Origin of the sequence: Streptomyces coacervatus, assembly GCF_029223485.1 — a bacterium.
GTDB lineage: Bacteria > Actinomycetota > Actinomycetes > Streptomycetales > Streptomycetaceae > Streptomyces > Streptomyces coacervatus.
Genome location: NZ_JARHTP010000004.1, coordinates 113,501 through 169,967, shown reverse-complemented (window position 1 = coordinate 169,967; position 56,467 = coordinate 113,501). Strand labels below are relative to the sequence as shown.

Annotated in this window: 51 protein-coding genes and 3 pseudogenes (2 of these 54 cut by a window edge); 32 read left to right on the top strand and 22 right to left on the bottom strand. The window is 70.2% G+C overall.

Features of this window, described 5'->3' with window-relative positions:
* On the top strand, positions 1–477 hold the 3' end of the coding sequence (locus P2Q00_RS11630; RefSeq protein ID WP_275772111.1) for an MFS transporter. The gene continues 1,002 nt to the left of window position 1, outside the view; only the last 477 of its 1,479 coding nucleotides appear in the window; its start codon lies beyond the left edge, outside the window; its stop codon occupies positions 475–477.
* A gap of 247 nt (positions 478–724) precedes the next feature.
* Positions 725–1,954, top strand: coding sequence for a CaiB/BaiF CoA transferase family protein (locus tag P2Q00_RS11625; protein ID WP_275772110.1), 1,230 nt, complete (start codon positions 725–727; stop codon positions 1,952–1,954).
* 99 nt (positions 1,955–2,053) lie between these two features.
* On the opposite strand, the gene eno is transcribed toward P2Q00_RS11625, so the two are convergent.
* Positions 2,054–3,337: a phosphopyruvate hydratase gene (eno, locus tag P2Q00_RS11620; RefSeq protein WP_275772109.1), complete on the bottom strand. Its 1,284-nt coding sequence runs from the start codon at positions 3,335–3,337 to the stop codon at positions 2,054–2,056.
* Between the two features lie 100 nt (positions 3,338–3,437).
* On the opposite strand from eno, the gene P2Q00_RS11615 reads away from it, so the two are divergent.
* Positions 3,438–4,301 carry a winged helix-turn-helix transcriptional regulator gene (locus P2Q00_RS11615; RefSeq protein WP_275772108.1) on the top strand — a complete coding sequence of 288 codons (864 nt, stop codon included), beginning with the start codon at positions 3,438–3,440 and terminating at the stop codon, positions 4,299–4,301.
* 153 nt (positions 4,302–4,454) lie between these two features.
* Here P2Q00_RS11615 and P2Q00_RS11610 read toward each other — a convergent pair whose 3' ends face one another.
* Positions 4,455–5,390, bottom strand: coding sequence for a helix-turn-helix domain-containing protein (locus tag P2Q00_RS11610; protein WP_275772107.1), 936 nt, complete (start codon positions 5,388–5,390; stop codon positions 4,455–4,457).
* A 121-nt stretch (positions 5,391–5,511) separates the two neighbouring features.
* Between P2Q00_RS11610 and P2Q00_RS11605 the strand changes: the two genes are divergently transcribed.
* Complete coding sequence (locus P2Q00_RS11605; protein ID WP_275772106.1) at positions 5,512–6,294, top strand: MBL fold metallo-hydrolase; 783 nt, start codon at positions 5,512–5,514, stop codon at positions 6,292–6,294.
* Between the two features lie 33 nt (positions 6,295–6,327).
* The gene (locus P2Q00_RS11600) at positions 6,328–6,972 is read left to right on the top strand and encodes an NAD(P)-dependent oxidoreductase (RefSeq protein WP_275772105.1); all 645 of its coding nucleotides are present in this window, start codon (positions 6,328–6,330) and stop codon (positions 6,970–6,972) included.
* Positions 6,973–7,045: 73 nt separating this feature from the next.
* Here P2Q00_RS11600 and P2Q00_RS11595 read toward each other — a convergent pair whose 3' ends face one another.
* From P2Q00_RS11595 to lat, 4 genes are all read right to left on the bottom strand, one after another.
* On the bottom strand, positions 7,046–8,704 hold the full coding sequence (locus P2Q00_RS11595; RefSeq protein ID WP_275772104.1) for an alkaline phosphatase family protein: 1,659 nt from the start codon (positions 8,702–8,704) through the stop codon (positions 7,046–7,048).
* A gap of 147 nt (positions 8,705–8,851) precedes the next feature.
* Positions 8,852–11,038, bottom strand: coding sequence for a thiamine pyrophosphate-dependent enzyme (locus P2Q00_RS11590; protein WP_275772103.1), 2,187 nt, complete (start codon positions 11,036–11,038; stop codon positions 8,852–8,854).
* On the bottom strand, positions 11,035–12,588 hold the full coding sequence (locus tag P2Q00_RS11585) for an aldehyde dehydrogenase family protein (protein ID WP_275772102.1): 1,554 nt from the start codon (positions 12,586–12,588) through the stop codon (positions 11,035–11,037). The genes P2Q00_RS11590 and P2Q00_RS11585 overlap by 4 nt, the downstream gene beginning before the upstream one ends.
* 50 nt (positions 12,589–12,638) lie before the next feature.
* On the bottom strand, positions 12,639–13,979 hold the full coding sequence (lat, locus tag P2Q00_RS11580; protein ID WP_275772101.1) for an L-lysine 6-transaminase: 1,341 nt from the start codon (positions 13,977–13,979) through the stop codon (positions 12,639–12,641).
* Between the two features lie 198 nt (positions 13,980–14,177).
* On the opposite strand from lat, the gene P2Q00_RS50745 reads away from it, so the two are divergent.
* Both P2Q00_RS50745 and P2Q00_RS50740 read left to right on the top strand, forming a co-directional pair.
* Positions 14,178–14,411: a hypothetical protein gene (locus P2Q00_RS50745; protein WP_338059307.1), complete on the top strand. Its 234-nt coding sequence runs from the start codon at positions 14,178–14,180 to the stop codon at positions 14,409–14,411.
* A complete protein-coding gene (locus P2Q00_RS50740) occupies positions 14,408–14,680 on the top strand; it encodes a DUF418 domain-containing protein (RefSeq protein WP_338059306.1) in 273 nt (90 codons plus the stop codon). The genes P2Q00_RS50745 and P2Q00_RS50740 overlap by 4 nt, the downstream gene beginning before the upstream one ends.
* Here the strand turns inward: P2Q00_RS50740 and P2Q00_RS11570 are convergent.
* From P2Q00_RS11570 to P2Q00_RS11560, 3 genes and pseudogenes are all read right to left on the bottom strand, one after another.
* Positions 14,663–14,924: pseudogene (locus P2Q00_RS11570) on the bottom strand (Trm112 family protein). The gene P2Q00_RS50740 and the pseudogene P2Q00_RS11570 sit on opposite strands and share 18 nt — an antisense overlap.
* 153 nt (positions 14,925–15,077) lie before the next feature.
* A complete protein-coding gene (locus P2Q00_RS11565; RefSeq protein WP_275772100.1) occupies positions 15,078–15,845 on the bottom strand; it encodes a class I SAM-dependent methyltransferase in 768 nt (255 codons plus the stop codon).
* Entirely contained in the window at positions 15,838–16,821 is a 984-nt protein-coding gene (locus tag P2Q00_RS11560; protein WP_425579587.1) for a glycosyltransferase family 4 protein, read from the bottom strand. Before P2Q00_RS11560 ends, P2Q00_RS11565 begins: the two co-directional genes overlap by 8 nt.
* Before the next feature lie 274 nt (positions 16,822–17,095).
* On the opposite strand from P2Q00_RS11560, the gene P2Q00_RS11555 reads away from it, so the two are divergent.
* The 4 genes from P2Q00_RS11555 (at position 17,096) to P2Q00_RS11540 (ending at position 21,516) form a co-directional block, all read left to right on the top strand.
* Positions 17,096–18,307, top strand: coding sequence for a PucR family transcriptional regulator (locus P2Q00_RS11555; protein WP_486389021.1), 1,212 nt, complete (start codon positions 17,096–17,098; stop codon positions 18,305–18,307).
* Between the two features lie 150 nt (positions 18,308–18,457).
* Positions 18,458–19,792 (top strand): DUF8825 domain-containing protein, encoded by a 1,335-nt coding sequence (locus tag P2Q00_RS11550; RefSeq protein WP_275772098.1) that lies wholly within the window; start codon positions 18,458–18,460, stop codon positions 19,790–19,792.
* 51 nt (positions 19,793–19,843) lie between these two features.
* Complete coding sequence (locus tag P2Q00_RS11545; protein WP_275772097.1) at positions 19,844–20,533, top strand: helix-turn-helix transcriptional regulator; 690 nt, start codon at positions 19,844–19,846, stop codon at positions 20,531–20,533.
* Complete coding sequence (locus P2Q00_RS11540) at positions 20,530–21,516, top strand: threo-3-hydroxy-L-aspartate ammonia-lyase (protein WP_275772095.1); 987 nt, start codon at positions 20,530–20,532, stop codon at positions 21,514–21,516. Before P2Q00_RS11545 ends, P2Q00_RS11540 begins: the two co-directional genes overlap by 4 nt.
* Positions 21,517–21,524: 8 nt before the next feature.
* On the opposite strand, the gene P2Q00_RS11535 is transcribed toward P2Q00_RS11540, so the two are convergent.
* On the bottom strand, positions 21,525–21,920 hold the full coding sequence (locus tag P2Q00_RS11535) for a nuclear transport factor 2 family protein (RefSeq protein WP_275772093.1): 396 nt from the start codon (positions 21,918–21,920) through the stop codon (positions 21,525–21,527).
* Between the two features lie 174 nt (positions 21,921–22,094).
* On the opposite strand from P2Q00_RS11535, the gene P2Q00_RS11530 reads away from it, so the two are divergent.
* A complete protein-coding gene (locus P2Q00_RS11530) occupies positions 22,095–22,457 on the top strand; it encodes a cupin domain-containing protein (protein ID WP_275772092.1) in 363 nt (120 codons plus the stop codon).
* Between the two features lie 3 nt (positions 22,458–22,460).
* Here the strand turns inward: P2Q00_RS11530 and P2Q00_RS11525 are convergent, their stop codons facing one another.
* Both P2Q00_RS11525 and P2Q00_RS11520 read right to left on the bottom strand, forming a co-directional pair.
* Complete coding sequence (locus P2Q00_RS11525; protein ID WP_275772090.1) at positions 22,461–23,816, bottom strand: vWA domain-containing protein; 1,356 nt, start codon at positions 23,814–23,816, stop codon at positions 22,461–22,463.
* Entirely contained in the window at positions 23,813–24,670 is an 858-nt protein-coding gene (locus P2Q00_RS11520; protein ID WP_275772706.1) for an AAA family ATPase, read from the bottom strand. Before P2Q00_RS11520 ends, P2Q00_RS11525 begins: the two co-directional genes overlap by 4 nt.
* A gap of 140 nt (positions 24,671–24,810) precedes the next feature.
* On the opposite strand from P2Q00_RS11520, the gene P2Q00_RS11515 reads away from it, so the two are divergent.
* The 4 genes and pseudogenes from P2Q00_RS11515 to P2Q00_RS11505 all read left to right on the top strand — a co-directional run bounded on the left by P2Q00_RS11515 (position 24,811) and on the right by P2Q00_RS11505 (position 27,374).
* The gene (locus P2Q00_RS11515) at positions 24,811–25,380 is read left to right on the top strand and encodes a TetR/AcrR family transcriptional regulator (RefSeq protein ID WP_275772089.1); all 570 of its coding nucleotides are present in this window, start codon (positions 24,811–24,813) and stop codon (positions 25,378–25,380) included.
* Positions 25,381–25,480: 100 nt separating this feature from the next.
* Positions 25,481–25,610, top strand: a pseudogene (locus P2Q00_RS51090) (ABC transporter permease); the annotation flags it as partial.
* A 76-nt stretch (positions 25,611–25,686) separates the two neighbouring features.
* The gene (locus P2Q00_RS11510) at positions 25,687–26,283 is read left to right on the top strand and encodes a hypothetical protein (protein ID WP_275772088.1); all 597 of its coding nucleotides are present in this window, start codon (positions 25,687–25,689) and stop codon (positions 26,281–26,283) included.
* Between the two features lie 143 nt (positions 26,284–26,426).
* Positions 26,427–27,374: a hypothetical protein gene (locus P2Q00_RS11505; protein ID WP_275772086.1), complete on the top strand. Its 948-nt coding sequence runs from the start codon at positions 26,427–26,429 to the stop codon at positions 27,372–27,374.
* Positions 27,375–27,570: 196 nt separating this feature from the next.
* Here P2Q00_RS11505 and P2Q00_RS11500 read toward each other — a convergent pair whose 3' ends face one another.
* From P2Q00_RS11500 to rhaI (P2Q00_RS11470), 7 genes are all read right to left on the bottom strand, one after another.
* Positions 27,571–28,734 carry an ABC transporter ATP-binding protein gene (locus P2Q00_RS11500; protein ID WP_275772085.1) on the bottom strand — a complete coding sequence of 388 codons (1,164 nt, stop codon included), beginning with the start codon at positions 28,732–28,734 and terminating at the stop codon, positions 27,571–27,573.
* A gap of 36 nt (positions 28,735–28,770) precedes the next feature.
* The gene (locus tag P2Q00_RS11495) at positions 28,771–29,439 is read right to left on the bottom strand and encodes a LutC/YkgG family protein (RefSeq protein ID WP_275772084.1); all 669 of its coding nucleotides are present in this window, start codon (positions 29,437–29,439) and stop codon (positions 28,771–28,773) included.
* On the bottom strand, positions 29,436–30,923 hold the full coding sequence (locus tag P2Q00_RS11490; protein ID WP_275772083.1) for a LutB/LldF family L-lactate oxidation iron-sulfur protein: 1,488 nt from the start codon (positions 30,921–30,923) through the stop codon (positions 29,436–29,438). The genes P2Q00_RS11495 and P2Q00_RS11490 overlap by 4 nt, the downstream gene beginning before the upstream one ends.
* The gene (locus P2Q00_RS11485; RefSeq protein WP_275772081.1) at positions 30,920–31,675 is read right to left on the bottom strand and encodes a (Fe-S)-binding protein; all 756 of its coding nucleotides are present in this window, start codon (positions 31,673–31,675) and stop codon (positions 30,920–30,922) included. Before P2Q00_RS11485 ends, P2Q00_RS11490 begins: the two co-directional genes overlap by 4 nt.
* A gap of 71 nt (positions 31,676–31,746) precedes the next feature.
* Positions 31,747–33,183, bottom strand: a complete 1,437-nt coding sequence (locus tag P2Q00_RS11480; RefSeq protein ID WP_275772079.1) for a rhamnulokinase — start codon at positions 33,181–33,183, stop codon at positions 31,747–31,749.
* Positions 33,184–33,191: 8 nt separating this feature from the next.
* Positions 33,192–35,231 (bottom strand): bifunctional aldolase/short-chain dehydrogenase, encoded by a 2,040-nt coding sequence (locus P2Q00_RS11475; RefSeq protein ID WP_275772077.1) that lies wholly within the window; start codon positions 35,229–35,231, stop codon positions 33,192–33,194.
* Positions 35,232–35,286: 55 nt separating this feature from the next.
* Positions 35,287–36,447: an L-rhamnose isomerase gene (gene rhaI, locus P2Q00_RS11470; RefSeq protein WP_275772075.1), complete on the bottom strand. Its 1,161-nt coding sequence runs from the start codon at positions 36,445–36,447 to the stop codon at positions 35,287–35,289.
* Between the two features lie 261 nt (positions 36,448–36,708).
* Here rhaI (P2Q00_RS11470) and P2Q00_RS11465 point away from each other — a divergent pair, with 261 nt between their 5' ends.
* Positions 36,709–38,007, top strand: a complete 1,299-nt coding sequence (locus P2Q00_RS11465) for an MFS transporter (RefSeq protein ID WP_275772073.1) — start codon at positions 36,709–36,711, stop codon at positions 38,005–38,007.
* Positions 38,007–40,640 carry a glycoside hydrolase family 78 protein gene (locus tag P2Q00_RS11460; RefSeq protein ID WP_275772071.1) on the top strand — a complete coding sequence of 878 codons (2,634 nt, stop codon included), beginning with the start codon at positions 38,007–38,009 and terminating at the stop codon, positions 40,638–40,640. Before P2Q00_RS11465 ends, P2Q00_RS11460 begins: the two co-directional genes overlap by 1 nt.
* Positions 40,641–40,654: 14 nt before the next feature.
* Here the strand turns inward: P2Q00_RS11460 and P2Q00_RS11455 are convergent, their stop codons facing one another.
* Positions 40,655–41,530 carry an NAD(P)H-binding protein gene (locus tag P2Q00_RS11455; RefSeq protein ID WP_275772069.1) on the bottom strand — a complete coding sequence of 292 codons (876 nt, stop codon included), beginning with the start codon at positions 41,528–41,530 and terminating at the stop codon, positions 40,655–40,657.
* Positions 41,531–41,710: 180 nt separating this feature from the next.
* On the opposite strand from P2Q00_RS11455, the gene P2Q00_RS11450 reads away from it, so the two are divergent.
* From P2Q00_RS11450 to P2Q00_RS50735, 3 genes and pseudogenes are all read left to right on the top strand, one after another.
* The gene (locus P2Q00_RS11450; RefSeq protein WP_275772066.1) at positions 41,711–42,574 is read left to right on the top strand and encodes a LysR family transcriptional regulator; all 864 of its coding nucleotides are present in this window, start codon (positions 41,711–41,713) and stop codon (positions 42,572–42,574) included.
* A gap of 5 nt (positions 42,575–42,579) precedes the next feature.
* The gene (locus tag P2Q00_RS11445) at positions 42,580–42,942 is read left to right on the top strand and encodes a YciI family protein (protein ID WP_275772705.1); all 363 of its coding nucleotides are present in this window, start codon (positions 42,580–42,582) and stop codon (positions 42,940–42,942) included.
* 237 nt (positions 42,943–43,179) lie between these two features.
* A pseudogene (locus tag P2Q00_RS50735) lies at positions 43,180–43,281 on the top strand (SAM-dependent methyltransferase); the annotation flags it as partial.
* Positions 43,282–43,714: 433 nt separating this feature from the next.
* Here P2Q00_RS50735 and rhaI (P2Q00_RS11435) read toward each other — a convergent pair.
* Positions 43,715–44,875, bottom strand: coding sequence for an L-rhamnose isomerase (rhaI, locus tag P2Q00_RS11435; RefSeq protein WP_275772064.1), 1,161 nt, complete (start codon positions 44,873–44,875; stop codon positions 43,715–43,717).
* 271 nt (positions 44,876–45,146) lie between these two features.
* Here rhaI (P2Q00_RS11435) and P2Q00_RS11430 point away from each other — a divergent pair, with 271 nt between their 5' ends.
* From P2Q00_RS11430 to sigJ, 10 genes are all read left to right on the top strand, one after another.
* On the top strand, positions 45,147–46,664 hold the full coding sequence (locus tag P2Q00_RS11430) for a sugar ABC transporter ATP-binding protein (protein WP_275772062.1): 1,518 nt from the start codon (positions 45,147–45,149) through the stop codon (positions 46,662–46,664).
* Positions 46,661–47,701, top strand: a complete 1,041-nt coding sequence (locus P2Q00_RS11425; RefSeq protein ID WP_275772060.1) for an ABC transporter permease — start codon at positions 46,661–46,663, stop codon at positions 47,699–47,701. The genes P2Q00_RS11430 and P2Q00_RS11425 overlap by 4 nt, the downstream gene beginning before the upstream one ends.
* Positions 47,694–48,668: an ABC transporter permease gene (locus P2Q00_RS11420; RefSeq protein ID WP_275772058.1), complete on the top strand. Its 975-nt coding sequence runs from the start codon at positions 47,694–47,696 to the stop codon at positions 48,666–48,668. Before P2Q00_RS11425 ends, P2Q00_RS11420 begins: the two co-directional genes overlap by 8 nt.
* A 121-nt stretch (positions 48,669–48,789) precedes the next feature.
* Positions 48,790–49,869, top strand: a complete 1,080-nt coding sequence (rhaS, locus tag P2Q00_RS11415; protein WP_275772056.1) for a rhamnose ABC transporter substrate-binding protein — start codon at positions 48,790–48,792, stop codon at positions 49,867–49,869.
* 17 nt (positions 49,870–49,886) lie between these two features.
* Positions 49,887–50,207: an L-rhamnose mutarotase gene (locus tag P2Q00_RS11410; protein WP_275772054.1), complete on the top strand. Its 321-nt coding sequence runs from the start codon at positions 49,887–49,889 to the stop codon at positions 50,205–50,207.
* Positions 50,208–50,243: 36 nt separating this feature from the next.
* A complete protein-coding gene (locus P2Q00_RS11405) occupies positions 50,244–51,656 on the top strand; it encodes a BNR repeat-containing protein (protein ID WP_275772051.1) in 1,413 nt (470 codons plus the stop codon).
* 79 nt (positions 51,657–51,735) lie between these two features.
* Positions 51,736–52,761 (top strand): LacI family DNA-binding transcriptional regulator, encoded by a 1,026-nt coding sequence (locus tag P2Q00_RS11400; RefSeq protein ID WP_275772050.1) that lies wholly within the window; start codon positions 51,736–51,738, stop codon positions 52,759–52,761.
* 101 nt (positions 52,762–52,862) lie between these two features.
* Complete coding sequence (locus P2Q00_RS11395; RefSeq protein WP_275772049.1) at positions 52,863–54,173, top strand: alpha/beta fold hydrolase; 1,311 nt, start codon at positions 52,863–52,865, stop codon at positions 54,171–54,173.
* 43 nt (positions 54,174–54,216) lie between these two features.
* A complete protein-coding gene (locus P2Q00_RS11390) occupies positions 54,217–54,960 on the top strand; it encodes a PIG-L deacetylase family protein (RefSeq protein ID WP_275772048.1) in 744 nt (247 codons plus the stop codon).
* A gap of 68 nt (positions 54,961–55,028) precedes the next feature.
* Positions 55,029–55,919: an RNA polymerase sigma factor SigJ gene (gene sigJ / locus P2Q00_RS11385; RefSeq protein WP_275772704.1), complete on the top strand. Its 891-nt coding sequence runs from the start codon at positions 55,029–55,031 to the stop codon at positions 55,917–55,919.
* A gap of 3 nt (positions 55,920–55,922) precedes the next feature.
* Here the strand turns inward: sigJ and P2Q00_RS11380 are convergent, their stop codons facing one another.
* Positions 55,923–56,123 (bottom strand): DUF5999 family protein, encoded by a 201-nt coding sequence (locus P2Q00_RS11380; RefSeq protein WP_275772046.1) that lies wholly within the window; start codon positions 56,121–56,123, stop codon positions 55,923–55,925.
* Between the two features lie 169 nt (positions 56,124–56,292).
* Here P2Q00_RS11380 and P2Q00_RS11375 point away from each other — a divergent pair, with 169 nt between their 5' ends.
* Positions 56,293–56,467 carry the start of a GIY-YIG nuclease family protein gene (locus P2Q00_RS11375; RefSeq protein WP_275772045.1) on the top strand. Its footprint extends 302 nt past the window's final position, so the window shows 175 of its 477 coding nt (coding positions 1–175); it begins with the start codon at positions 56,293–56,295; its stop codon lies off the right edge, out of view.

The window sequence follows — 56,467 nt, the reverse complement described above, 5'->3', positions numbered from 1 at the left end:
CTGCTGTTCTTCGCCGGTTCCCTGCTCGCGCCCCGCGTCATCGGTCGATACGGCCGGGCCGCGTTGTCGGCGGGCGCCGTCGTCCAACTCGTCGGCCTGGCCTCACTCGTGACGGTTCTGTTCGCGGAGTGGCCGCATGTCGCTCTCTGGGCCATGGCCCTGCCGCTCGCCCTGGTGGGAGCCGGGCAGTCGATGCTCTTCGCCGGACTGTTCCGCAGCGTGCTCGCCGACGTTCCCACCCACCTCGGCGGCATCGGCAGCGGCGTACTGATCACCCTGCAGCAGAGCGGACTCGCCCTCGGCGTGGCCACGCTCGGCAGCCTCTACCTGACCCTGGCACCGCACAGCATCGATCATGCCTTCGCCGACGTCGAGTATGTGCAGATGGGCATCGTCGCCCTGCTCGCGGTCGGTGCGGCCGCCCTGCCGCGATTCACCGGGACCGCCTCGCCGTCCGCTCCGGTCGTCGACGCCTGAGCCCGTTGCTCCGCAGGCGCTGAGGTGGGACAGCATGCCCACCATCGCACCAGATCGTCGGCATCATGCGTACCCAGAACACGTTCCGCGCCCGACGATTGCGTCAGCTCGTCGTTGACCGGCGATCCGCGGCAGGGTCAGGGTGGCGGAGCCAGAACGGATCCCGAGCTCCCGTTCAGAGTCACCGAACTGCGTTCGTTCAGCGGCAGCCGCTTTGCGTACGCGGGACGATCAGAGAGGAGGGTGTGTGAGCACCCAGCACAACAGGCGGGACAGATGGGCCGGTGTTGTCGATGGGGCGGGGCGCGGCGCGCTGGAGGGGCTGCGCATCGCCGACTTCACCCGGGTCCTCGCGGGACCCTACGCCACCATGCTCCTTGCCGACCTCGGAGCAGAGGTGGTGAAGGTGGAGCGGCCGGGCATCGGGGACGACACCCGGGCCTGGCGTCCTCCGGCGGACGAGGACGGCACGTCGACGTATTTCCTGAGCGTCAACCGGAACAAGAGGTCCGTCGTCCTGGATCTGACGACCGGGACGGGGCGCGAGCAGGCCCTTGCTCTGGTCGCCGAGTCCGACGTGCTGGTAGAGAACTTCCGCCCCGGCACAATGGAGCGGCTCGGGCTCGGACATCGCGAACTCCGCGCCCTGCACCCGGAGTTGGTCTACTGCTCGATCAGCGGCTTCGGCAGCGGCGAGGGCGCGACGATCCCCGGATACGACCTGCTCGCGCAGGCCGTCGGCGGTCTGATGAGCGTGACCGGGGACCCGGCCGGGGAGCCGATGAAGGCGGGCGTGGCGCTCGTCGATGTGATCACCGGCCTGCATGCCTCGCTCGGCATCCTTGCCGCTCTCCGGCACCGGGACGCCACCGGGGAAGGGCAGCACGTGGAAGTGAACCTTCTCAGTTCGCTGTTGTCGGCCATGGTCAACCAGGCATCGGCGTTCGCCGTCGCCGGTGTGGTGCCGGGTCGCATGGGCAATGCGCACCCGAGCATCGCCCCGTACGAGACCTTCCCGGCCGCTGATCGTCCCATCGCGATCGCAGTGGGCAACGACCGGCAGTTCGCAGCTCTCGCCGCGGCCGTCGGGGTTCCCGCGCTCGCCTTCGACGACCGCTTCCGCACCAACGCCGACCGGGTCGCCCACCGCACCGAGCTGCGGAACATCCTGACGCAACGGCTGGCCGCCGCCGGTGCGGACCACTGGGCGGCCGTCCTGCTGGCCGCGGGGGTGCCCGCCGGGCCGGTCAACACCCTTGACGAAGCATTCGACTTCGCACGGAAGCTCGGACTTCCCGGCACAGTCGACATCCCGGCCGCGGCAGCCGACGGGGAACACGGCAGGCCCTCCCGTCAGATCGCGCACCCCATCGCGCTGAGTGGGACACCGGCGCAGTACCGCCTGCCGCCGCCCCAGCTGGGCGAGCACACCGCTGAGATCCTCCACGGCCCGTCGGACGGCCACGCCTCCGAGTGAACGAGGCGGTCGGCTCCCCGCGCGGGGAGCCGGTGCCACGCGCGAATCAATCTCCCGATCTCCCCTGACTGCTGGGCCGACGTGCTCCACGGCGCGGGGTCAGCGGCGCAGTCCCAGGGCCTCGCCGCCCGCGTAGCGGGCCTGCGGGCCCAACTGCTCCTCGATGCGGACGAGTTGGTTGTACTTGGCGGTGCGGTCGGCGCGGGACAGCGAGCCGGTCTTGATCTGGCCGCAGCCGGTGGCGACGGCGAGGTCGGCGATGGTGGTGTCCTCGGTCTCGCCCGAGCGGTGGGACATGACGACGGTGTAGCCGGCGCGGTGCGCGGTGGCCACCGTGGCCAGGGTCTCGGTGAGGGTGCCGATCTGGTTGACCTTCACCAGGATCGAGTTGGCGATGCCGTCGCGGATGCCGGCGCTCAGCAGGGTTTCGTTGGTGCAGAAGACGTCGTCGCCGGTGAGCTGGCAGCGGTCACCGAGCCGGGCGGTCAGTGCGCGCCAGCCGTCGTGGTCGTCCTCGGCCATCGGGTCCTCGATGGAGGCGACGGGGTAGCGGTCGACGAGCGCGGCAAGGTAGTCGGCGTGTTCGGCGGGGGTGCGGCGGACGCCCTCGCCCGCGTAGTCGTAGACGCCGTCGCGGAAGAACTCCGAGGTGGCCGGGTCCATGACGAGGGTGATGTCGGTGCCGGGCTTGTAGCCGGTCTCCTCGATGGCGCGTACGACGAAGTCAAGGGCCTCGTCGGCGGTGCGCAGGTCGGGCGCGAAGCCGCCCTCGTCACCGACGTTCACGCTGTGGCCGGCGGCGAGCAGGCGGCCGCGCAGGGTGTGGAAGACCTCCGAGCCCATGCGGACGGCCTCGGCGAAGGTGGCGGCCCCGATAGGGGCGATCATGAACTCCTGGAAGTCCAGCGGATTGTCGGCGTGGGCACCGCCGTTGACGATGTTCATCATCGGGACCGGCAGCAGACGGGCGTCGACTCCGCCGACGTAGCGGTACAGCGGCAGCCGGTGGGCGCGGGCGGCGGCCTTGGCGGTGGCGAGGGAGACACCGAGCAGGGCGTTGGCGCCGAGTCGTGACTTGGTGTCCGTGCCGTCCAGCTCGATCATGGTGCGGTCCACGGTCGCCTGGTCCTCGGCGTCGAGCCCGGTCACGGCGTCCGCGATGCTTTCGTTCACGGCGTCCACCGCGCGCCGGACTCCCTTGCCGTGGAACCTGGCCGGGTCGCCGTCGCGCAGTTCCACCGCCTCGCGGGCCCCGGTGGAGGCCCCCGAAGGAACGGCCGCGCGGCCGAGCGAACCGTCCCTGAGCTCCACATCCACCTCGACGGTCGGATTGCCCCGGCTGTCGATGATCTCCCGTGCGACGACCCGGCTGATGGCGGTCACGGTGCAACTCCTCACGCTGGGCCCGCGTCTCGGACATCGGCGGGCAGTAAGTTTCTTTCGGAAACAAAGTGAGTCCCGAAAAGGAACCTACTATGGGTCCATGAGGATGCACAACGCTGACGAGACCTGCGGTATCGCCCAGGCCGCCCTGGTCCTGGGGGACTGGTGGAACGTGCTGGTGCTGCGCGAGGTCGCCCGCGGGCACGTCCGTTTCGACGCGCTGGCCGCCGAGATCGGCCTGTCCCGCAAGGTGCTCACCGAGCGGCTCGGCCGGCTGGTCGCGAGCGGGGTGCTGCGGCGCAGCCTCTATCAGCGGCGTCCGGTGCGCTACGAGTACCTGCTCACCGATGCGGGTGCCGCGCTGTTGCCGCTGCTGGTCGCGATGCAGGACTGGGGCGACCGGTGGGTGCTCGGCGACGGAAGCCTCACCGCGACGGCGGAGGCGGACGGTGCCGAGCATGCCCGGGTGCACGCCCTGGCCGGCACTCGCCTGCCCGACGGCCTCGAACTGCCCGGCACGCAGGGCGCCGACCTGTCCCTCGTCTCACCGGACGCCGCCGCGACCGTGCTGTTCACCTACCCCGGCACGGGAATCGAATGGGGTCCGATCCCCGGCGCCGCGGGCTGCACGCTGGAGAACCGGCTCTTCCGGGACGCCTGGCCCGACTTCCGCCGGGCGGGCGTGGACGTGCGCGGACTCAGCACCCAACTCGTCCACGAACAGGCGGAGTTCGCCCGCGCCGAGGAGATCCCTTACCCGCTTCTCTCCGACGCCGCCCACCAACTGGCCGCGGCCCTGCGGCTGCCGGCCTTCCGCGGTGCGGGCCGGCTGCGGCACAAGCGCCTGATCCTGGTCGTCGACGCCGCACGGACCGTACGACACACCCTGTTCCCGGTCGTCGACATCCCGCACGCCGTCACCGAGAGCCTGCGACTGGCCAAGGACTGCGCCCGAACCGCTTGAGCCCGCTTCGGTCCTAGTCGGCTGCGACCGCAGGGGCGGCAGCCTGGTGCGGGGCCACGAGGTTCTCGCTTCCAGTTGAGCCGGGGTCTCCAACTCCCCTACCTGCAAGGTGAGTTCGGCGCCTGGCGGGTGCGTCGTCCGCGGTTCAGGGGATCACGACGCAGTTGCTGCTGTGCCGGGCCCTCGGTGGCCGCGCCGGAAGTCGCCGGGAGCGGCGCCGACGTGGCGGGTGAAGAACTTGCCGAAGTTGGTGGGTTCCGAGAAGCCGAGGCGGCGGGCGATGAGTGCGACCGGTGCGTCGGTGTGCGCCAGCAGGCGCTGGGCCTCCAGGGCGACCCGTGCGTCGATGACCTGCTTGACGGGCTGTCCGGTTGCGGCAAGGCAGGCGCGGGTGAGGGTCTTGACGGTGTAGCCGAGGTGCCGGGCGTAGTCCTCGGCGCGGCGGGTGGTGGCGTAGGAGCGTTCGAGTTCGGCGCGGAAGCGGGTGTAGATCTCGCCGCCGGCGCGCCGGTCGCCCGTCTCGCCGTCCTGTGGCAGGCGGTCGATGTGCAACAGCAGGGTGGCGAGCTGGAGTTGGAGGATCTGCGGCGACACCGAGCCGGGCGGCCGGGTGGATTCGGCCCGCAGCTGGTCCAGCAGGGTTGCCAGAGTGGCGTGGTCGCGGCCGGTGCCGAGCTGTCGGCAGACGGGGCCGTACCACTCGTGGGCCGGCCGGTCGGTGCCGGGCAGGTGGGCCGGGAAGGAAGGGGTGAACATCAGGTGCGGGCCGTTCATCACACCGGGGTGGCCGAAGCGCTGGACCTGGCCGGGGCGGATCCACAGCAGGGTGCCGGGGCGGCACGGGTGGCTGACGAAGTCGACGGCGTGCTCCCCGCTTCCGCCGGTGATCAGGGTGATGGTGTGGAAGTCGACGCGGTGGATCCGTTCGAGACTGCCGTCGGTCATCCGGGCGTGCAGGGCGGCGAGGTCGGTGATCTCGAAGCCGGGCACCGGAGCGAACGGCGGATTGAAGCCGAAACCGGGGATCGGGCCGTCGGACGGCAGGGGCGTGTCGGTGACCTCTCGCGTCGGCACGCAGACCTCGCTCATGTCCGTTTCTGACCATCCTGGGTCCTCAGCATATCTCGCGTCCCCGTCCTCGCCAGGTGAGAGTGGAACGGAGCGGTGCGGCAGACCGGATGTCGTCCGACCGAGCGAGAGAGCAGACATCATGCACGGCACGGTTACGGTCGTCGACAAGGGCGCGGTTCGCGTTCACAGCTACATGTCCCCGGCCGACAGTCTGAATGTCACCACCCAGCTGATCGAGACCCCGGCCCGGGTGATCGCCGTCGACGCGCAGTACGCGCTGGCGTACGCGGACGAGGTCGTCTCGTACGCGAAGGGCCTCGGGAAGCCGCTGGACCGGCTGATCGTCACCCACGCCCACCCCGACCACTTCCAAGGCGCCGGCCGCTTCGGCGTTCCGGTGCACGCACTGGCCGCCGTGCGCGAACAGATCGCCGCGCAGGGCGACGCACAGGACCCCACCGGTGTGGTCATCCCGGTCGCGGACGTGACGCCGACCGTGGAGATCGTCCCGGGTGCGGAGGTCATCGACGGTGTCCCGTTCGTCTTCGAGGCCGTCTCGGGCGGCGAGGCCGCCGACGAACTGGTGATCAAGCTGCCCGAGCAGGGTGTGCTGGTCGCCCAGGACCTCGTCTACCACGCCGTACACCTGTTCCTGGGCAACAACGACATCGCCGGCTGGCAGCGGGCCGTGGAGCAGCTGGCCGCCGACTCGTCCTACGACACGATCCTGCCCGGACACGGCCTGCCCGCCGGGCCGGAGGTGTACGAAGATCTGCGCCACTACCTGGCCGACGCGCGAGAGCTGCTCGGCGACGACGGGGAGGCGTACAAGAAGGCGATCCTGGAGCGCTATCCGTCCTACGGTGCCCCGTTCCTGATCGACATCGGCAACCAGTACCTGTTCGGCGCGCGGAATCCCTGAACTGCCCGACAGCACAAGGAAAGCGAGAGACCGATGAGCAGGATCGTGGTGTTCGGGGCCGCCGGCAAGGCGGGCTCCCGCGTCGTCGCCGAGGCCGCCGCACGCGGCCATGAGGTGACCGCCGTCGCCCGCGACATCTCCCGGCTGGGCCAACTCCCCGACGGCGTACGGGCGGTGGCAGGTGACGTCACCGACCCGCAGACGGTGGCCGCCCTGGCCAAGGACGCCGACGCGCTGGTGCTGACCGTCGGCGGACCCGACGCCGGCCTCTACACCGACACCGTGGCCACGGCCGCCGCGGCGGTCCGGGCGCTGGGGCCCGCCGGCCCGCGCATCGTGCACATGGGCGGCGGTGCGAGCCTGCTCGACGCCGACGGCGTTCGGCTCTTCGACGCCCCCGGCTTCCCGGAGGAGTTCAAGCCGTATGCGATCGGCCAGATCCGGGCTCTCGACGCGTACCGGGCCCTGGCCGACGACGTCACCTGGACCTACTTCTCCCCGCCGCCGGTCCACTTCGCCCCGGGCGAGCGCAGCGGCCGCTACCGCACGGGGCTGGACAGCCCCGTCGTCGGGGACGACGGACAGGCCCGCATCTCGTACGAGGACTATGCGGCCGCGCTCGTCGACGAGATCGAGAACCCGCGGCATCTCAACCGGCGTTTCACCGTCGGCTACTGACACCACGGTGGATGAGCGCCTGACCCGGCCGTCCGTGGGACCAAGCGCTCATCTCGCCCGTCTCGGGTCCGGGTCAGCGCAGGGGAAGCGCCCGTGTGTGTTCGATGCGTACGGCGTCCAGGGACTGGGAGTTCAGGCCCAGGAGCCGCAGGATCGTCGGCGCGATCTGCGTGGTCCGCACCGGGGCGCCGATGTGTACGCCCTGCGGGGTGGCGGCGCCGGAGACGACGAGCGGGACGTCGAGGTCGTCGGCGTGGGCGCCCCCGTGCTCGGCGATCTTGCCCTTGCCGCCGGTGTAGACGACGCCGTACTGGCTGATGCCGAACAGGTCGGGGACGCGGGAGTCGCCCGGCCGGGTGTGGAAGTAGCGGGCGGCCTCGGCACCCGCGTACACGGTCTTGAGGCCGCTCGCCGTGAAGGGCTTGGCCGTGCCGTCGATGCCGTTGCCGGTGCCGGACCGGCCCAGCAGGTACGCCTTGGCGAAGTCGGCGGCGGCCTGGGAGCGGTCGGTGAGCCAGAGGAGCATCGCGTCGTCGTCCGCGGAGTGCGCGACCAGGTCGCCGGCACCGGGGTGGGCGGCCTTCCACGCGGTGTTCAGCCCGTCCAGGAGGGCACCGTCGGCGATGCGGGTCAGCGCCTTCGGGTCGGTCGGCGACTGCCCGTGCTTGGCCGACAGGACGACCGTGGTGCTGCGGTCCAGGTGCTGCTTGTGGAGTTCGTTGAGGAACGCCCCGACCTGCTGGTCGACGAAGTCGAGGTTCTTCGCCAGCAGCGGCCCGGGCACGCCCTTCGCCTGGTAGCCGCCCGTCAGTCCGTCGGAGGTGGGCAGCTTCTGGGCGGTCGACACCGACTGGAAGTTCATGCCGAAGACCGCGGGGGTGCCGACCTGGTGGGTGCGGCCGTGGTCGTAGCCGTCGATCTCGTTCAGCACGGCCTGCACCTTGTAGCCGTCGTACTGTTCGGTCGCCGCGTTGTCCTTCGTCCAGTCGACGCCGCCCGGGTAACCGGTCGCCTTGCTGTTGATCTCGGGGGCGAAAAGGTCCTGGATGCCGTTGCCCGCCGGGCCGTTCAGGATGTCGTAGGCGACATGCTTGTCGGACCACGCGGTCCGCAGGCCGGCCTTACGGGCCACGTCGAAGACCGTGTTCACCTTCAGGTAGCTGTGCGGGTAGAGCGGCCTGCAGGTCTTCGGGTCGACGGGCAGCTTGGACGGAACGATGAGGGAGGCGGCGTCGCCGGTCATGCGCAGGATGCTGCCCGGCAGTCCGGCGAGGCCCTGCCCGGCGTCGAGGGAGTCCTTGTTCTTGTCGAGGTCCTCGGTGAGGTCGACCTCGGCACCCGCCTTGGCGCCCGCGCAGGCGGTCGTGCCCGCCGGGAGGAGCGCGGTGTCGTAGCTGTCGTCGTAGTAGACGCCCGTGATGCCCGGGTCGCCGCCGGTGAGCTGGCCGACCATGCCGGGGAACGAGTCGGAGGGGACGGTGGTTCTCGCGTGGGTGTACTCCACACCGCTGCCGGCGAGCCGGGCGAGCGCCGACTGCGGGTGGCGGTCGATGTACCAGGCCAGGTCGGACTGGTGCAGACCGTCGACGGACAGCAGCAGGACGTGCCGGGCACGGGAGTGTGCCTGCGCCGCGGCGGGCGCGACGGCCGTGGCGGTGAGGGCGCCCGCGGCGGCGAGCGCGGCTGCGGCCGCGGTGACGGTACGGGCGGGTCGGACTGGACGTCGGAACAACGGTGCTCCTCGGTTGTACGGCGCGGGGGGGGGCGGCGATCCGTGCAACGACATGGGAGTGGCAGAACGTGTACGGAAGCGGTCGTTCCGGCCGGGTCCAGACCAAGAAACGCATGGGCGCACGCAAAGAGGTGCGTCGAGGATTCGTCACCGGTCAGCGCGCGGGCCTGACTTGAGCAGCTCGGCCGCGGCGCGCTCGACGTCGTCCTCGGACACGAGCACCAACTGCGCCGCCTGCCCCAGCGGGACGAAGCTGTCCGCACTGGCGACCCGTCGGACGGCGCCTGCGAATCCGGCGTCGACCAGGGCGGTGACGACTCCCTCCGACACGCCTCCGGTACGGCGGGTCTCGTCGACCACGAGGACGCGCCCCGTCGCGCCTGCTTCCCGCAGCAGGTCGTCGACCGGCAGGGGTGCCAGCCAGCGCAGGTCGACGACCCGGCACGCGATGCCCTGCTGCTCCAGCCGGTGCGCGGCGCGGAGCGAGATGCGCAGGCCGTTGCCGAAGGTCACGAGGGTCAGGTCCGTGCCTGTGCCGTAGGTCCGTGCCCGGCCGATGGGTACGTGCTGTGCGGGTGGCGGGTATGCGGCGAGCCAGGCGTTGTCCCCCTCCGTGTGGAGATCCCGCGCATGGTAGAGCGCGATCGGCTCGACGAACGCGCTGATCGTTCCGTCCACCTCGGCGGCCGCCACGCAGGTGCGCAGCATCGCTGCGGCGTCGTCGGGGCGGGACGGGGAGGCGATGACCAGACCGGGAATGTCACGCAGGACGCCCAGCGCATTGTCGTTGTGGAAGTGACCGCCGAATCCGCGCTGGTAGCCGTAGCCGGCGATGCGGACCACAAGGGGGTTGCGGTACTGGCCCTGGGAGAAGAACTGCAGCGTGGCGGCCTCGCCGCGCAGTTGGTCCTCGGCGTTGTGCAGGTACGCCAGGTATTGGATCTCAGCCACCGGCAGCAGCCCGGACAGCCCCGCCCCCAGCGCCAGGCCGAGAATGGCCTGTTCGTCGAGCAGGGTGTCGAAGACCCGGGCGGTGCCGAAACGCCGCTGCAGCCCCCGGGTCAGTCCGTAGACCCCGCCCTTGCGGCCGACGTCCTCGCCGAAGACGACCATCTCCGGGTGGCTGCCGAGCAGGTCGGCGAGTGTGTGGGTGATGGCCTGGGCGACGGTGACGGGCTCGCCGACGGGCACCGTGGGCGGCTCGCTCGTACGGCGTGCCGCGGCCGCCACGAGTTCGGGGCGGCGGGGTGCGATAGGGGCGGCGATCTGCGCGGCGCTGGTCAGCGGCTCGCTTTCGAGGGCCTCCTTGGCGACGGCGAATACCCGTCCGCCCACCTCGTCGTACCGGTCGAGAACCTGCTGACGGGTGAGGACGCCGGTCGTGGTGAGCAGCCGGGCGGTGGCCAGCAGCGGATCGCGTCCCAGATCCGCGGCGACCTCGGAGGGCACCCGGTAGGCGGCTTCTGCGTCCGAACCCGCATGGCCGAGGAAGCGCACCATCGACAGATGCAGGAACGCGGGTTGGCGATGTCTGCGTACATGGGCCACTGCCTCGCACGCGGCGTCGAAGGCGGCTGACGGATCACAGCCGTCCGCGGTGAAGTAGGCGAGGGCGGGCCGGTTGCCGTAGGCGCGCCGCACCCAGTCGTGCGGGGTCGGCACACTGATGCCCAGGCCGTTGTCCTCGCAGACGAACAGCACGGGCATCGGCAGGCCCTGATAGGCCGCGTGGCAGGCGCTGTTGATGGCGCCGGCCGCCGTGGAGTGGTTGACCGAGGCGTCGCCGAAGGAACAGCAGACGACGGCATCGCCCGGCCAGGCGCACTCGGTCCCGAGCCGCTTGGCGCGGGCGATGCTCCACGCCACCCCGACCGCCCGCGGCAGGTGGGAGGAGATGGTCGACGTCTGCGGGACGACCGCCAGTTCGCGACGCCCGTACACCTTGTGCCGCCCGCCGGCGATCGGCTCGTCGGCCCCGGCGGCCACCCCCAGCAACATGTCCCTGACCGCATCAACGCCGCCGGCCTGCCGGGCTCGGGCGCAGTAGAAGGCCCCGGAGCGGTAGTGCAGCAACGCCGGGTCGGTGGGGCGCAACGCGAGGGCGAGGGCGGCGTTGCCCTCGTGCCCGCTCGAACCGATGGTGTAGTAGCCGCGGCCCTGCTGCTGCATCCAGCGCGCGGCGGCGTCGGTGTGCCGGCTCTCCAGCTGGGCGTCGAAGAGGTCCAGAGCGGTACGGCTGTCCAGTGCGCCGCCCTGAAGGTTCGTCCCGTCTGTCGACCGGAGACCGGCCACCGCCTCGCGGAAGTGCCGGTCCAGGTCCTCGACGCCGCTCACAGACGGAACGCCATGTCGGGTTCGAGCTCGGCCACGTCCATCTGCGCTTTCTGCAGCCGGCCGGAGTGGTCCCAGTTCATCGACTGCCAGCGGGTGAACTGGTCGAGCACCCACTGCCCGGACTGGCGGCTGCCGTTGCCCGACTTGCCGTTGCCGCCGAAGGGAAGGTGCGCCTCGGCTCCGGACGTGGTGTTGTTGACGCTGACCATGCCCGCGCCGATGCCACGGCGGAACGTCCACACCTCGTGCGGATCGGTGGTGTAGATCGCGGCGGACAGCCCGTAGCCGTGGGCGTTGGCCAGATCGAGAGCCTCGTCGAAGTCCCGGTAGGTGGTGACTCCGACGAGGGGGCCGAAGGTCTCGGTGAGGAAGATGTCGTCTTCGCGGCGTACCCCGTCGACGATCACCGGGTGGTAGAACATGCCCCCTTCGGGGTCCCCGACGAAACCCTTGCGCGGGTTGGCGGCCGTGATCCGTCCGACGCCGTCGGAGCCGTACACACGGTGGTGGTCCTTGATCCATCCGAGGAAGGTCTCGTAGCGCTGCGCGAACCGCTCGTCGAGCATCGGGCCGTACAGGACGTCCTCGAACGCGTCCCCGATCCGGGCCGCGCGGCTCGCGGCGTCGAAGCGGGCGAGGAAGTCCTCGTGCACCGACTCGTGGACGATGACCGTCCCGAGGGAGGTGCAGCGCTGCCCCGCGGTGCCGAATCCGGAGAACAGCGCCCCCTCGACCGCCAGGTCGAGGTTGGCGCTCGGGGTGACCACCTGGGGGTTCTTGCCGCCCAGCTCCAGGCACGGGGTCTGCAGATGCCGTCCGCACAGGGCGCCGATCTTCCGGCCGACGAGCGTGGACCCCGTGAAGCCGACCTTGTCGACCAGCCCGGCGTCGAGGGAGGCCTCCAGACCGGCGTACGTCTGCTCGCCGTCGGCGAGTACGAGGTTGAGTACGCCGTCGGGCAGGCCGCCCCCGTGCACGAACAGCTCGAAGAGGGCCTTGGCGCTCGCGGCGGCGTACTCGGTGGGCTTCCACACCACGGTGTTGCCGCTCACCAGCGCAGGCACGAGGTACCAGGCCGGCACGGCCACCGGGAAGTTGCCCGCGGTGATCACCGCAACCGAGCCCATGGGATTGCGGAAGGTGAACAGCTGCTTGTCGGGCATCTCCGACGGCACCGTCTGCCCGTACAGCCGGCGGCCCTCGCCCAGGAAGAAGTCGCAGGTGTCGATGATCTCCTGGACCTCGCCCAGCGCCTCCGCATACGGCTTGCCGATCTCTTCCGTCACGATGCGGGCGAGCCGGTCCTTGTTGGCCTCGACGAGCCGGCCGATCTTTCCGATCGCGGATCCGCGCACCGGCGCCGGGACGTCCGCCCAGGACCGCTGAGCCGCCTTCGCGGCCCCGGCGGCCTCGACGAACGTCGCGGCGTCCCCGAGCGAGACTTCGCTGACCAGCTCAGCGGTACGACCGGGATTGGTGCGCTGAAGAGTCCCGCCGGGAGCGCCGGCGACCGGGTGGCCGGCAACGATCGAGGCGACGGAACGGGCCATGACTTTGCTCCTTGTCCGCTGGGAGACGCCGGGAGGCGCCGGGAGGGGGGTCAGTGCAGACCGGCGACGACCCGGTCGAGGGCCCGCAGGGCGACCCCCAGCTCGTCCTGTGTGATGGACAGGGCGGGGCGGAAGCGCACCGAACGCTCACCGCACGGCAATGCGATCACCTGCTCCTCGGTCCGCAACCGTCGTACCACCTCGTCACGAACGCCGCTGTCGGGCAGATCGACGGCGCTCATCAGCCCGCGCCCCCGCGAGTTGGAGACCACCGGCGTGTGCCGGACTTCCAGAGCACGCAGTTCGGCCAGGAACCACGATCCCACGGCAGCTGCATGGGCCACCAGGTCGTCCCGTTCGATGATCTCCAGGATGCGACGCGCCCGGACCATGTCGACCAGCCCGCCGCCCCAGGTGGAGTTGATCCGCCCGGAGACCCGGAGCACGTTGTCGGGTACCTGGTCGACCCGGCGGCCGGCCATGATGCCGCCCAGCTGGACCTTCTTGGCGAAGGCGACGATGTCCGGTTCGAGGCCGAGCTGCTGGTAGGCCCAGGTGCTGCCGGTCATTCCCACCCCGGTCTGCACCTCGTCGAGCACGAACAGCGCGTCGTACTCGTGACAGAGAGCCTGCATCGCCTGCAGGAACTCCGGACGCATGTGGTTGTCGCCCCCCTCGCCCTGGATCGGCTCGGCGATGAAGCAGGCGACGTCGTGCAGGTTCTCCTCGAACGCCTGCCGTGCCTGCCCGAGGGCCCGTCGCTCCGCCTCCTCGACCTCGGCAAGGTGGCGATCGAGGGGGAACCGCACGGCGGGTACGTCGATACGCGGCCAGTCGAACTGCGGGAAACGGGCCGTCTTGTTGGGCTCGGTGTTGGTCAGCGAGAGGGTGTAACCGCTGCGGCCGTGGAATGCCTTCCGGAGGTGGAGCACCTTGGTGCCGAGACCGGGCGAACGGCCCGCCGCCTCGTTGCGGCGGCTCTTCCAGTCGAACGCCGTCTTGAGCGCGTTCTCGACGGCGAGCGCCCCGCCCTCGACGAAGAACAGTCTCGGCAGGGCCGGATCACCCAGCACCCGGGCGAACGTCTCGACGAACTCGGCGTAGTGCGTGGTGTACATGTCGGGGTTGGCGGGCTTGTTCGCCGCCACCTGCGCGAGCAGGGTCATGAACTCCGGATCGTCCACGATGCCCGGCGCGTTGAGCCCCAGCGGAGCGGACGCGAAGAACGAGTAGAGGTCGAGGAACTTCTCACTGGTACGGGCGTCGACGATCCACGAGCCCCGACTGGCGAGCGGGTCCAGCACAAGCTTGAATCCGTCGGTCAGGACATGACGGCCGAGTCTCTCGTGCACCTCGTCCGGGTGGAGCGTCGAATCAGCAGCAACCGTCATGGAGGCACCTACTCTCGATAGCCGCGAACAGAAGATGTTTCGTCAGGTACGAGGAGTGACGAAAGCATCTTAGGTATGCCGCAAAGACAGCCGCAAGATTTCGTGCGCCGGTTGTGCCCAGATGGCCCGGTCCACACCGCAACGGCGGCCGGGTGGCGGTCAGGAACGGGTCAGGGTGCGCCGGCGTGGCCGGGCGCCGTGTGCGGTGCCGTTGGCGGCTGCCGGGCGGGGCTGTTCTCGGTGCTCGGCACCGCGCTCGCGGCCACGGTCCACCCCGACTGGCTCCTCGTGGCCGCACCGCACAGCCGGACGACGTTCTCCATCCTCGGCAACACGGGCGTCGCGCTCCTCGCCGTGGTCACCTGCGTCCAGGTCACGGCCCGAATGCCAAGGCTCACCCGCCTGGCCACACCGTCAGTTCCGTCGGCATGACCGCGCTGGCGGCATACGTCCTGCACATCCCCGCCATCCGAGCCGTCGGCATGGAGGAGGCGACCGGCCCGGCACTGCCGGCGCTCCTCGTCTTCGCCGCCGCGGCCATGCTCCTGGCCACCGTCTGGACCCGGCGCTTTTGCCGCGGTCCGCTGGAGTACCTCCTCCATGCCGCGACACGAGTGGCCGACCGCATCACCACAACGGTCTGGGCCGAACCGAACGACTCCGCAAGGTTCCGTAACTGGTCTTCACCCAGGGCGAGTTGACCGAAATCCCGGACGTCCGGTCCCGGGTCGCAGGGCGCCGCACAGCCGCCGTGACAGCCGGGCGAGCTCCTGCTCCCAGGCAGGCTCCCCGGAGGCGGGAAGCAGCTGCGGGATGCCGTCGACCACCGGATAGCGGCGGCGCAGCGGCGGGTTCGTAGAGCGCCGACCCCGGCTCGTCCAGGATCAACGGCCCCTTGTCGAGCGGGCAGGCGAGGAGCTTCAGGAGTGGGTCGTCGGGTTTCATGAGCGGCTTCCTCCAGGGGTGGTGGAGCTGGCGACGAGGGTGAACGTGGGCCATAGGGCGTACCGCGCCGAGCACTCGGTCCGTGGGCGTGCGACACGGGCGGGACCGTCGGCGCAGGGACGGCGTGCGCAGGTGCTGCCTGGATCGTGCCGTTCATGAACGCGCCTCGCTGGAACACGGCTTGCGCAGGATCAGCAGGAGGTTCCAGGTGGCGATCTCCCTCAGCCCGGGGATCCGGGTGATCGCGCCCGGGAAGAACGGCCAGTAGCGGGAGCGTGCGGAGACGATGTGCATGTCCTTACGGCCGCGCACATGCCGCAGGGTGGGGCCGATGTGGATACGGAAGAGGTTCTCGCCGACGGTGTGCTTGGGCTCGCGCCCGGTCCGCCGCCGGTAGCGCTCGCGCGCCCGGCCCGCCCCCAGGTAGTGCCAGGGCGCGGTCTCGTGACCGCCCCAGGGGGAGAGCCAGTTGGTGAACGACAGGTAGATCAGTCCGCCCGGCCGGGTCACCCGCACCATCTCGCTGAGGAAGGTCTCCGGGTCCGACACGTGCTGCAGGATGTTGGAGGCGAAACACACATCCGCCACACCGTCGGGCACCGGCAGCAGATAGCCGTCGGCGACCGCGGAGCCCCCGGGCGGACACCCTCGGGAGGACAGCTCGCGCAGGTCGGGCTCGAAGAGGAAGCCGTGGGCGCCCCGGCGGCGGAACTCCTCCGTGAAGTGACCGCCCGCACCGCCGACATCGAGAACGATCCGGCCCTGCAGATCCATGTGCCGCTCCACCTGGGCGACCGCGTCCCGCGCGAGCAGCGTGTAGCAGCCGTCGGGGTCGGACCGCTCCCGCAGAAAGGCCCGGAACAGGGCCAGCGACCGGCGCAGGGACGGATCGTCCAGGGGACGTCCGCCGAACTCAGCCATGTCCGCTCACCCTGCGCTGCGGCGGGACGGCCCGTATCGACAGGGCGGCGGGCGCGGGCCGGACCGGGCCGCAGGCCTCCGCGGCCACCTCCCGGAACTGCCGGACGGTGCTGCTCCAGCGGAACTGCTCGGCGCGCGCCTCAGCCGCGCGGCCCATGACCGAGCGGCGCTGCCGGCTGAGCGCGAGGCTGCACCAGGCGGCGGCGAACGAACTCTCCCCGCCGGCCGGCACACCCGTCACACCGTCCACGACGGAGTCGCGCAGCCCCGGGATGTCGAAACCGACGGCCCGGGTGGCCCGGGTGCCGGCCTCGGTGACCACCAGGCCCCAGCCCTCCATCATGGACGGGTGCAGCAGCTGCCATGCCTCGCACAGCAGCCGGTGCTTCTCGGCCTCCGAGACCCGGCCCGTGAATTCCACCCCGGGCCCGGCCATGGCCGTAAGCCGATGCCGCTCGGGGCCGTCGCCGACGACGACGAGCCGCCCGCCGGTGACCGGGCGCACCCGCTCCCACAGCCGCAGCAGCAGGTCGATGCGCTTGTACTCGACCAGACGTCCGACGGCGACGAACAGCGGCTCGGACGCCTTGGGCAGCGGTGGTCCGGCGCGGTGCGTGCCCGCCGGCGCCCAGCGCTCCAGGCGGCGGCCGAGGCCCGCGACGGGACGCGGGTGGCGCATGTCCCACAGGTCGGTGTGCACGCGGTTGACCAGGTACATCGTCGGGCCCTTGTGCCACAGCGGAGCCAGATACGGCATACCGTTGCACACCTCCACCAGCAGGTCGCAGTCGCCGACCCGGCGGGGGAAGGTCTCCCGGCCGGAGACCGGGCGAGAAGCGTGCTGGGGCATCGGTGCTCCAACTCGTCGGTGGGGGTGGGGCCGGGCGTCCGGGGGAGAAACGCAGGGCGGTGACTTCGTGTGACGGTTGGGCCGGTTCCGGGAGAACGCGGTAGGTGTACCCGTAGGTAACGTCAGTTTTCGGAACGACGGTTCGATCTGACTACGCACGCAAGTGACAATCTCCGTCTGCCTGCGGCCCCCGATCAGTCACCGGTGTGAGTCCCGTCGACCGGCTGTAGGCCCTCGCCCACCGTCCGGTGCCTCCCCGCGGCCGGAGAACAGCGGAAGGATGCGAACCGTGCGACAGTGCGGGGGGCGGCCCCGCTCACCGGGGCCGTTCCCGAGCGGCCGACTGCGCCGCTCGTCACCTTCCCCGACGCAGATCACTGATCACCGGGAGGTGGTGCCCGTGCCTGCGCCCCCCGCCTGGCACAAAGTGCCGCCGGAGCAGGTGCAGCGGTTCGCCGGTCTCGCCATGGAGCAGGTGCCGGACATCGCGCAGGACATCCTGCACGCCATGCACGAGGAGTACCCGGGGCTCGAGCTCACAACCGACGAGACAGGCCGTCCGAAGGCACTTCTGGCGATCCGGCTCGCCCTTGAGAACTTCGTGGCGCGGCTGACGGCCGATATCGAGCGGCCCCACGAACTCCCAGAGGTCTTCCAGGAGTTCGGCCGCAACCAGGCCGAGAGGGGCCGGAAACTGGACTCCCTCCAGGCGATCTACCGGCTGAACGTCCGTCTGGCTTGGCACAGGCTCGCCGAGATCGGGCAGAAGGTCGAGATACCCCCGCCCGCGATGTACGAGCTCGCCGAGTCCGCGTTCGAGTACCTTGACGAGCTGGTGTCCCATTCGCTGCGCGGCTACGCCGAGGTCGCCGCCGGCCAGGCCGGGGAGCGGCTCCGGCGCCGGCGCCTGCTCGTCGACCTCCTTCTCACCGAGCACCGCACCGACCCCACCGCGGCCGTCACCGACCGCGCCGCCGCCGTCGACTGGCGCCTGCCCGACGAGGTCGCCGTGGCGGTGCTGCTCCGCCCCGCCCGGCAGCTCGTCACCCCCGCCCTGGGCGAGGAGATCCTGCAGGACATGGACGGCGAACACCCCCGGCTGGTGCTGCCGGATCCGGACGCACCCGGCCGCGCCGAGCGGCTGCACCGCGCCATGGGCGGCTGGACCGGCGCCGTCGGCCCCACCGTGCCCGTGACCCGGGCCGCCGGGTCACTGCGGTGGGCAGCGGCGGCCGTCGGCATGATCGAGAAGGGCCTGCTGCCGCAGGGCCGCCTGCTGCGCTGCAGCGACCACACCGAAGCCCTCGTGCTGCTGCCCGCCGAGGAACTGATCGACGACCTCGCCCGCCGTCGGCTGGCCCGGCTGACGGAGGCCGGACCGGAACATGCCCGCCGCCTGGCCGAGACGCTGCTCGCCTGGCTGGAGACCCGGGGCGGCGCGCCCGAGGTGGCCGCCCGGCTCGGCGTCCATCCCCAGACCGTGCGCAACCGTCTGCGGCAGATCCGGGACCTGTGGGGAGCGGACCTGGACGACCCCGACCGCCGCTTCGAACTCGAACTGGCCCTGCGGACCCGCCGCCTGCGCGGAGACCTGTCCACCCCGCCCGACTGACCGGTACGTCCGGGGCTGTGCAATGTTGTGTGCAAGGCAGCTTCACGGTCGATTCCGATGCGGGCCGAGTGGCGCCATCGGCCCAATTCCAGGGGCACTTTCCGATCATGGCGCAGGCCCATTGTCAGTGGTGCGTCCTACTCTCGCCATATGACCTACAGCGTCTGGCACAGGGGCCTCGGCATCACGCTCGACCTGACCGAGGCGGATCTCGGGCACCCCGAATACCCGCGGCTGCTCGACGAGATCTACGGCAATTACCAGCCGGATCTTCTGTACTGCCTCGAAGCCCATGAGGACGAAGGTTTAATCTGCCCCGGCTTCATGGCCATCCGCAAGGTCAACGGCAGGCCGCACGCCATGCATGTGGCAAAAGGAGAACGCCCGGAAACGAAGGACGAAAGCGATCTCCACAAAGCGCTCAGGGAATACACCGTCAAGATCGCCTCGGGGGAGGGCTTTCGGGTCACGGGAGCGGCGGAAGCCGAGCGCGGAAAACATCGTACGGATGTGACCGTGGAGGGCGGCGGCGAGCACCGACTCGCGTACGAAATACAGCTCGCGGCCATAGCCGGCGGTTCCGTCGACGATCGCACCCGCAGCGCACTCGGGGACGGGCTCACCCCGCTGTGGCTCGTCAACCACGAAAACGCGATCCCCATCGACCGCGCGCCCTGGGCCCGGCTGAACATACAGAGCTGGCGGGACGTGACCGACCGCGCGGCCCTGCCGGTGCGCGGCGGCATCAAACAACTCCACATGTCCCGTTGCGACTGGAGCAATCCGGTCCCCTGCCCGCAGCAGGGCGCCGGACGGTGCGGTGGACGGCACGCCCTGTGGGAACCGGTGCACGGCCTCTACTACGACGACGTCATCCGGCGCACGGCCACGGGCGAACTCGTCTCGCTCTACCTGCCCCACCCGGCGGGCCGCCGTGGCTGGCACATGTGGGTCACCCCCACGGACAAGGAGGAGTTCCTCGAAGGCCGCCCCGAAGCCCTGCCCGGCCAGTCTGCGGCGCGTCGGGCGGGCGGGGTGGATCCGCTGCCCGCGCACCGTGGCGGCGCGTGGGAGACCGGCGACGACCTGGGAGCGGGTCTTCGCAGCGAGCTCACCAGGGCGCGTGACGACGAACGGCCCATCGACGCATCGATGTGGCACACCGAGCCGGGATCGTATGAATTCTCGCGGCCCTTCACCGTGGGCGAGTTCGTCATACCCGGGGATCTGGTCGCCGCCCGGCGGACCTTCACCCGGGCGCTGGAGCACTCCGCGGACATCGCCGCGCGCCTGCCCAGCGGTGCGGACATCGTGGCAGGGCGCGCCGAGATCGCCGGAGAGCAGTGGGAGCGCCTCGCGGACGCGCGGGAGCGGTGCCGGCGTCTCGCCGAGGAGATGCACACGCACCCCTGGTGGGAGACGGTCGGCGACCGTCATGCGGCACGGGAGGCGCTGACGTACGCCGCGACCCATGACACGGCATGACCCAACACCCTGGACTTTCCGTCCAGAAATTGGACCAGTAGTCTAAGCGGCATGACTGCTGAGCAGGTCCACGACGCCGAGCGGGATGCGATCATCACGGCTCTCAGGCCCGTCGTCGACGGGATCGTGGCAACATTCGGCCCGCTGTGCGAGGTGGTCCTGCATGACTACCGGCAGCCGGAGAAGTCGGTCGTCGCCGTCGCCGGCTCGGTGACCGGGCGGGCCGTGGGCGGGGCGATGAGCGAGATCGGCATGAGGGTGCTGGCCCGCGGCGACGAGGCGGCCGACGATCTGAACTACCTCACCCGCACCGGGGCCGGAAAGCTGGTCAAGTCGTCCACGATGGTGCTGCGCGACTCCACGGGAGCGGTGTTCGGCGCCCTGTGCGTCAACGTGGACATCACCGCGGTGAACGAGGCCCACACCCTGCTCGGCGCCCTGGCCGGCCTCGGCGCCGCGACCGCCGAGCCGCCGGTCACCGCCTTCGGCAACGACATCGACTCCGTCGTGGACGCCATCCTCGACGCCCACCGGCTCGGCCGGAACCAGACCTGGGCCGGACTGGACCGGACCGAGCGCCTCGACCTGTTCCGGGGACTCGACGAACACGGCGTGTTCGCCGTGCGCCGCGCGATCGAGCAGGTCGCCGCCCGGCTGGGCATCTCCCGCGCCTCCGCCTACAGCTACCTCTCCCAGGCCCGAGCCGCCACCGACCCGACCCCCGCTGGAGGACACACGTGACGACCACCACCCCGCCGGTCACCCTCGACGACATCCGCGACGCCGCCGACCGGCTCAAGGGCGTCGCGCACCGCACCCCCGTACTCCGCTCACGGACACTCGACGCGCTCGTCGGCGCCGAGGTCTTCCTCAAGTGCGAGAACTTCCAGCGCGTGGGCGCCTTCAAGTTCCGCGGCGCCTACAACGCGGCCTCCCGGCTCACCCCGCAGCAGCTGGCCCGCGGCATCGCCGCCTACTCCTCCGGTAACCACGCCCAGGCCGTCGCCCTCGCCGCCCGCGAACTGGGCACCACTGCCGTCATCGTCATGCCCGAGGACGCCCCGCGCTCGAAGGTGGACGCCACCGTCGGCTACGGCGCCGAGATCGTGACGTACGACCGCTACACCGAGGACCGCGTCGCCGTCGGCGAAGCCCTGGCCGCGGAGCGGGGCCTCGCTCTCATCCCGCCCTACGAGCACCCGCACGTCATGGCCGGGCAGGGCACGGCAGCGCTCGAACTCCTTGAAGAAACAGGGGAGTTGGACGCACTCGTCGTGCCTGTCGGCGGCGGCGGGCTGATCGCCGGGTCCGCCACGGCGGCCAAGGGGCTGTACGCCGGGATCCGGGTGCTCGGCGTCGAACCGGAGGCCGGGGACGACACCAAGCGGTCCCTGGAGGCGGGCCGGCGCGTCAGCATCCCCGTTCCCCGCACCATCGCCGACGGGCAGGCCCTGCACACGCCCGGCGAGCTGACCTTCTCGGTGAACCGGCGGCTCGTCGACGGGATCGCCCTGGTCTCCGACGACGAGATCCGCGACGCCATGCGCTTCGCATTCGAGCGTCTGAAGATCGTCGTCGAGCCGAGCGGGGCCACCCCGCTGGCCGCCCTGCTCGCCGGGCGTGCGGGTGCGCTGCCGCGCCGGATCGGGGTCATCGTCTCCGGCGGCAATGTCGATGCGGACCGCTTCGCCGAGCTGTGCGGATCACCGAGCCGTCCGCGGTGAACGGCCCGTCAGGACCAGAACTCATTCCCCTTCTCGATGTTCTCGACGCACTCGTCGAGGTCGGTGATCTTGTCTCCGACGATCCGGAAGACGATGCCTCCCATCTCGTCGATCGACTTGCCGTTGCGCTCGGCGGTGAAGTGGTGCACGGAGACTGCGTGGCCCCTGCCGTCCACGAGGACATTGCGCAGCTCGACCCGCAGGGTCCCGTTCGTCTCCTCGAACAGTCGGCGATACATGTCGAGGGCCGCATCCACGCCCTTGAAGTCGCCGGACAGCGGGTGCGTTCCCGGTACGTGGTGCGTGGCGTCGCCCGCCATCAGCGAGCGCAGTGTGTCCATGTCTCCGCGTGAGAAGGCGTCGTAGCCCTTGCGGACCAGCAGTGCGTGGGGGTGTTCAGCCACGATGTTCGCCACCTTTCTGGTGTTTCGGCGATGTGCGGCCTCCGCGCACCATTCTCCGCCTGTTCGACTGACTTGTCCGCGCGTCGACGTATTACGCCTTTTCTCCGATGGCGGTCCCGGGTGGACAGGCCGACGATGGTGTGGTGGGCGGGGCTCGCAACGAAGGGAGCCGACATGATTGAGATCAAGGCCATCGAGAAGCCCGACGAGCGGCGCGACTTCCCGCGCGGACACCTCGAAGCGGTCCATATGACCGGGCTCGACTTCGCCGTGGGCACCTTCGAGCCGGGCTGGCGCTGGTCCGAGTCCGTGGCGCCCATCGCCGGGACGACCAGCTGCCAGGTCCATCACAACGGGTACTGCGTCGAGGGGCGTATGCGCATACGCATGGACGACGGCGCGGAGCAGGAGGTCGGACCCGGCGATGTGTTCGTGGTGTCGCCCGGGCACGACGCCTGGGTGGTCAGCGACGAACCGTGCGTGGTGTACGACTTCGCCGGCCAGATGGCAACGGAGTACGCGAAGTCGAAGGGCTAGGAGTCACACCGGCAGCAGGCGCGCGATGAGCGCGCCGAGCTGCCGGGCGTTGCGGCACTCGTACATCTCCACCAACTCGGCGTACTCGGGTGCGGCGGAGTCGCCCGTGCCCCACTGGGCGCGCGGCTCGGGGTTCAACCAGTAGACGCGGCGGGCCCGTTCGGCGACCTGCCGTACCGCCGCCAGGTTCGGGTCGCTCATGTTCGTACGGGCGTCACCGAGCACGAACACGGTGGTGCGCGGGCCGACCGCGTCCGCGTACCGCTCCGCGAACTCGCCCAGTGCGACGCCGTAGTCGCTGCTGCCGTGCCAGCCCGTGAGCGTCGCCTCCGCCCGGATGCGGGCGCCGAGCCCCTCCGGGTCGGCCGAGCCGTGCTCCAGCAGCCGGGTCACCTCGTCGAGCCGGTTGACGAAGGCGAACACCCGCACCTTGCTGAACTGGTCGTGCAGCGCCTGGACCAGCAGCATCGTGAAGTCCGAGAACCCCGACACCGACCCCGACACATCGCACAGCAGCACCAGTTCCGGCCGTACGGGACGACGCCTGCGCAGCACCGGCTTCATCGGCACCCCGCCCGTCGACAGGGAACCGCGCAGGGTGCGCCGCAGGTCGATGCTGCCGCGGGAGGCGCGGCGCCGGCGGGCCGCGAGCCGGGTGGCGAGCTTGCGGGCGAGCGGCTGAACCGTCCTGCGCAGCTCGGCGAGCTGGAGCTTCCCGGCGTACAGGAAGTCGACCCGGTCGGGGGTCGTGGCCACCGCACGCCGCGCGAGCTCGTCCCGGTCGCGCCGCTCGGCGATCCGGCGCCGCGCCTCCACGCCCACCTGCCTGCGGAACGTCTCGATGCGCCGCCGGATCTCGTCGTCGAGCAGCCGGTCGGCGAACCCGGAACTGCCGTTGCGCGCCCGGACGTTCTCGCGGACGCGGGCGAACAGGGTCTGCGGGCGGAGCCGGTCGAGAGTCTGGTACGACGACCAGCCCTCGGACCCCGGCGACGCACCGTATCCGCCGAAGCCGTCGACCGCCTCCGCCGCCAACTGCCCCATCAGCACGACGTCGCCCGCGGCGAGCGCGGCGGCGAGCCGGTCCCGCAGATCGTCCCGGTCGGCGTGCTCCGTCTCCGGCGCGCCGACGCCCCGCGGGAAGTACAGATCGAAGACCGGATCGAACACCTGTCGCTGCACCGTGCCGTGCAGCAGCGTCGCGGCCAGCCCCTCCCGCAGCAGCTCACGGTCCGCGAGGCCCAGCACCGCCACCGCCTGCGCCGCGTCCACGGTCTCGCCGGTGCCGATCCGCATGCCGTGCGCCCGCAGCGCCCCGACGAGAGAGGTGAGGCGCTCCGCCACTCCGGGCACGGTCACACGGCGTCCAGATCGAGCTTGGCGGCCGCCTTGAGGACGTCGTCCTGGTGCTTGAGCAGGACGCCCAGGCTGTCGCGTACGACGGTCTCGTCGAGGCTGTCGGCGCCGAGCGCGAGCAGCGTGCGCGCCCAGTCGATGGTTTCTGCGACCGAGGGCACCTTGCGCAGGTCCATCGCACGCAGCGCACCGACCACCCGCACCACCGAACCGGCCAGTGCCTCGTCCAGAGCGGGCACCTTCAGGCGTACGATCCGACGCTCCAACTCCTCCTCGGGGAAGCCGATGTGGAGGAAGAGACAGCGGCGGCGCAGTGCCTCGGACAGCTCGCGGCTGGCGTTCGAGGTGAGGACGACGAAGGGGCGGCGGGTCGCGGTGATCGTGCCCAGCTCGGGGACGGTGACCTGGAAGTCGCTCAGCACCTCCAGGAGCAGGCCCTCCACCTCGACGTCCGCCTTGTCGGTCTCGTCGATCAGCAGCACCTTGGGGTCGTTGCCGCGGATCGCGGTGAGCAGGGGGCGGGTGAGCAGGAACTCCTCGCTGAAGATGTCCGTGCGCGTCTCGTCCCACGTCTCGTCCCGGCCCGCGCTGATGCGCAGCAACTGCTTGGCGTGATTCCACTCGTACAGCGCCCGGGACTCGTCGACGCCCTCGTAGCACTGCAGCCGGACCAGCCGCGCACCCGCCACCTCGGCCACGGCCTTGGCAAGCTCCGTCTTGCCGACCCCGGCGGGGCCCTCCACCAGCAGCGGCTTGCCCAGACGGTCGGCGAGGAAGACGGTCGTGGCGACCGCGGGCGAGGCGAGATAGCCGGTGGCGGCGAGACGCGCGGAGACGTCGTCGACGGATGTGAACAGCAACGGGGCCTCCGGTTCGACGCGGATCGGATCTACTATCTAAGCGCTTGTTCACCCACTCTGTCACGCGAAACCAGTCGGCCCCGGCTCCGTAGACCGATCGGTTTCCATGCTTGCGTCGACGGAGGTAGCCTCTCCACATGGCCACGACAGACAAGGCGTCCACGAAGGACCGGCTGCTCGACGCGGCGGCCGAGCTCTTCTACCGCGACGGCGTCTCCATCGGCGTCGAGGCGCTGTGCAGGACTGCCGGTGTCTCCAAGCGGTCGATGTACCAGCTCTTCACCAGCAAGGACGAGGTCCTCGCGGCGAGCCTGGAGCGCCGCGCGCCCGGCTATGCGGCGCAGCTCACGGCCGGGGCGGAGGAGGCCGGTACGCCGCGCGAACGCATCCTGTACGTCTTCGAGCGGGCGGAGAAGCTCTCGGCCGCTCCCGACTACCAGGGCTGCCCCTTCCTGGCCGCGCTGGTCGAACTGAAGGACCCCGAGCACCCGGCGAGCCTCGTGGCCCGCATGGCCAAGGAGCGCCTTCAGGAGGCCTTCCGCATGCAGGCGGAGCTCGGCGGCGCGCGGGATCCCGAGCTCCTCGCCCGTCAGCTGATGCTGATCTTCGATGGCGCGAGCGCCCGCGCCGGCGCCCGCATCGAGACGCTGGACGGGCTCACCACGGCGACCGTGACGACGCTGCTGGATGCGGCGGGAGTGAAGTAGCAGCGGGCGTTGTACTCAGCGAAACCCGCGCACTCGGCGACACCTCCGTACGGGCCACCACAACGCGCCGACCCCGCACCCCGCCCGGTGCAATGGACCCGTGACCGCGCCCCCGGACGACTGCCTCGCGCGCGGTCCTCCACCATCTGCAGCTGACCGGGATCTCGGTGCTCAACGGTCTCGTCCTGGCCGTCCCGCTGGCCGTGCCGGCGCGCCGCCGGCGGTCCACCGCAGACTTCGGTCCTTCACCGTCGTGGACGTACGCAGTTCAAGTCCGTTGTCAGTGGCTCCTTGTACCTTGCGGTCATGGGGATCTATCTGGTCAGTGTCGATGCGCAGGAATGGTTCGACGAAGACGAGGAGGAGGGCGGCCGGGGCGCTGTCGCCGCCGCGCTCGACGAGGAGTTGAGACGGCGCGGACTGCCGCCGTACACGTCGGTGCCCGAGGAAGCGGACTTTGTACGCGGTTCGGGGCTGTCGTTCGAGGAGAAGCTGGTACCTCCCATGGACGGCTTCGCCGCGCTGTGCCAGGAGCATCTGTCCCGGGAGGAAGAGGAGGTGCTCTGCGGCTGGACGCTGCTGGTGCCGCTCTCCCTCGACAAGGAGATCTGGCTGCCCGTCGCCTCCGCCTACACGGACGCGACGATGGTCGCCGGTGCTCCACAGGTGCTCGGCCTCGCCGAGCGGCTGGCGACGGCCGTCGCACTGCCGGTGGACGAGATACCGGCGACCAACGACAACCTGGATCTGACCATGTGGTTCCTGGACGGGCCGGCGAAGGAGCTGGCCGCCACCCGGCCCGGACCGTGGAGCGAGGACCTGGACGCCGCGTTCTACGTGGCGGTGTATCTGCGGGCCGCCCAGCACTCGCTGCGCCGCGGCTGCCCCGTCGTGTACTTCTGACTTAGACGCCTGACCGGACGTCACGACTCCGTGACGTCGGTGACCGTACCGGTGCGGTGAGGAGGGTTCCCGGGGCGGGCGCGAATCGGTACACCCGGTACATGGGGGACAACAACGGGGGACTCCGCCGGTGGTGGAGCCGCATGAGAGAAGTGTTCGACGGGGCGGATGCCGAGCGGAAGCCCAAGGGGCTGAAGGAACTCGCGCATCCCGCGAACGACGTGGCCTACAAGCTGTTCCGCGAGACCTATCCGGAACAGCACATGCATCTGCAGGTGGCGCTGGGCGCCGCCCAGCGCACCTTCGACCGCTCGACCCGCCAGAACGTACAGCACGCGCTGAGGTGTGTCGTGCGGACGGTCCTTGAGGATCCCCGGTTGACGCCGGAGCGCGACGAGTACCTGGCCGCCTATCTCGACCAGGAGGTCGCCGAGATGCACGGCTGGCTGCGGCAGGACAGCGTGACCGCCGTCAGCCGGGGGCTCAACACCGGACTGGCGGTGGGCGCCGCCGCCGGTACGGTGCTGCTGGCCGCCCCGATCCTGTGGGGCGTGCCCGTACTGCACCTGATGGGCATCACCCTCAACTGCGGCAACCGCTGGAGCCTGCTGGGCGCCTTCGTCGCCGGGGGAGTGGGCGCCTTCGGCGCGGTGCTCAGCGTTCTGGTCCGACTGCGGCTCAGCGTCGAGCAGTTGGCGGGCCGGCAGACCGTCGGCCAGGAGAAGATCGTCGTCCCCGGGCGGCAACTTGCCCGCAGCATGCGCCACGAGGGCGTCTACCGCGTCTTCGTCGGGTGGATCCTCGCCGTGGCCGTCTACTTCCTGCTCACCGGCGGCATCGTGCCCGTCTTCGAACTGCCCGCCACCGCGGCCGAGATCTGCCCGGCACCCGGACACCCGGGCTCGGCCGTCAAGGGCACCGACTTCTGGGGCTTCTGGTGCGCCGTCGGCTTCGTCTCCGGATTCAACGAGCGGTGGGCCTTCGGCATCCTGGGCCGCAACTCCACGACCAACTCGGCGACGAATACCGCGACCAACTCGGCGACTGGCCCCGCGACTTCGAGGAGGACGACCGGCAGACCCGGCGACTGACCACTGGCCGCGGATCGCCGGCGATTGACCGCTGGCCGTGGATCACCGGCGACTGCCCACTGGCCACGGATCGTGGGCGCCCGACCACTGGCCACGGTCGCCGACCACCGACCACCGACCACCGACCACCGATCACCGATCACCGATCACGGAGCGCTGGCGACCGAGCACTGGGGGATCAATCACCCGTGACGGCTCACGCGTCCGCCACCGAGTCGAACGCCACCTCACCCCGCGACACGCCGAGCGCGTCCGCGTACACCGACCGGCGCAGCGCCTCGTGCAGCTTCGCCGGGGTCAGCACACCCAGGAAACGCGAACCGTCCAGCACCGCGACCCACCCGGCGTCGTGCTGCAGCATCATGCCGAACGCCTGCTTCAGGAGCGCGCCCACCGGCACCCAGGCGTTCATCCGGTGGGCGCGGTCACCGACCGAGCCGCCCGTGCCGCTCCCGTCGAGCTCGTCGATGCCCACCCACCCGTGCAGATCACCGCGAGTGTCGAGGACGACCGCCCATCGTGCGCCCTCCGCCCGCAGCCGCTCCGCCGCCCGCCCGGCGGGCTCGTCCAGCCGGGCGACCGGCGGCTGCTCCAGATCGTCGGCCTCGATCTCGGTGACCGACAGCCGCTTCGGCCCGCGATCGGCGCCCACGAACCCGGCGACGTACGGCGTCGCCGGAGTGCCGAGCAACGCCCCGGGCGTGTCGAACTGTTCGATCCGCCCCTGCCCGTACACGGCGATCCGGTCGCCGAGCCGGACCGCCTCCTCGATGTCGTGCGTGACCAGCAGCACCGTCTTGCGCACGGCGGCCTGCATCCGCAGGAACTCCTCCTGCAACTGCTCCCGCACCACGGGGTCGACCGCCCCGAACGGCTCATCCATCAGCAGCACCGGCGGATCGGCGGCCAGCGCCCGCGCCACGCCGACCCGCTGCCGCTGACCGCCGGAGAGCTGGTCGAGATAGCGGGGCCCGTACCGCTTCGGGTCCAGGCCCACCAGATCGAGCAGTTCGGCGGCCCGCGCCCGCGCCTTCGCCCGCTTCCAGCCGACCAGAGCGGGCACCGTCGCCGTGTTGTCGAGGACCGTGCGGTGCGGGAAGAGCCCGACCTGCTGGATGACGTAGCCGATCCGCCGCCGCAGCCGCACGGGATCGACGCCGGCGATGTCCTCGCCGTTGACGAGGATCTGTCCCGAAGTCGGCTCGATGAGCCGGTTGACCATCATCATCGTGGTCGTCCTGCCACAGCCGGAGGGGCCGACGAGCGTGACGAGCTCGCCCTCGGACACCTCGAAGCTCAGGTCGTCCACCGCCGTCGTACCGTCCGGATACCGCTTGGTGAACTGCTCGAACCGGATCATGACCTCACGCTGGCGGCGCGGCCTCGTCTCGGCCCGTCAGCGGGGTCCCGGTGGTGGGTGAGGGACGCTCACGAGCACCACCTCCAGGGTGCGCGGACCGTGCACCCCCTCGACCCGGTCCAGCTCGATGTCACTGGTCGCCGACGGGCCGGAGATCCACGTCAACGGGCGGGCCGGGTCGAGGCGTTCGAGGGCCTGGGGCACCGAGGAGACGACCTGGTCAGGGACCCGTACTACACAGATGTGGTGGTCGGGGACGAGGGTGACGCGGCGGCGGCCCTGGTCGGGTGAGCCGTCAAGGACGATGGTGCCGGTCTCGGCCGCGGCCACCGCACACCCGGTGATCACGCTGTCGACCCGGTCCAGCTCGTGCGGCGTGCTCTCGGCACGATCCGCCACCCGCTCGACGTCCGTCCCGTCGAGCCACCCCTCGTCCAGCCCCGGCGGCACCAGCACCGTCTTCGAACCCCGCTCGGCGAGCAACCGGCCGATCACCGAGGCAAGTTCGGCCGCTGTGCAGCGGTGCACGACCGCCCGGTAATCCGCCAGATTCTCGGCCAGCAGATCCACCGTCTGCTCGGCACTCCGCTCGCCGTGCTCGCGCAGATAGCCGCGCGAAACCGCCTGCTCGTAAGGCGTGTCGTCCTGTCGTACGTCGGACAGTGCGCGCCGCACCCGGCCCAGGATCCGTTCCCTGCTGCTCACTTGGCGGCCCCCTTGTCGCCGTTCTCGCCGTTCGTACGCTGCCACCAGTCCCGGAACGGCTCCGCCGGTACCGACGGCAGATCCCGGCTGCCGCTCCAGGCCCTGCCCGGCCCGGGCAGGGTCCGCGGATGCAGGCGACGCGTGCGGGAGGCGAGCCGCTGGCCGATGCGCAGGGCGCCCGGACGCGTGAACGCCCAGCGTGCCGCCCGCATCGCCGCCCGCTCGGCGGCGTGTCCCTTCGCGGGCTGCAGCACCACCTTGTTGCCCTCACGGATCACCGGCCCGCCCTCCACGACCCGCTCCCGCAGATGGACCAGGACCTCCGGGATGTCGATGGCGACCGGGCACACCTCGTAGCAGGCACCGCACAGCGACGACGCATACGGCAGCGAGGCGTCGATCTCGCTTGCCGTGCCCCGGAGTTGGGGGCTCAGGATGGCGCCGATCGGGCCCGGGTAGACCGAGCCGTAGGCGTGCCCGCCCGCCCGCTCGTACACCGGACAGACGTTGAGACACGCCGAGCAGCGGATGCAGCGCAGGGCCTGGCGGCCGACCTCGTCGGCGAGGGTGTCGGTGCGGCCGTTGTCGAGCAGCACCAGGTGGAAGGTCCTCGGTCCGTCGCCGTCCGTCGTGCCCGTCCACATCGAGGTGTAGGGGTTCATGCGCTCTGCAGTCGAGGAGCGGGGGAGGGTCTGCAGGAACACCTCCAGGTCCCGCCAGGTCGGCACGATCTTCTCGATGCCGACGACCGAGATCAGCGTCTCGGGCAGGGTCAGACACATCCGCCCGTTGCCCTCGGACTCGACGACCACCAGCGTGCCGGTCTCGGCGACCATGAAGTTGGCGCCGGAGATGCCGACCTTGGCGCGCAGGAACTTCTCCCGCAGGTGCAGCCGGGCGGCCTCGGCGAGCTCGGCGGGCGTGTCGGTGAGGCCCTCGGGGGCGGGACGGCCCCACTCCCTCATCTCACGACGGAAGATGTCGCGGATCTCCCCGCGGTTGCGATGGATGGCCGGGACGAGGATGTGCGAGGGCCGGTCCTTGCCCAACTGCACGATCAGCTCGGCGAGATCGGTCTCGTAGGCGCGGATGCCCTCGGCCTCCAGAGCTTCGTTCAGTCCGATCTCCTGCGTGGCCATCGACTTGACCTTGACGACCTCCGACTCGCCGGTCGCCTTGACCAGGTCTGCCACGATCCGGTTGGCCTCGTTGGCGTCGGCGGCCCAGTGGACCGTGCCGCCCGCCGCCGTGACCGACTCCTCCAACTGCGCCAGATACCGGTCGAGATGACGCAGCGTGTGGTCCTTGATCTGCTTCCCGGCCTCGCGCAGGGCCGCCCAGTCCGACACCTCCGCGACGGCCTTCGCCCGCTTGGCGCGGATGGTGTGCGTGGCGTGCCGCAGATTGCCGCGCAGCGTCGGATTGTTGACCGCCTCGTGCGCGGCCTCCGGAAAGGCCGGCATCCCCACGAATGTTCCGCTCATACGGCCGACTCCTCCTCCGTGCTCGCCAGGATCTCCGCGATGTGCACCGGCCGCATACCGCTGCTGAGCCGCGCCATCGTCCCGCCGATGTGCATCAGACAGGAGTTGTCGGCCGCGCACAGCACCTCCGCGCCTGTCGACTCGGCGTTGCGCACCTTGTCCGTACCCATCGCCGCCGAGACGTCGGCGTTCTTCAGCGCAAAGGTGCCGCCGAAGCCGCAGCACTCCTCGGCACCCGGCAGCTCGACCAGCTCCAAGCCCTTCACGGCCTGCAGCAGTCGCCGCGGCCGGTCGCCGAGTCCCAGGCTGCGCAGGCCGTGGCAGGTCGGGTGGTATGTCACCTGGTGCGGGTAGTACGCGCCGACGTCCGTCACACCGAGAACGTCCACCAGGAACTCGGTGAGCTCGTACGTCTTCGGGACGACGGGAGCCAGCGTCGCCGCCAGTGTGTCTCCGCGCCCCTCGGCCCGCGCCCGCTCACCCATCCGCGGATACAGCTCCCGCACCATCGCCCCGCACGACCCGGACGGCGTCACGATCGCCTCGTACTCCCCGAAGACATCGGAGAAATGCCGAGCCAGTGGCTCCGCCTCATGCCGGTATCCGGTGTTGTAGTGGGCCTGCCCGCAGCAGGTCTGGGCCATCGGGAAGTCGACCTCGACGCCCAGCCTGGTCAGCAGTTTCACCACGGCGCGCCCGGTGTCCGGATAGAGCGTGTCGTTGACACAGGTCAGGAACAGGGCGACACGCATCGCGGCTCCTTGCGATCGATCATCGGATGAGTGCAGCGTAGTCGGGGAGCGCCGTCCGGGGGAGACCCCGCTCACCCTCCGGCGAGCCGGTCCTGCGACTCGCGCCACGGTGCCGTGGTGCCCTGCGGCTCGTAACGGGTGAGTGGCTGGGTACGGGTGAGCAGCTGCCGCATGCCCGTCAGATCGCCGACGAGCCCGTGGGCCCGCGCCTGAACCAGCACGTTCCCCAGCGCCGCCGCCTCCGTCGGACCGGCCACCACCGGCAGCCCGCAGGCGTCGGCGGTCAGCTGGCACAGCAGCGCGTTGCGGGTGCCGCCGCCGACGACGTGCACGACGTCCACCGGATGGCCGGCCAGCCGCTGGGCGTCCTCCACGGCCCGGCGGTGGGCCAGTGCCAGCGAGTCGAGGATGCAGCGCGTGATCTCGGCGGGGGAGGAGGGCACCGGCTGCCCCGAGGCACGGCACGCCTCGGCGATCCGCTCCGGCATCCGCCCCGGCGCCAGGAACGCCGCGTCCCCGGCATCCACCACCGAGCGCAGCGCCGGCACCTTGGCCGCCTCCAGCAGCAGCCCGCCCAACTCCGGCTTGCCCCAGGCCCGTACACACTCCTGGAGCAGCCACAACCCCATGATGTTGCGCAGATAGCGGACCGTGCCGTCCAGCCCCAGCTCATTGGTGAAGTTCGCGGCCCGGCTCTCCTCGGTCAGCACGGGCGCGTCCAGCTCAAGACCGGCCAGCGACCAGGTCCCGGTGCAGATGTACGCGAACCGTTCGCCGGACGCGGGCACGGCCGCGACCGCGGACGCCGTGTCATGCGAGCCGACCGTCGTCACCGGCACCGGCCCCCTCAGCCCGGTCTCCTCCAGCACCTCCGGCAGCAGCACACCCGCCGGATCGCCGGGCCGCCGCAGCGGTGCGAAGAGGCTCAGGTCGACACCCAGCCGGGAGGCGATGTCGTACGACCACTCCCGCGTCCGGGGGTCGATCAGCTGGGTGGTCGAGGCGTTGGTGAGTTCGGTGCCCTGCTCGCCGGTCAGCCAGTACGACAGCAGGTCCGGGATCAGCAACAACCGCTCGGCATGGGTGAGTTGAGCCGACTCCCGGGCCGCCAGCAGCTGGTACAGCGTGTTGAAGGGCGCGTGCTGCAACCCGGTCGCCGCATACAGCTGCTCGGCGGGCACGGTCGCCCACACCTTCTCCGCGACGCCCTCGGTGCGGGAGTCCCGGTAGTGCACGGGATTCCCGAGCAGCGCCCCGTCCCCGTCCAGCAGCCCGTAGTCCACGGCCCAGCTGTCGATGCCGACGGAATCGACCTGGCCCGCGGCCCGCAGCCCGTCCAGGACACCCCCGTACAACGCGAGGATGTCCCACCGCAGCCCCTCGGGCACCCGAACGGGCCGGTTGGGGAAGCGGTGCGCCTCGCTCAGTTCCAGGCTGTCGGCGCCGACGCGGCCGACCATGACACGCCCGCTGGACGCGCCGAGATCGACCGCGGCGTACGTTTTCACGGGCGCGCTCACCGCAGGAAGGCGGCCGCGACGCCGGCGTCGACCGGGACGTGCAGTCCGGTGGTGTGCGTCAGCTCCCCGCCGGTCAGCGCGAAGACGGCGTTCGCGACATGCTCCGGCAGCACCTCCCGCTTGAGGATGGTCCGCTGGGCGTAGAACTCACCCAGCTTCTCCTCCGGAACCCCGTACACGGCCGCCCGCTGCGCGCCCCAGCCGCCCGCGAAGATCCCGGAACCGCGCACCACACCGTCCGGGTTGACCCCATTGACACGGATGCCGTGCTCGCCCAACTCGGCGGCCAGCAGCCGCACTTGATGGGCCTGATCGGCCTTGGTGGCCGAGTAGGCGATGTTGTTCGGCCCGGCGAACACGGCGTTCTTGGAGGCGATGTAGACGATGTCGCCGCCCAGCTCCTGCGCGATCATCACCCGGGCCGCCTCCCTCGACACCAGGAAGGAGCCACGGGCCATGATGTCGTGCTGCAGGTCCCAGTCGCGCGCCGAGGTCTCCAGCAGCGGCTTGGAGATGGAGATCCCGGCGTTGTTGACCACGAGATCGACCCCGCCGAAGGCGAGCACGGCAGCCTTGAAAGCGGCGCCGATCTGCTCCTCGTCCGTGACGTCCACCGTCACGGCGACGGCCTTGTCCGGGCCGCCCAGCTCCGCGGCGACGACGGCGGCGTTCTCCGCGTCGAGATCGGCGACGACGACACACGCCCCCTCGCCCACCAGCCGCTGCGCGATGGCCTTCCCGATGCCGCTTCCCGCGCCCGTCACCAAGACCACCCGCGTCGCCAGCGGCTTGGGCTTCGGCATCCGCTGAAGCTTGGCCTCCTCCAGCGCCCAGTACTCGATCCGGAACTTCTCCGACTCCTCGATCGGCGCGTACGTCGACACGGCCTCCGCCCCGCGCATCACATTGATGGCGTTGACGTAGAACTCGCCCGCCACGCGCGCGGTCTGCTTGTCCTTGCCGAAACTGAACATGCCCACCCCCGGCACCAGCACGATCGCCGGGTCGGCGCCGCGCATCGCGGGGGAGTCGGGCAGGGCATGCCGGTCGTAGTAGGCGGCGTACTCCTCGCGGTACTCGGCGTGCAGCTCCTTGAGGCGTGCGATCGCCTCCTCCACCGGAGCGGCCGGCGGCAGGTCGAGAACGAGCGGCCGTACCTTCGTACGAAGGAAGTGATCGGGGCAGGAGGTCCCGAGCGCGGCGAGCCGCGGATGCTCGGCGCGCGCCAGGAACTCCAGGACGACATCGGAGTCGTTGAAGTGCCCGACCTGCGGCCTGTCCTGAGAGGCGAGAGCCCGCACATACGGCGCCAACGCCGCCGCCCGCTCCCGCCGCTCACTCTCACCGAGCGCCTCGTACCCCTCGATCACCGGCCCGAAAGGCTCGTCCTTCCCCCGCTCGGCGAGAAATGCCTCGGCGGTCCGGATGATGTGCAGCGAGTTCCGCTCGCACTCCTCGGAGGTCGCACCCCAGGCGGTGATCCCGTGTCCGCCCAGAACACACCCGACGGCCTGCGGATTGGCCTCCTTGACCGCCGCGATGTCCAGCCCCAGCTGGAACCCGGGCCGCCGCCACGGCACCCACACCACCGTGTCGCCGAAACACTCGGCGGTCAGTTTCTCCCCGTCGGCGGCACAGGCGAGCGCGATCCCGGAGTCGGGGTGCAGATGATCGACGTGGGCGGCGTCCACCAACCCGTGCATCGCCGTGTCGATGGAGGGAGCGGCACCCCCTTTCCCATGCAGGCAGTAGTCGAACGCGGCGACCATCTCGTCCTCGCGCTCGACCCCCGGATAGACCCCCTGCAGGGCCCGCAGCCGGTCCAGCCGCAACACGGCGAGCCCGGCCTCGGTGAGCGTGCCGAGGTCACCGCCGGACCCCTTGACCCACATCAACTCGACGTCACCACCGGTCACGGGGTCCACAGCGGTCCCCTTCGCGGAGGCGTTCCCCCCGGCGTAGTTGGTGTTGCGCGGATCGGAGCCGAGCCGATGGGACCGGGCCAGGAGGGCGGCGGATTCGGGGTGGGGTGCCATGATCGGTCTCTTCCTTGCGTAGTGGGGACGTTGCGGGTGTGCGAGGGCAGGGGAGTCAGGCGCCCCAGCCGGCCTGGGTGCCGCCGACACGTTCGGCGGTGATGTGCTGCTGCCATCCGGAGCGGTGGTAGGCGGCGATGGGGTCGGGGTCGAGCCCCGTCTCCTGGCGGACTTCGGCGAGTAGTGGCCGTACGTCGGTGTTGTAGGCGTCCATGAGCGCCGCGTTGGCTTCGAGGACGTCGCCCGAACGCTGTGCCACGGCCAGCGCGTCCCGGTCCACGAGCAGTGCTTTGGCGGTGGCTTCCTGGACGTTCATCACGGAGCGGATGATGGCGGGGATCTTGGCTTCGATGTTGTGGCACTGGTCGAGCATGAAGGCGACGTCGGACGTGTACCCGCCGCCCCGGATCACCTCGTACATGATGCGGAACAGTTGGAAGGGGTCGGCGGCGCCGACCATGAGGTCGTCGTCGGCGTAGAAGCGGGAGTTGAAGTCGAAGCCGCCGAGTTTGTTCTCGCGCAGCAGGGTGGCGACGATGAATTCGATGTTGGTGCCGGGTGCGTGGTGTCCGGTGTCCACCACGACCTGCGCCTTCTCGCCCAGTTTGAGGCAGTGGGCGTAGGCGGTGCCCCAGTCGGGAACGTCGGTGGCGTAGAAGGCGGGCTCGAAGAACTTGTACTCCAGCAGCATCCGCTGCCCGTCGCCGAGCCGGGCGTACACCTCGGCCAAACCCTCGGCGAGCCGGTCCTGCCGCTGGCGGAGGTCGTCCTGTCCGGGATAGTTCGTGCCGTCGGCGAACCACAGCTTCAGATCCCGTGACCCGGTGGCGTCCATGATGTCGACGCATTCCAGCAGGTGATCCAGCGCTTTGCGCCGCACGGCTGCTTCCGGGTGGCAGATGCTGCCCAGCTTGTAGTCGTCGTCCTGGAAGGTGTTCGAGTTGATCGCCCCGAGCGAGACCCCCAACTCCCGTGCGAAAGCCGCCAGTTTGCCGTAGTCATCCACCTTGTCCCACGGAATGTGCAGCGCGACCGTCGGCGCCACGCCAGTGAACTCGTGCACCTTTGCCGCGTCCCGCAGCTTCTCCCAGGGATCGCGCGGGACGCCAGGCTGGGCGAAGACCTTGAACCGTGTACCGGAGTTGCCGTAGGCCCACGAAGGGGTCTCGATCTTCTGGGCCGCGAGTGCTGCCTTGGCGGCGGACGGGTCTGGCATGACCACCTCTGAACGCTGTTTGAATCGTTTCAGGGAACCTAGCTCCAGCGCAACGACGGCGTCAAGACGTCGGCGCGTCCGCCTCCGGGTCGGTCGAGGAGAAGTGATGCCAACCGTGCCCGAACCCTTGACGGGGAGCCGAAGCGGCCTCACGATGCCGTGAAACGTTTCACGGTTTACTCAAGGACTGGTTACACGTGTCACCACTGGCGCGTCACCCAGCCTCTCCGTCCCCAATCTCCGCTCCGAAAGGCCGCCTTGATGAGCAACGACGCCATCTCCAGCAGGCCCGCCAAACCCCGGGTGACCCGCGCCCAATGGCGCCTGGCCGTCCTCTCCGGCATGGCCTCCTACCTGGACTCGGGCATCATCGTCTCCTCCGGCCTGTCACTGGGCCTGTGGCAGAGCCGTTTCCACCTCTCCTCCTGGGGCCTCGGCGCGCTGAGTGCGGCGCTGACCTTCTCCATCGCCGTAGGCTCGCTGATCGGCGGCCGCCTCGCCGACCGCTTCGGCCGGGCGCGCGTGTACGGGATCGACATCCTCGTCTACGCCATCGGCGCCGCACTGCTGGTCGTCGCCCCCAACAGCGCCTTCCTCTTCGCAGGCATGATCATCGGCGGTCTCGCGGCCGGCGCCGACCTGCCGACCTCGCTCGCCATGGTCTCCGAGCACTCCCCGCGCTCGGTACGCGGACGTCTGATCGGCGCGACGCAGACCATGTGGGTCGTCGGCATCACGGCCGCGATCGTGATCGGCTTCGGCACCTCGACGCTCGGCTATCTCTCCGCTCAGCTCCTCTTCGCCCACCTCGCCGTCGTGGCCCTGGTCAGCTGGGTGCTGCGCAACCGCATGCGGCTCTCTCCCGTGCTGGAGGAGGCCGAGCGCGGCGGCGGTGGCGAGGGCATCGACGCCACGGCGCTGCGCCGCCTCGGCGCGAAGCCGATCCTCGTCCCGCTCCTCGCGACGGGCGGCTTCTACCTCGCCTGGAACCTCGCCGCCAACACCATGGGCCAGTACGGCACGTACTTCCTGACCACCGTCAGCGGGGCCTCGCAGACCCTCGCCACGGGGATGGGCCTGGCCGGCCTCCCCATCGGACTGCTCTGCTCGCTCGCCTTCGTTCGGCTGGCCGACACCCCCTGGCGCGACCGGCTGTTCTACGTCTGCGCGGTGCTCCAGGTCCTTGCCTTCGCCGTGGCCGCGGCGACCGGCGGTGCCGTGATCGCGGCGATGGTGTTCTTCCTGCTCCTCTACAACGTCGTCAACCAGTTCGCCGGCGAGGCCAATTACAAGATCTGGTCCCAGGAGGCGTTCCCCGAGGAACTGCGCGCGACCACCCAGGGACTGACCTACGGCCTCAGCCGTGCCCTGTGCGGTCTCGCCGGCCTGGCCACCCCGACCCTGATGGCGGCGAGCGGCTCGGCCGTCCTGTGGATCACCACGGTGTGCGTGGCCGTGTCCGGTCTGATGGGTGTGTGGGTCGTCCGCAGCATCGCTCCGCAGGGGCGGGGTGCGGTGGCAGGGACCACATCCTCCGTCCGTGAGAAGGAAGCGATCTGATGCGCGTCACCGCTCCCGTTCTGGAACACCACCGCGAGCCGCTCGGCATCGGCGAGTCCCGCCCGCGCCTGAGCTGGCGCACCGAGACGGACATACCGGGCTGGACGCAGCAGGCGTACCGGCTGGAGATCACCGGTGCGGACGGCGCCGTCCTCATCGACACCGGGCGCGTCGAGAGCGCAGACTCGGTGCTGGTGGCCTGGCCGGGCGAGGCGCTCGCCTCCCGCAGCCGGGTCGGGGTGCGCGTGCAGGTGTGGGGCGAGGAGGCCGAGCCGTCCGCCTGGTCGCCGCTCACCTGGGCGGAAACGGGACTGCTGGCCCGTACCGACTGGACCGCCCGCCCCGTCACCCCCGACCGCGAACCAGCCGACGCCCCGCTCCCGGTGGCACTGCTGCACCGCACCTTCACCCTCGACAAGGCGATCGCGTCGGCCCGCCTGTACATCACCGCGTACGGTGTCTACGAAGCCGAGATCAACGGCACCAGGGTGGGTGACCATGTCCTCGCCCCCGGCTGGACCTCGTACCACCACCGCCTGCGGTACCAGACCTTCGACGTGACGGGACTGCTCCGCGAGGGCGACAACGCGATCGGCGCGCTCCTCGGCGAGGGCTGGTACACGGGCCGGCTCGGCTTCCACGGCGGCCGGCGCAACCTCTACGGCGAACACCGCGCCCTGCTCGCCCAGTTGGAGGTCATTCACCCGGACGGCAGCATCACCACCGTCGGCACCGACGAGGCATGGCGCGCCACGACCGGCCCGATCCTGCGCTCCGAGCTCTACGACGGCGAGGCGTACGACGCCCGTTCGGCCCGCCCCGGCTGGTCCGAACCGGGCCACGACACCTCCGACTGGCCGATGGTCTCCGAACTCCCGCTACCCGAGGCCGAGTTGGTGGCCCCGACCGGCCCGCCCGTGCGCCGCACCCAGACCCTGGCTCCCGTCGACGTCATCACCACACCGTCCGGAAAGACCGTTCTCGATTTCGGGCAGAACCTGGTCGGACGCCTGCGCATCCGCGTCTCGGGCCCGGCCGGCCACACGGTCACCCTGCGGCACGCGGAGGTCCTGGAGCACGGCGAACTCGGCGTACGACCCCTGCGCCAGGCCGCCGCCACCGACACCTGCACACTCGCCGGCGCGGGCGAGGAGACGTACGAACCGCGGTTCACCTTCCACGGATTCCGCTATGCCGAAATCGATAACTGGCCCGGCGAGTTGGACCCGTCCGCCGTCGAAGCCGTGGTCCTGCACACCGACATGACCCGCACGGGTTGGTTCGAGTCCTCGCACGAGCTCGTCAACCGCCTGCACGAGAACGTCGTCTGGGGCATGCGCGGCAACTTCCTCGACATCCCGACCGACTGTCCGCAGCGCGACGAACGCCTCGGCTGGACCGGCGACATCCAGGTCTTCGCCCCCACCGCCTCCTTCCTCTATGACTGTTCGGGCATGCTCGGCGGCTGGCTGCGCGACCTCGCCGCCGAACACCTGGCCCGGGCCGACGGCGCACCGCCGCTGGTCGTCCCCGACGTGCTGCCCTTCGACTTCGGCGGCACCCCGCACGCCGTGTGGGCCGACGTCGCCGTGCTGCTGCCGTGGACGCTGTACCGGCGCTTCGGCGACCTGGAGGTGCTGCGCACCCAGTACCCGAGCATGCGCGCCTGGGTGGAGACCGCCGCCCGCCTCACCGAGAAGGGCGGCGGACTGTGGCGGCAGGACTTCCAGCTCGGCGACTGGCTCGACCCGGCCGCCCCGCCGGACGCTCCGGGAGACGCCCGTACGGACGGCGATCTCGTCGCCAACGCGTACGGCGCCCGCTCGGCCGACGTACTCGCCGAAACGGCGCGTCTGCTGGGGGAGAAGGACGACGCCGTACGGTACGAGGAGCTCGCGCGGTCGGTACGGGCGGCTTTCGCCGACGAGTTCGTCACCCCGGGCGGGCGGCTGTCCAGCGACGCGCAGACCGCGTACGCGCTCGCCCTGTGCTTCGCACTGCTGCCGACGGAACGGCAACGCCGGGGAGCTGCCGAGAGGTTGGCTCTCGTCGTGCGCAAGGCGGGCTTCCGCATCGCCACCGGATTCGCCGGTACGCCGCTGATCTGCGACGCGCTGTGCGCGGGCGGTGAGCCCCAACTCGCTTACCGGATGCTCCTGGAGGAAGGCTGCCCGTCCTGGCTGTACCCGGTGACCATGGGGGCCACCACCGTGTGGGAGCGCTGGGACTCGATGCTGCCCGACGGGAGCATCAACCCCGGTGAGATGACCTCCTTCAACCACTACGCCCTCGGCGCCGTCGCCGACTGGCTGCACCGCACGGTCGCCGGTCTCGAAGCCGCCGAACCGGGCTGGCGGCGGCTTCGCATCGCGCCGGTTCCCGGCGGCGACCTCACCTTCGCGAAGGCCGCCCATGACACGCCGTACGGGCGTGCCGAGGCGGGCTGGCGGATCGAGAACGGCACGCTCGTCGTGGAGGTCCTCGTGCCGCCGAACACCCGGGCCGAAGTCCAACTCCCCGGTGACGGCGAGCCGTTCGAGGTCGGATCGGGCCGCCGTACGTTCCGGCGGCCGTACACCGCCCCCGCCTGGCCGCCGGCCGCGATCCGGCATCCCTTCGCAGGGCCGGAGTAGCGACGGGACGGTGCTCAGGCCAGGAAGGCGGGCCTGAGCACCTCCTCGCACCACTGGCGGAAACCGGTCGGCCCGGGCTGCGACGTGCGGTGCTGCTCGTCGTAGGCCCCGGCGTTCTGGGCGACGGCCATGTCGATCAGGCCCTGCGCCCACGCCTCGCTCGCCCCGTGCTGCATCGCCGTCGCCCGGTACGCCTCCATGCCGACCTGCTGATAGCGGACCGGCCGGTCCAGCACCTCGGAGACGACCTGCGCCATCCCGTCGGGGGTCAGGGCGTCGGGGCTGACGACCGGGACACCGCTCTGCCCGCCCCATGAGTCGTCGAGCAGCAGCTCGGCCGCCTTCGCCGCGATGTCGCGCGTGGCGACGGACGGGAGCACGCGATCCCCGAACTGCGGCCAGAAGAACGCACCCTGGTTCCTGATCGCCTCGACCTGCCAGAGCAGGTTCTCCATGAAGGCGGGAAGCTGCAGCGCCCGGAAGCTCACCCCTGTGTCCTCGATCATCCTGTCCTTGGCCACGGATGCCGACAGATGCCCCGCGTTCTTCTCGATCCCGCTGCCCATCGTCGAGACGGCGACCACCCGCTTGACGCCGTGGCTGCCGATCGCCTGACACGCCGCCCGCGTGTAGTCCACATAGTGGTCCTCGACGCTCTCCGCGCGCTGGTCCGGCGGCACCACCCAGAACACGGCATCCGCACCCGCGAAGGCCTCCGTGACGACATCGAGGTCACGGTGCGACCCCTGGACGACCTCGACGCGTTCCCGCACACGCGGGGGCAGCCGGGAAGGGTCGCGAACGATCACACGAATCGGCTGCTCGCTGCCGAGCAGACCGTCGACGACCTGCCGGCCGATCTGACCGGTGGGCGTGGTGATGACAAGCATGGAAAGGCTCCAAAAGGGCTGGCTGGTAAGGCGGTTGAGACCCCTCGGCCGCTGGTTGAACCAGATGGACGGACCGGGGCACCGCGTGCTTCGATCCTGCGGTGCGCCCGTGCAGGACGGAAGGATCACCGAGATCCCGCTTGTTACCCTCTGGGTAATACCGAACGGAGGTGCCGGGTCGTGGAATCCCGATCACTGCGCTACTTCGTCGCCGTCGCCGAAGAACTCAACTTCGCCCGCGCCGCCGAACGGCTGGGCATCTCCGCCCCGCCCCTGTCCCGCGCCATCCGCAATCTCGAAGCCGACCTGGGCGTCACCCTCTTCGAGCGCACCACCCACAGCGTCGAGCTGACCACCGCCGGCACGGTCCTGCTCGGGGAGGCCCGGATCGCGCTCGACGCCCTGCAGGCGGCCGGACGCCGGGCACAGCGCGCCGCCGCCCCCGAGGCGAAGCTGGTCCTGGCCATCAAGGCCGACGGCGACGGGGGCCTGCTGGAACCCATCCTGGCTCGCTACGCGACCGAGCCCGCCGCCCTACCCGTCACGATCCGCCTCGCCGGCTGGGGCGACCAGGCGCGCCTGCTGCGCCAGGGCGAGGCGGACGCCGCCCTGATCTACGAACCGTTCGACCACACGGGCCTGGACAGCGAAACGGTCACCGTCGAACCCCGCCTGGCCGCCCTCCCGGCCACCCACCCCCTGGCCGCCCGCGACCACCTCACCCTCACCGACCTGGCCATCCCCGACGTCGAGCCCGGCCGCCTCGACGGGCTGACCCGCTACCTCGAGACGATGGTCGAGCGCCACCGCATCGCCGACCTGCCGCAAGTGCTCACGCTCGTCGAACTGGGCGAGATCGTGACCTTCCTCCCCGAATCCGTCACTGCCCGGTACCCCCGCCCAGGCGTCGTCTACCGCCGACTCCCGGACACCCCACCGGCGACCCTGTCGATCGCCTGGCCCCAGCAGTCCCGCTCGACGGCCACGGCCGCACTGGTCCGCGCGGCGACATCGGTGATGCCCGAGGCAGGGGTGGTCGCGTGAAGTACATGGTCCTGATGTACGCCGATCCCGCGGCGACCGCGGCGATGACCGCCGCCGAACGCGCGGAGGTCTTCCGCAGACACGAAGCGCTCCACCAGGACCTGGAAGGCACCGGCGAGATGCTGAACGGAGCCGGGCTGGCCTACCCGGGGGACACGAAGACCATCCGGTGGCAAGACGATGGATCGGCCTCGACCGCGACGGACGGCCCGCTGGCGGACACCACTGACCACCTGACCGCGTACTACGTGATCGACTGCGCGACCCCGGAACGAGCGCGGGAGATCGCCGAACGCGTCCTGGACTTCCATGTCGTGGCGGTGGAGCTGCGGCCTGTCCACGACTCGTTCGGCATGGGCGAAACCTGACCGAACGGGCCGGCATCCACTAAGCCGCTCCCCACACAGAGCCCATTCGCATTCTGACTGGCATGGCCATCTACGACACGCTCGGGACGGCATACGGCCGCAGCCGGCAACCGGCCCGCGGATCGCCGCGCACATCCACGCCGCGCTGGGAAACGCCGCGGACGTGATCAACGTAGGCGCCGGCACCGGCTCCTACGAGCCACGCAGACAGTTCTCGCCGTCGAACCCAGCCAGGTCATGATCGCGCAGCACCCACCCGGGTCGGCGTCCGCCGTCTGCGCGGTCGCCGAACACCTTCCCGTGCGCGACAACGCCGCCGACACCGTCATGGCGCTGCAGACCATCCACCACTGGACCGACCCGAGGGCCGGAATCGCCGAACTCCGCCGGGCCGCCCGCCGCCGCATCGTGATCCTGACCTGGGACCAGCAGATCTTCCGCGACCAGTTCTGGCTCGTACGCGAATACCTCCCACAGGCCGCCGCCTTCGACGACACCCGCGCCCTGCCGATGGACCGGCTGGCCGGCCTGCTCGGCGGGGCGCACCAGAAGCCCGTCCCCGTCCCGCACGACTGCACGGACGGCTTCGCCGCCGCGTACTGGCGCCGCCCCCACGCCTACCTGGACCCCCAGGTTCGGTCCGGAAATCTCCCTGCTCTCCCAGACCGGAGAACCGCCCTCGCACCGGGCCTGGCAGCCCTCACCGAGGACCTGGCAACGGGCCGCCGGCACACCCGTCACGCCGGCGGATCCGGTAGACCAGATGCAGCGTCTATGCCCCCCACCCGGCCTGCTGCCCGCCGACTCGCTCTTCGGCGATCTTCTCGGCCCATCCGGAGCGGTGGTAGGCGGCGATGGGGTCGGGGTCGAGCCCCGTCTCCTGGCGGACCTCGGCGAGCAGCGGCCGTACGTCGGTGTTGTAGGCGTCCATGAGCGCCGCGTTGGCTTCGAGGACGTCGCCCGAACGCTGTGCCACGGCCAGCGCGTCCCGGTCCACGAGCAGTGCTTTGGCGGTGGCTTCCTGGACGTTCATCACGGAGCGGATGATGGCGGGGATCTTGGCTTCGATGTTGTGGCACTGGTCGAGCATGAAGGCGACGTCATCCGTGTACCCGCCGCCCCGGATCACCTCGTACATGATGCGGAACAGCTGGAAGGGGTCGGCGGCGCCGACCATGAGGTCGTCGTCGGCGTAGAAGCGGGAGTTGAAATCGAAGCCGCCGAGTTTCCCCTCCCGCAGCAGGGTGGCGACGATGAACTCGATGTTGGTGCCGGGTGCGTGGTGCCCGGTGTCCACCACGACCTGCGCCTTCTCGCCCAGCTTGAGGCAGTGCGCATAGGCGGTGCCCCAGTCGGGAACGTCGGTGGCGTAGAAGGCGGGCTCGAAGAACTTGTACTCCAGCAGCATCCGCTGGCCGTCGCCGAGCCGGGCGTACACCTCGGAAAGCCCTTCGGCGAGCCGGTCCTGCCGCTGGCGGAGGTCGTCCTGTCCGGGATAGTTCGTGCCGTCGGCGAACCACAGCTTCAGGTCCCGTGACCCGGTGGCGTCCATGATGTCGACGCATTCCAGCAGGTGATCCAGGGCCTTGCGCCGCACGGCTGCTTCCGGGTGGCAGATGCTTCCCAGCTTGTAGTCGTCGTCCTGGAAGGTGTTCGAGTTGATCGCCCCGAGCTTCACACCGTGGTCCTCGGCATACTTCGCCAAGGCACCGTAGTCGTCCACCTTGTCCCACGGAATGTGCAGGGCAACCGTCGGCGCCACACCCGTGAACGCGTGCACCTGGGCGGCGTCGGCCAGTTTCTCCTGCGGAGTGCGGGGGACGCCTTGCTGCGCGAACACCTTGAAACGGGTCCCCGAGTTCCCGTACGCCCACGACGGCGTCTCGACTGCCTGGGTCTTCAGCGCGGCCTTCACCGCGGCGAGCTCGGTCACTTCAGGGCTCCTGTGACGTCCGGCCGGAACGGCCTACGGATGAATCGATTCAGGACGGGAAGCTTAGAGCTCCCCGTAGGGGTGTCAAGCTTTCCGGCAAAGGCTGTTGCCCGTGGCCCGACCGTGACCTTTGGCTCTCGAAGGGCTCTCGAAATTTTTTCGGGGCCCACCCATTGACGTGACATGGCCGACGCGCCTAACGTCCCGGCAACCAAGTTGAAACCTTTCACGACGTCGTGAGCCCCTTGTCGGCGTCGTCGAGGAGCCCCTCATGACCCACCCGTCCGACACGGGTCCGGCCCCGGTGCTGGCGCTCGAGGACATCTCGAAGTCCTTCGGCGCGGTACGCGCCCTGCGGGACGTCTCCCTGGAGTTGTTCCCCGGCGAGGTGCACGCACTCGCCGGAGAGAACGGCGCGGGCAAGTCGACCCTGATCAAGACCCTTGCCGGCGTGCACCGGCCCGACGCCGGCCGGGTGCTGCTCGACGGCGAGCCCGTCGTCTTCCACGGGCCCGGCGACGCCCGCGACGCCGGCATCGCCGTCATCTACCAGGAGCCCACACTCTTCCCCGACCTTTCGATCGCCGAGAACATCTTCATGGGCCGCCAGCCCCGGCGCGCCCTCGGCCGTATCGACCACAAGGCCACCCACGCAGCGACCCTGGCCCTGATGAAGCGCCTCGGCGTCGAACTCGACCCCGACCGCCCCGCCCGCGGCCTGTCCATCGCCGACCAGCAGATCGTCGAGATCGCCAAAGCGCTCTCCTTCGAGGCCCGCGTCCTGATCATGGACGAGCCTACGGCCGCGCTCACCGGAAGCGAGGTGGCCCGCCTCTTCGGCGTCGTCCGCACCCTGCGCGAACAGGGCGCCGCCGTGCTGTTCATCTCCCACCGGCTGGAGGAGATCTTCGAGATCTGCCAACGCGTCACCACCCTACGCGACGGCGCCTGGATCTCCAGCGAGCCGATCGACGGCATGACCGAGGACGATCTCGTACGGCGCATGGTCGGCCGGGACTTGGACGAGCTGTATCCCAAGCAGGACGTCAAGCCCGGTCAAGTCGCCCTGAGCGTACGGCGATTGACCAGGGAAGGCGTCTTCACGGATGTCTCGTTCGACGTGCGGCACGGCGAGATCGTCGGCCTCGCCGGGCTCGTCGGCGCCGGCCGTACGGAAGTCGCCCGGGCCGTCTTCGGGATCGACCGCTGGGACGGCGGCGAGGTCGAGGTCCAGGGGCGCAGGCTCACCAACGGCGCTCCCTCCACCGCCATGGCGGCCGGGCTCGCCCTCGTGCCCGAGGACCGCCGCGCCCAGGGCCTGGTGATGAACATGTCCATCGAGCGCAACATCGGCCTCACCGGTCTGCGTACGACGGTCAGGGCGGGCCTCGTCGACCGGGGCGCCGAACGCAGCCGCTCCCTCGACTGGGCCGTCAAGCTCCAGGTCAAGTACGCCAGGATCGCCGACACGGTCAACACCCTGTCCGGCGGCAACCAGCAGAAGGTGGTCCTCGCCAAGTGGCTCGCCACCGGCCCCCGGGTGCTGATCGTCGACGAGCCCACCCGCGGCATCGATGTCGGCACCAAGGCCGAAGTGCACCGGCTGCTCGGCGAGTTGGCCGCCGACGGCGTCGCAGTCCTGATGATCTCCTCCGACCTGCCCGAGATCCTCGGCATGGCCGACCGTGTGCTCGTGATGCACGAGGGCCGCCTCACCGCCGAGATCCCACGCGCCGAAGCCACCGAGGAAACCGTGATGGCCGCAGCCACCGGGAGGGCCGCCGCATGACGGTGACCGCTACCGACGAAACCCCCATCGCCGAGGTGCCGAAGTCCAGTGGCACCCGGCTCGTCGACCGCGTCTTCAAGATGCGCGAACTCGCCATCCTGGCCGTCTTCCTGGTGATGATCGCCATCACTCAGGCGGGCAACAGCGAGTTCCTGTCCGAGCAGGGCATCAAGGACCTGCTCCTGAACGCGACCATCCTGGTGCTGGTCGCCACCGGCCAGTCCCTGGTGGTGATCACCCGGAACGTCGACCTGTCCGTCGGCTCGACCCTCGGCATCAGCGCCTTCGCCGCGGGCGACTATCTGCACGGCGGCGGAAACGGGGTCGTGGCCGTCGTACTGGCGGTGCTGATGGGCATCGGCTTCGGCCTGCTGAACGGGCTGCTCGTCAGCCTCGGCCAGGTGCCCGCCCTCGTCGTCACCCTGGGCACGCTCTACATCATCCGCGGCCTCGACTCCATCTGGGTCGGCTCCCGGCAGATCACGGCGGCCGACCTCCCGGGCGGCTTCGTGGACTTCGGCTCCGGCGGCATCTCCGCGGTGCCCTGGCTGGCGCTGATCGCGCTCGCGGTGCTGGTGGCGACGGCGTACTACCTCAAGCACTTCGGCAGCGGGCGCGAGCTGTATGCGCTCGGCTCCAACCCGGAGGCCGCCCGGCTCGCCGGCATCCCCGTCCGCAAGCGGATCCTCGCCGCGTACACCTTCTGCGGCGGCCTCGCGGGCCTCGCGGGCGCGATGTACCTGGCCCGCTTCGGCAACGTCGACTCCGGGACCGGCACCGGCTACGAACTCACCGTCGTCAGCGCGGTCGTGGTCGGCGGCGTCGTCTTCACCGGCGGCTCCGGGAGCGTGTACGGGGCCGCACTGGGCGCCTTGCTGCTGACCTCCATCAACAGCGTGCTGCCCGCCCTCGGCGTCAGCTCCGTGTGGGTGCTCGCCATCAACGGCATCCTGCTCATCCTCGCCATCGCGGTCGACCGGGTCGTCGCGCTGCGGGTGGCCTCCGCCCTGAAGAAGAGGAACGCTCGCCATGCCTGAGTCCCTGACGCGTGCGGTCCGTTGGGACACGGTCGTCGGTGCGCTGCTGGTTGTTCTGCTGCTGTTGTCGTTCTCAACGGTCGACGGTTTCGGGAACGCGCTCAACCTGTCCTTCCTGATCGGAAACACGCTGCCGATCGCACTGATCGCTCTGCCGATGACGCTTCTGGTCGTCTCCGGTGAGATCGATCTGTCCGTCGCCTCGACGGCCGGTCTGTCGGGCGCGGTGATGGGCAAGCTGTGGAACGAGGGCATGGCGATCGAGACGATCATCCCGCTGTGCCTGCTGCTGGGTGTGGTGTGCGGGCTGGTCAACGGGCTGCTGGTGACCCGGCTGGGACTGCCGTCCCTGGCCGTCACCATCGGCACGCTCGCCGCCTACCGGGGCATCGCACAGATCGTGCTCGGCTCCAATGCGGTGACCGACTTTCCCACGCAGTACCTCGACTTCGCTGCGGGGCGGATGGGGGACACCTTCCTTCCGCAGGCCTTCCTGCCGTTCCTCGTGCTTCTCGCAATCGCCGTCGTCGTCCTGCACGCCACCCCGTTCGGGCGGTCGTTGTTCGCGATCGGTGCGAACGAGGAAGCCGCGCGGTTCGCCGGGATCCGCGTCAAGCGGCACAAGTTGATTCTGTTCACGGTGACGGGGCTGATGGCGTCGCTCACCGGTGTGTTCTGGGCCCTGCACTATGCCAGTGCGCGCTATGACAACGCGACAGGGCTCGAACTCTCCGTCGTCGCCGCGGTGTTGCTCGGCGGTATCGATTTCGACGGCGGTAAGGGGACGTTGGGCGGTGCGGTTGCGGGTGTCTTTCTGCTCGGGGCGCTGCAGAACGTGATGAGTCTGCTCAATGTTTCTGCGCAGTCGCAGATTGTCGTCACCGGTGTGTTGCTTGTCGTGTCCGTGCTCGGGCCTCGGGTTGCGCGCCAGATTTCCATCGCGAGGGCGGCTCGTACCGCCGGATAGGTCGTTTGTTGGCTGCGGGCCGGATGTGGCTGGTCGCGCCCGCGCGGTGGAACCGCAAATTCAATACAGCCCCGCGCCCCTGAAGGGGCGCTTCACTCACCTCTCGTAATAAGGAACCGTCATGCGCAAGTCATCCCTCCGTCGTACCTGTGCGGCCCTTGCCGCCGTGACCTCCCTCGCCCTTGCCGCGACCGCCTGTGGTGGGACCACCAAGAACAACTCCAAGAGCGACGACGCGGCGGCGACCTCGACCGCGAAGGCCGACCCCAACGCCGCCCTCAAGAAGGGGCTGACCGTCGGGTTCCTTCCCAAGCAGGTCAACAACCCGTACTTCACTTCCGCCGACAAGGGCGGCGAGAAGGCGCTCACCGAACTGGGCGGCACATACAAGGAAGTCGGCCCGTCCAGCGCCACCGACACCGCCGGCCAGGTCTCCTACGTCAACACGCTCACCCAGCAGCAGGTCAACGCGATGGCCGTCTCCGCGCAGGACCCGGGCGCCCTGTGCACCGCGCTCAAGCAGGCGATGAAGAACAACATCAAGGTCGTCACCTACGACTCCGACACCAAGGCGGACTGCCGCAACGCCTTCGTCTCGCAGGCCAGCGCCGAGGACCTCGGCCGCACCGAGGTGCAGCTGCTCGCCGAGCAGATCGGCTACAAGGGCCAGATCGCGATCCTGTCCGCCGCCCAGACGGCCACGAACCAGAACACCTGGATCGGGTACATGAAGGACGAGCTGAAGCAGGACAAGTACAAGAACATCAAGCTGGTCAAGGTCGCGTACGGCAACGACGACGCCCAGCAGTCCTTCCAGCAGACCCAGGGCCTGCTCCAGCAGTACCCGAACCTCAAGGGGATCATCTCCCCGACCACCGTCGGCATCAAGGCCGCCGCACAGTACCTGTCCGGCTCCAAGTACAAGGGCAAGGTCAAGCTGACCGGCCTCGGCACCCCCAACGACATGCGCAAGTACGTCAAAAACGGCACCGTCGACGCCTTCGAGCTGTGGGACCCGGCGAAGCTCGGCGACCTCGCCGCCCGCACCGCCGTTGCGCTGGCCTCCGGGCAGATCACCGGCAAGGAGGGCGAGACCTTCAAGGCCGGCGACACCGAGTACACGATCGGAAAGGACGGCGTGATCAACTTGGGCAAGCCCACCGTGTTCAACGCGAAGAACATCGACCAGTTCAACTTCTAGTCAGGGGGCGGTACTCCATGCAGCGCGTCTGCTTCCTTCTCAAGGTCCGCGAGGACCGGCTCGCCGAGTACCGCGAACGCCATGCCGCCGTGTGGCCGGAGATGCTCGCAGCACTCTCCGCCACCGGCTGGCGCAACTACTCGCTCTTCGTGCGCGACGACGGCCTGCTCGTCGGCTATCTGGAGACCGAGGACTTCGAAGCCGCACTGGCCGGAATGGAAGCCACCGACGTCAACGCCCGCTGGCAGGCGGAGATGGGCCCCTTCTTCGAGTCGCTGGACGGCGCCCGGCTCGACGAGGCCATGAAACCGCTCACCGAGGTCTTCCACCTCGCCTGATCCCCCCCGGTTGATCCCCCACCCCCGGAGCCCTCCATGAGAAGACGTACCGTGCTCACGACCGCCATACTTGCCGCCGTGGCAACGCCGGGCATCGCACGGGCCGCCGTTCCCGGCCCCTCCGTCAGCAAGAAGGGCACGACCCGACTCGACGGTCAGGCCGTCTTCTTCGTCTCTTACGACGGCCTGGTCAACAACAACTCGTTCCAGAAGAACGGTCTGTTGACCTACAAGGGCTACCAGTACGCCGCCTGGTACACCTCGACGAAGAACGCCGTCATCGCCCGCCGCGTCCTCGGCGGCTCCAGCTGGTCGACGGTCACGCTCTCCCACACTCTCAAGACCAGCGACTCCCACAACGTCATCTCCATGGGCGTCTCCAAGGTCGACGGCCGTCTGCACATCAACATGGACTCCCACAGCGACGGCTACTTCTATGTGAAGTCGGTCGCCGGACTCCTCGACAACCCGGCGTCCACGTCCTGGACCTCGTCCGTCTTCGGCTCCGTGCAGACCTCGCTCGACGGACTGGCGCTCACCTCCCAGTTCACGTATCCCCAATTCGTCTCGACCCCCGAGGGCAAGCTGCAGCTCAGCTACCGGGTCGGAATCTCGGGCAATGGCCGCAACGCCCTTGCCGAGTACGACGGTTCGAGCTGGAAGGCACTGGGGGAGTGGTCCAGCTCCACGGGCACGTACACCAGCTCGCACGGCTCCTCGACCGCCCGCAACATGTATCTGCACGGCATCGACTACGACGTCAACGGCCGGCTGCACTCCTTCTTCACCTGGCGCGAGCAGAACGCCGCCGTGATGTGCAACAGCGGCGGCATCACCAACCACGACACGGGTTATGTCTACTCGACCGACCGCGGCCGCACTTGGCGCAACGACGCGGGCACCGTCGTGGGAACGACGGGCAGCTCCGACACCGTGGCCGTCACGGACAGCGGACTGGTCGTCGACTCGCTCAACCCGGACCACTCGCTGATGAACCAGGAGAGCCAGTTCACGGACTCGTCCGGACTGCCGCACGCGATCATCAGCTACGTCCCCGGCCGCTTCACCCAGTGCACCACCGACTACGTCAGCGACCGCACCGCCAACGGCCGCGCCTTCCACCTCCGCAAGAACTCCTCCGGCACCTGGACCAAGACCGAGATCCCCGTCGCGCTCGACTCCAGCCAGCGCACCAAGCTGGTCCTGGACAAGTACGACAACGCTTACGCGATCTTCCCCTTCGGCCGGATCACCGGCGCCTCGAAGTCCTCCGGGTACAGCGACTGGACGCTGCTGTACGACGGCAGCGACCTCAACGCCTTCGGCGAGGTCGTGATCGACGAGCTGCGGGTCAGGGCGGACAACGTCCTGTCCTTCATGTACCAGGAGAAGTCGAGCGGTACGACCCCCTCGGCGCTCCATGTCGTCGACTTCGCACTGCCCGCGTGACCGGGCCTGATGTGCCGGATGATGACGGTAATGTGATGGTCTTCCGGCCGTCCCGTGTCCCCCTGGAGGTCCCTGCACGATGACCCAGTCGGTGGGTATCAAGGACGTCGCCCGCGCCGCCGGAGTCTCCGTCGGCACGGTGTCGAACGTGATCAACCGCCCGGACACGGTCGCCACGGAGACCCGGGCGCGGGTGCTGTCCGCGATCGACCGGCTCGGCTACGTCCGCAGCGAGTCCGCGCGCCAGCTGCGTGCGGGCCGCAGCCGGATCATGGGGCTGCTCGTCCTGGACATGGGCAACCCGTTCTTCGTCGACGTCGCGCGCGGTGCCGAGCGGGCGGCGCGTGACGCCGGGCTCGGCGTGATGGTCTGCAACAGCGCCCAGAGCGCGAGCGAGGAGGCCGACTATCTGTCGCTCTTCGCCGAGCAGCGGGTGCGGGGCGTGCTGCTCACCCCCGCCGACGCGACAGGCCGGAACATCGAGACGTTCCGGCGGCACAACATCCCCTTCGTCCTCGTCGACCGGGTCGCCGAGGGCACCACCGAGTGCTCCGTCTCCGTCGACGACGTGGCGGGCGGCGCCCTGGCCGTGCGCCACCTCGTCGACGCCGGGCACCGCACCATCGCCTACGTCAGCGGTCCACCTGGCCTCAACCAGGTCCGCGACCGCCGCACGGGCGCGCTGAACGCCCTCGGCGAGGCCGGCCTGGGACCGGACTGCCTGCGCGAACTGCCCACCGAGCGGCTCGACGTGGCCGCCGGCCGGGACGCAGGCGCCCGTCTCCTCGGCCTCGCCGACCGCCCCACCGCCGTCTTCTGCGCCAACGACCTCCTCGCCCTCGGCGTCCTGCAGGCCATGTACGCGGCCGGCATAACGGTCCCCGACGACCTCGCCATCGTCGGCTACGACGACATCGAGTTCGCCGCCGCCGCGGCCGTCCCGCTCACCTCGGTCCGCCAGCCCGCCGTCACGATGGGCGCCCTGGCCGCCGAGCTCCTCCTGGAGGAGACGGAGGCGGAGACGGGGACCAAACGGCACGAGCACCGGCGTGTCGTGCTCCAGCCGGAGCTGGTCGTACGGCGGTCGAGTCTCTCCGCCCGCTGATCGCCCGGTCAGTAAGTTTTCATGATCCGGGGGGTCCGCTGCCGGACGAACATGTGGTGAAGTGGGACGCGGCCCGAAACCCGTCCGTCCCGGGAGACCTGTTGACCGCCACGTACCGCCAGCCCGGCGTCGTCCTCACCGACCGCCACTTCACCGTGCCCCTCGACCACGACGACCCGGCGGGGGAGACGATCGAGCTCTACGCCCGCGAGGTCGTCGCGAGCGACAGGGCCGACAAACCACAGCAGAGCCTGCCGTGGCTGGTCTATCTCCAGGGCGGCCCCGGCTTCGGGGCGAACCGTTTCGTGGGCAGGCAGTCCTGGCTGGGCCGCGCCCTCAAGGAGTACCGCGTCCTCCTCCTCGACCAGCGCGGCACCGGCCACTCCACCCCCGCCAACCGCCAGACCCTCCCGCTGCGCGGCGGCCCCGCCCAACAGGCCGACTACCTCGCGCACTTCCGCGCCGACGCGATCGTCCGTGACTGCGAGGCGATCCGCGCCCGCGTGACCGGCGGCGCCCCATGGACCGTCCTCGGCCAGAGCTTCGGCGGCTTCTGCACCGTGAACTACCTCTCCAACGCCCCCGAAGGCCTGACCGCGGCCGTGATCACCGGCGGTCTGCCCTCCCTCGACGCCCACGCCGACGACGTCTACCGCGCCGCCTACCCGCGCATCGAACGCAAGGTCACCGCGCACTACGCCCGCTACCCGCAGGACGTCGAGCGCGCCCGCCGCATCGCCGACCACCTCCTCACCCATCAGGTCACCCTCCCGAACGGCTACCGCCTCACCGCCGAGGCCTTCCAGTCCCTCGGCATCGTCCTCGGCGGCAGCGAGGGCAGCCACCGTCTGCACTACCTCCTGGAACACGCCTTCGTCCGCACCCCGCAGGGCACGGCACTCTCCGACGCGTTCCAGGAGGACGTACAGGGACTGCTGTCGTACGCGAGCCACCCCCTCTACGCCCTCGTCCACGAGGCGATCTACGGCCAGGGCCGGCGCCCCACCGCCTGGTCGGCCGAACGGGTCCGCGCCGAGTTCCCGCAGTTCGACGCCGCGAAGACCCTCGCGGGCGACGGCCCGCTCCTGTTCACCGGCGAGTCGATCCACCCCTGGATGTTCGACTGCGATCCGGCGCTGAGGCCCCTGCGTGAGACCGCCGAACTCCTCGCCGCCCGCACCGACTGGCCGTCCCTCTACGACCCCGTACGCCTCGCCGCCAACGAGGTCCCGGTCGCGGCGGCCGTCTACCACGACGACATGTACGTCGACACGGCGCACGCCCTCGACACGGCCCGCACGATCCGCGGACTGCGGACATGGGTGACCGACGAGTTCGAGCACGACGGGGTACGGGCGGGCGGGCCGCGCGTGCTGGACCGGCTGCTGGCGCTGACCCGCGACGAGGAGTGAGGTCACCAGCGGTGATGTCAGTGTCACGGGTTAGTCTGCGGGCATGACCGAGCCGCAGACCGCCCAGCTCCAGCCGATGCCTGCCGACTGGCAGCGCGCCCTGGCCGTCGTCGCGCACCCGGACGATCTCGAGTACGGGTGCTCGGCGGCCGTCGCCGGATGGACCGACGAGGGCCGCGAGGTCGTCTATGTCCTGGCCAGCCGGGGCGAGGCGGGCATCGACACACTGGAGCCCGCGAAGTGCGGTCCGCTGCGCGAGCGGGAGCAGCGGGCGAGCGCGGCCGTGGTGGGGGTGTCGCAGGTGGAGTTCCTCGACCACCAGGACGGCGTGATCGAGTACGGCACCGCTCTGCGCCGCGACATCGCCGCCGCGATCCGCCGGCACCGGCCCGAGCTGGTGATCACCCTCAACCACCGGGACACCTGGGGCGGTGTCGCCTGGAACACCCCGGACCACGTGGCCGTCGGCCGCGCCACGCTCGACGCGGCGGGCGACGCCGGCAACCGGTGGATCTTCCCCGAGCTCCTCGAACAGGGCCTTCAGCCCTGGAGCGGCGTCCGCTGGGTCGCCATCGCCGGCTCCGCCTCGCCCACGCACGCGGCGGACGCCTCGGCCGGACTGGAACGCGCGGTGCACTCGCTGCTCGAACACCGCACCTATATCGAGGCGTTGACCGACGAGGACCCGGAGACATACGTCCGCGGATTCCTCACCGCGCACGCCGAGCGGACGGCGGAGCGGTTCGGGGGCCGGCCGGCCGTGGCGTTCGAGGTCTTCGGCCGGTAGAGGACTGCGGTCGACAGCGGCCCGCAGCAGACACGGGGGAACACATGGGGCACTACATGGGGGAGTACATGAACGGCACGGAAGTCCTGGCCGACCGCTTCGAGGAGCACCGCGGGCACCTGAAGGCCGTGGCCTACCGCATGCTGGGCTCGCTGGCCGAGGCGGAGGACGCCGTCCAGGAGACCTGGCTGAAGCTGAGCCGCTCCGACGCGGACGGCATCGAGAACCTGGGCGGGTGGCTGACCACCGTGGTCGGGCGGGTCTGTCTCGACATGCTGCGGTCCCGGGCCTCGCGTCGCGAGGATCCCATCGACGAGACGTTCGTGCCCGATCCCGTGATCAGGCCCCTGTCGCAGATCGATCCGGAGCAGGAGGTCCTCCACGCCGACTCGGTGGGGCTGGCCCTGCTGGTGGTCCTGGAGACCCTGGAACCCGCCGAGCGGCTGGCGTTCGTGCTGCACGACATGTTCGCCGTGCCGTTCGACGACATCGCGCCGGTCGTGGAGCGCAGTTCGGCGGCGACCCGGCAACTGGCCAGCCGGGCCCGGCGCCGGGTGCAGGGCGCCACGCCGTCCTCGGAGCCCGACCTCGCCAGACAGCGGCAGGTCGTCGACGCCTTCATGGCGGCCGCCCGCGCCGGTGACTTCGAGGCGCTGGTCGCTGTCCTCCATCCCGATGTGGTGCTGCGGGCCGACTCCGGTGCGCTGGTCGGGGGTGCCGCCGCGTCCAAGCTGGTCCGCGGCGCGAAACCGGTGGCCGAACAGGCGCTGCTGTTCCGGCAGTTCGCACAGTTCGCCCAAGTGGTACTGGTCAACGGGGAGGTCGGAGTCCTCAACGCGACCGAGGGTCAGTTGCAGTCGGTCATGGGCGTCACCGTGGTCGACGGCAGGATCGTCGCCCTGCACATCCTGGCCGACCCGGAGCGGCTGGCCCGCCTCCACCCCGGCGCACTCGACTGAGGGTCAGGCGGCCACGGCCAGCGGACCGAGGGTGCGGTGCGGGTCCACGACCCGCCCGTCCGGCAGCAGTTCACCGGTGTCGTCGAACACGAGCGTCCCGTTGCACAGCAGGCTCCAGCCCTGTTCGGGATGGGCCGACACGATCACGGCGCTGTGGTGGTCCGGGCTGTCTGCGGTGGGGCATGGTGGCCGGTGGCTGCACATGGTCTCTCTCCTCGATCCGTCTGGCTCCCGCCTGAAGTGGGGCTCGTATCTGTGATAGCCGAGCTTGTTTTCCGTTGAATGAGGAGACCCCCACAGCGCCGGAAACTCATCGGTGAGGTTTGGTTCCATGGACAGGCGCCGTGCGCGTCGAGCCGAAGGGGGCCGCGTCATGACCGACGTCGATTCGCAGTTCCTGCGGGGCCTGTTCGACGAGGAGGGCAGCCTGCACACCGCGGGCCGGACGGCGCTGTACCGGCTCTACGGCCTGGAAGGACTGCTCTACGTCGGCATCTCGATCTGCCCGCTCACACGCGTGCGCACGCACCTGCGGGAGCAGGCGTGGG

Coding starts and splice junctions, on each gene's coding strand:
- P2Q00_RS11615 (WP_275772108.1), top strand. CDS start 3,438: ATGAGGATGCACAACGCTGACGAGACCTGCGGTATCGCCCAGGCCGCC.
- P2Q00_RS11610 (WP_275772107.1), bottom strand. CDS start 5,390: ATGAGCGAGGTCTGCGTGCCGACGCGAGAGGTCACCGACACGCCCCTG.
- P2Q00_RS11605 (WP_275772106.1), top strand. CDS start 5,512: ATGCACGGCACGGTTACGGTCGTCGACAAGGGCGCGGTTCGCGTTCAC.
- P2Q00_RS11600 (WP_275772105.1), top strand. CDS start 6,328: ATGAGCAGGATCGTGGTGTTCGGGGCCGCCGGCAAGGCGGGCTCCCGC.
- P2Q00_RS11585 (WP_275772102.1), bottom strand. CDS start 12,588: ATGGCCCGTTCCGTCGCCTCGATCGTTGCCGGCCACCCGGTCGCCGGC.
- lat (WP_275772101.1), bottom strand. CDS start 13,979: ATGACGGTTGCTGCTGATTCGACGCTCCACCCGGACGAGGTGCACGAG.
- P2Q00_RS50740 (WP_338059306.1), top strand. CDS start 14,408: ATGACCGCGCTGGCGGCATACGTCCTGCACATCCCCGCCATCCGAGCC.
- P2Q00_RS11565 (WP_275772100.1), bottom strand. CDS start 15,845: ATGGCTGAGTTCGGCGGACGTCCCCTGGACGATCCGTCCCTGCGCCGG.
- P2Q00_RS11550 (WP_275772098.1), top strand. CDS start 18,458: ATGACCTACAGCGTCTGGCACAGGGGCCTCGGCATCACGCTCGACCTG.
- P2Q00_RS11545 (WP_275772097.1), top strand. CDS start 19,844: ATGACTGCTGAGCAGGTCCACGACGCCGAGCGGGATGCGATCATCACG.
- P2Q00_RS11530 (WP_275772092.1), top strand. CDS start 22,095: ATGATTGAGATCAAGGCCATCGAGAAGCCCGACGAGCGGCGCGACTTC.
- P2Q00_RS11515 (WP_275772089.1), top strand. CDS start 24,811: ATGGCCACGACAGACAAGGCGTCCACGAAGGACCGGCTGCTCGACGCG.
- P2Q00_RS11510 (WP_275772088.1), top strand. CDS start 25,687: ATGGGGATCTATCTGGTCAGTGTCGATGCGCAGGAATGGTTCGACGAA.
- P2Q00_RS11505 (WP_275772086.1), top strand. CDS start 26,427: ATGAGAGAAGTGTTCGACGGGGCGGATGCCGAGCGGAAGCCCAAGGGG.
- P2Q00_RS11500 (WP_275772085.1), bottom strand. CDS start 28,734: ATGATCCGGTTCGAGCAGTTCACCAAGCGGTATCCGGACGGTACGACG.
- P2Q00_RS11490 (WP_275772083.1), bottom strand. CDS start 30,923: ATGAGCGGAACATTCGTGGGGATGCCGGCCTTTCCGGAGGCCGCGCAC.
- P2Q00_RS11485 (WP_275772081.1), bottom strand. CDS start 31,675: ATGCGTGTCGCCCTGTTCCTGACCTGTGTCAACGACACGCTCTATCCG.
- P2Q00_RS11475 (WP_275772077.1), bottom strand. CDS start 35,231: ATGGCACCCCACCCCGAATCCGCCGCCCTCCTGGCCCGGTCCCATCGG.
- rhaI (WP_275772075.1), bottom strand. CDS start 36,447: ATGCCAGACCCGTCCGCCGCCAAGGCAGCACTCGCGGCCCAGAAGATC.
- P2Q00_RS11465 (WP_275772073.1), top strand. CDS start 36,709: ATGAGCAACGACGCCATCTCCAGCAGGCCCGCCAAACCCCGGGTGACC.
- P2Q00_RS11460 (WP_275772071.1), top strand. CDS start 38,007: ATGCGCGTCACCGCTCCCGTTCTGGAACACCACCGCGAGCCGCTCGGC.
- P2Q00_RS11455 (WP_275772069.1), bottom strand. CDS start 41,530: ATGCTTGTCATCACCACGCCCACCGGTCAGATCGGCCGGCAGGTCGTC.
- P2Q00_RS11445 (WP_275772705.1), top strand. CDS start 42,580: ATGGTCCTGATGTACGCCGATCCCGCGGCGACCGCGGCGATGACCGCC.
- P2Q00_RS11430 (WP_275772062.1), top strand. CDS start 45,147: ATGACCCACCCGTCCGACACGGGTCCGGCCCCGGTGCTGGCGCTCGAG.
- P2Q00_RS11425 (WP_275772060.1), top strand. CDS start 46,661: ATGACGGTGACCGCTACCGACGAAACCCCCATCGCCGAGGTGCCGAAG.
- P2Q00_RS11420 (WP_275772058.1), top strand. CDS start 47,694: ATGCCTGAGTCCCTGACGCGTGCGGTCCGTTGGGACACGGTCGTCGGT.
- rhaS (WP_275772056.1), top strand. CDS start 48,790: ATGCGCAAGTCATCCCTCCGTCGTACCTGTGCGGCCCTTGCCGCCGTG.
- P2Q00_RS11410 (WP_275772054.1), top strand. CDS start 49,887: ATGCAGCGCGTCTGCTTCCTTCTCAAGGTCCGCGAGGACCGGCTCGCC.
- P2Q00_RS11405 (WP_275772051.1), top strand. CDS start 50,244: ATGAGAAGACGTACCGTGCTCACGACCGCCATACTTGCCGCCGTGGCA.
- P2Q00_RS11400 (WP_275772050.1), top strand. CDS start 51,736: ATGACCCAGTCGGTGGGTATCAAGGACGTCGCCCGCGCCGCCGGAGTC.
- P2Q00_RS11390 (WP_275772048.1), top strand. CDS start 54,217: ATGACCGAGCCGCAGACCGCCCAGCTCCAGCCGATGCCTGCCGACTGG.
- sigJ (WP_275772704.1), top strand. CDS start 55,029: ATGAACGGCACGGAAGTCCTGGCCGACCGCTTCGAGGAGCACCGCGGG.
- P2Q00_RS11380 (WP_275772046.1), bottom strand. CDS start 56,123: ATGTGCAGCCACCGGCCACCATGCCCCACCGCAGACAGCCCGGACCAC.